Annotated in this window: 53 protein-coding genes and 1 pseudogene (1 of these 54 only partly in view); 24 read left to right on the top strand and 30 right to left on the bottom strand. The window is 61.3% G+C overall.

What is annotated here, in order from left to right:
* Positions 1-51 precede the first annotated feature (51 nt).
* The 16 genes from HCF10_RS12355 (at position 52) to HCF10_RS12280 (ending at position 18,963) form a co-directional block, all read left to right on the top strand.
* Complete coding sequence (locus HCF10_RS12355) at positions 52-903, top strand: ABC transporter permease (protein ID WP_032890174.1); 852 nt, start codon at positions 52-54, stop codon at positions 901-903.
* Positions 900-1,724 carry a quaternary amine ABC transporter ATP-binding protein gene (locus HCF10_RS12350; RefSeq protein ID WP_051429333.1) on the top strand — a complete coding sequence of 275 codons (825 nt, stop codon included), beginning with the start codon at positions 900-902 and terminating at the stop codon, positions 1,722-1,724. Before HCF10_RS12355 ends, HCF10_RS12350 begins: the two co-directional genes overlap by 4 nt.
* A 117-nt stretch (positions 1,725-1,841) precedes the next feature.
* Positions 1,842-3,350, top strand: a complete 1,509-nt coding sequence (gene hutH, locus HCF10_RS12345) for a histidine ammonia-lyase (RefSeq protein ID WP_167655615.1) — start codon at positions 1,842-1,844, stop codon at positions 3,348-3,350.
* Between the two features lie 39 nt (positions 3,351-3,389).
* Positions 3,390-4,922, top strand: coding sequence for a histidine ammonia-lyase (gene hutH, locus HCF10_RS12340; RefSeq protein WP_167655613.1), 1,533 nt, complete (start codon positions 3,390-3,392; stop codon positions 4,920-4,922).
* A 15-nt stretch (positions 4,923-4,937) separates the two neighbouring features.
* On the top strand, positions 4,938-6,143 hold the full coding sequence (hutI, locus tag HCF10_RS12335) for an imidazolonepropionase (RefSeq protein ID WP_167655611.1): 1,206 nt from the start codon (positions 4,938-4,940) through the stop codon (positions 6,141-6,143).
* 11 nt (positions 6,144-6,154) lie between these two features.
* On the top strand, positions 6,155-6,955 hold the full coding sequence (gene hutG / locus HCF10_RS12330; RefSeq protein WP_167655609.1) for an N-formylglutamate deformylase: 801 nt from the start codon (positions 6,155-6,157) through the stop codon (positions 6,953-6,955).
* 131 nt (positions 6,956-7,086) lie between these two features.
* Positions 7,087-8,034 carry a choline ABC transporter substrate-binding protein gene (locus HCF10_RS12325; RefSeq protein ID WP_131696890.1) on the top strand — a complete coding sequence of 316 codons (948 nt, stop codon included), beginning with the start codon at positions 7,087-7,089 and terminating at the stop codon, positions 8,032-8,034.
* 138 nt (positions 8,035-8,172) lie between these two features.
* Complete coding sequence (locus tag HCF10_RS12320; RefSeq protein ID WP_131696889.1) at positions 8,173-9,102, top strand: alpha/beta hydrolase; 930 nt, start codon at positions 8,173-8,175, stop codon at positions 9,100-9,102.
* Between the two features lie 103 nt (positions 9,103-9,205).
* Positions 9,206-10,177, top strand: a complete 972-nt coding sequence (gene pip, locus HCF10_RS12315) for a prolyl aminopeptidase (protein ID WP_027605045.1) — start codon at positions 9,206-9,208, stop codon at positions 10,175-10,177.
* Complete coding sequence (gene dtd / locus HCF10_RS12310) at positions 10,174-10,611, top strand: D-aminoacyl-tRNA deacylase (RefSeq protein ID WP_131696888.1); 438 nt, start codon at positions 10,174-10,176, stop codon at positions 10,609-10,611. The genes pip and dtd overlap by 4 nt, the downstream gene beginning before the upstream one ends.
* 323 nt (positions 10,612-10,934) lie before the next feature.
* The gene (locus HCF10_RS12305; RefSeq protein WP_205885666.1) at positions 10,935-12,614 is read left to right on the top strand and encodes a glucan biosynthesis protein G; all 1,680 of its coding nucleotides are present in this window, start codon (positions 10,935-10,937) and stop codon (positions 12,612-12,614) included.
* Entirely contained in the window at positions 12,607-15,177 is a 2,571-nt protein-coding gene (gene mdoH / locus HCF10_RS12300) for a glucans biosynthesis glucosyltransferase MdoH (RefSeq protein WP_167655607.1), read from the top strand. Before HCF10_RS12305 ends, mdoH begins: the two co-directional genes overlap by 8 nt.
* Before the next feature lie 187 nt (positions 15,178-15,364).
* Positions 15,365-16,174 (top strand): transporter substrate-binding domain-containing protein, encoded by an 810-nt coding sequence (locus HCF10_RS12295; protein ID WP_131696885.1) that lies wholly within the window; start codon positions 15,365-15,367, stop codon positions 16,172-16,174.
* 210 nt (positions 16,175-16,384) lie between these two features.
* Positions 16,385-17,182, top strand: coding sequence for a transporter substrate-binding domain-containing protein (locus tag HCF10_RS12290; RefSeq protein WP_041160821.1), 798 nt, complete (start codon positions 16,385-16,387; stop codon positions 17,180-17,182).
* A gap of 94 nt (positions 17,183-17,276) precedes the next feature.
* On the top strand, positions 17,277-18,236 hold the full coding sequence (locus HCF10_RS12285) for an amino acid ABC transporter permease (protein WP_167655606.1): 960 nt from the start codon (positions 17,277-17,279) through the stop codon (positions 18,234-18,236).
* Entirely contained in the window at positions 18,229-18,963 is a 735-nt protein-coding gene (locus HCF10_RS12280) for an amino acid ABC transporter ATP-binding protein (RefSeq protein ID WP_027605038.1), read from the top strand. Before HCF10_RS12285 ends, HCF10_RS12280 begins: the two co-directional genes overlap by 8 nt.
* Before the next feature lie 12 nt (positions 18,964-18,975).
* Here the strand turns inward: HCF10_RS12280 and HCF10_RS12275 are convergent, their stop codons facing one another.
* The 13 genes and pseudogenes from HCF10_RS12275 to ubiE all read right to left on the bottom strand — a co-directional run bounded on the left by HCF10_RS12275 (position 18,976) and on the right by ubiE (position 29,060).
* Positions 18,976-20,550, bottom strand: a complete 1,575-nt coding sequence (locus tag HCF10_RS12275; RefSeq protein WP_443200910.1) for a methyl-accepting chemotaxis protein — start codon at positions 20,548-20,550, stop codon at positions 18,976-18,978.
* A gap of 3 nt (positions 20,551-20,553) precedes the next feature.
* Complete coding sequence (locus HCF10_RS32040) at positions 20,554-20,883, bottom strand: hypothetical protein (protein ID WP_443200909.1); 330 nt, start codon at positions 20,881-20,883, stop codon at positions 20,554-20,556.
* A gap of 165 nt (positions 20,884-21,048) precedes the next feature.
* The gene (locus HCF10_RS32035; protein WP_405046499.1) at positions 21,049-21,753 is read right to left on the bottom strand and encodes a methyl-accepting chemotaxis protein; all 705 of its coding nucleotides are present in this window, start codon (positions 21,751-21,753) and stop codon (positions 21,049-21,051) included.
* Positions 21,754-21,954: 201 nt separating this feature from the next.
* Positions 21,955-22,875, bottom strand: a pseudogene (locus HCF10_RS32030) (methyl-accepting chemotaxis protein); the annotation flags it as partial.
* Positions 22,876-23,078: 203 nt separating this feature from the next.
* Complete coding sequence (locus tag HCF10_RS12265) at positions 23,079-23,786, bottom strand: 16S rRNA (uracil(1498)-N(3))-methyltransferase (protein WP_131696882.1); 708 nt, start codon at positions 23,784-23,786, stop codon at positions 23,079-23,081.
* Entirely contained in the window at positions 23,783-24,574 is a 792-nt protein-coding gene (tatC, locus tag HCF10_RS12260; protein WP_027605034.1) for a twin-arginine translocase subunit TatC, read from the bottom strand. Before tatC ends, HCF10_RS12265 begins: the two co-directional genes overlap by 4 nt.
* Positions 24,571-24,981, bottom strand: coding sequence for a Sec-independent protein translocase protein TatB (gene tatB, locus HCF10_RS12255; protein ID WP_167655604.1), 411 nt, complete (start codon positions 24,979-24,981; stop codon positions 24,571-24,573). Before tatB ends, tatC begins: the two co-directional genes overlap by 4 nt.
* A gap of 10 nt (positions 24,982-24,991) precedes the next feature.
* Positions 24,992-25,270: a twin-arginine translocase TatA/TatE family subunit gene (locus HCF10_RS12250; protein ID WP_003171180.1), complete on the bottom strand. Its 279-nt coding sequence runs from the start codon at positions 25,268-25,270 to the stop codon at positions 24,992-24,994.
* Positions 25,271-25,296: 26 nt separating this feature from the next.
* Positions 25,297-25,629: a phosphoribosyl-ATP diphosphatase gene (locus HCF10_RS12245; RefSeq protein WP_027605032.1), complete on the bottom strand. Its 333-nt coding sequence runs from the start codon at positions 25,627-25,629 to the stop codon at positions 25,297-25,299.
* A 2-nt stretch (positions 25,630-25,631) separates the two neighbouring features.
* Positions 25,632-26,024 (bottom strand): phosphoribosyl-AMP cyclohydrolase, encoded by a 393-nt coding sequence (gene hisI / locus HCF10_RS12240; protein WP_012721796.1) that lies wholly within the window; start codon positions 26,022-26,024, stop codon positions 25,632-25,634.
* Between the two features lie 41 nt (positions 26,025-26,065).
* Positions 26,066-27,670, bottom strand: coding sequence for a ubiquinone biosynthesis regulatory protein kinase UbiB (ubiB, locus tag HCF10_RS12235; protein ID WP_131696880.1), 1,605 nt, complete (start codon positions 27,668-27,670; stop codon positions 26,066-26,068).
* Entirely contained in the window at positions 27,667-28,290 is a 624-nt protein-coding gene (locus HCF10_RS12230; RefSeq protein ID WP_167655603.1) for a ubiquinone biosynthesis accessory factor UbiJ, read from the bottom strand. The genes ubiB and HCF10_RS12230 overlap by 4 nt, the downstream gene beginning before the upstream one ends.
* Entirely contained in the window at positions 28,290-29,060 is a 771-nt protein-coding gene (gene ubiE / locus HCF10_RS12225; protein ID WP_003171186.1) for a bifunctional demethylmenaquinone methyltransferase/2-methoxy-6-polyprenyl-1,4-benzoquinol methylase UbiE, read from the bottom strand. Before ubiE ends, HCF10_RS12230 begins: the two co-directional genes overlap by 1 nt.
* A 145-nt stretch (positions 29,061-29,205) precedes the next feature.
* Between ubiE and HCF10_RS12220 the strand changes: the two genes are divergently transcribed.
* The 3 genes from HCF10_RS12220 (at position 29,206) to HCF10_RS12210 (ending at position 30,990) form a co-directional block, all read left to right on the top strand.
* Positions 29,206-29,481 carry a polyhydroxyalkanoic acid system family protein gene (locus HCF10_RS12220; protein WP_131696878.1) on the top strand — a complete coding sequence of 92 codons (276 nt, stop codon included), beginning with the start codon at positions 29,206-29,208 and terminating at the stop codon, positions 29,479-29,481.
* Positions 29,482-29,586: 105 nt separating this feature from the next.
* Positions 29,587-30,009, top strand: coding sequence for a phasin family protein (locus tag HCF10_RS12215; RefSeq protein WP_131696877.1), 423 nt, complete (start codon positions 29,587-29,589; stop codon positions 30,007-30,009).
* Between the two features lie 12 nt (positions 30,010-30,021).
* Complete coding sequence (locus HCF10_RS12210) at positions 30,022-30,990, top strand: phasin family protein (protein ID WP_131696876.1); 969 nt, start codon at positions 30,022-30,024, stop codon at positions 30,988-30,990.
* An 87-nt stretch (positions 30,991-31,077) separates the two neighbouring features.
* On the opposite strand, the gene HCF10_RS12205 is transcribed toward HCF10_RS12210, so the two are convergent.
* The 6 genes from HCF10_RS12205 to HCF10_RS12180 all read right to left on the bottom strand — a co-directional run bounded on the left by HCF10_RS12205 (position 31,078) and on the right by HCF10_RS12180 (position 37,439).
* Positions 31,078-31,605 (bottom strand): fimbrial protein, encoded by a 528-nt coding sequence (locus tag HCF10_RS12205; protein ID WP_167655602.1) that lies wholly within the window; start codon positions 31,603-31,605, stop codon positions 31,078-31,080.
* An 18-nt stretch (positions 31,606-31,623) separates the two neighbouring features.
* Complete coding sequence (locus HCF10_RS12200; RefSeq protein ID WP_145335908.1) at positions 31,624-32,565, bottom strand: fimbrial protein; 942 nt, start codon at positions 32,563-32,565, stop codon at positions 31,624-31,626.
* Positions 32,566-32,568: 3 nt separating this feature from the next.
* Entirely contained in the window at positions 32,569-35,106 is a 2,538-nt protein-coding gene (locus HCF10_RS12195; RefSeq protein ID WP_237683107.1) for a fimbria/pilus outer membrane usher protein, read from the bottom strand.
* A gap of 177 nt (positions 35,107-35,283) precedes the next feature.
* A complete protein-coding gene (locus HCF10_RS12190) occupies positions 35,284-36,012 on the bottom strand; it encodes a fimbrial biogenesis chaperone (RefSeq protein ID WP_167655631.1) in 729 nt (242 codons plus the stop codon).
* A 40-nt stretch (positions 36,013-36,052) separates the two neighbouring features.
* Complete coding sequence (locus HCF10_RS12185; RefSeq protein WP_167655599.1) at positions 36,053-36,838, bottom strand: fimbria/pilus periplasmic chaperone; 786 nt, start codon at positions 36,836-36,838, stop codon at positions 36,053-36,055.
* 22 nt (positions 36,839-36,860) lie between these two features.
* On the bottom strand, positions 36,861-37,439 hold the full coding sequence (locus HCF10_RS12180) for a fimbrial protein (RefSeq protein WP_167655597.1): 579 nt from the start codon (positions 37,437-37,439) through the stop codon (positions 36,861-36,863).
* Positions 37,440-37,760: 321 nt separating this feature from the next.
* Between HCF10_RS12180 and HCF10_RS12175 the strand changes: the two genes are divergently transcribed.
* A complete protein-coding gene (locus HCF10_RS12175) occupies positions 37,761-38,456 on the top strand; it encodes a response regulator transcription factor (protein ID WP_237683106.1) in 696 nt (231 codons plus the stop codon).
* Here HCF10_RS12175 and HCF10_RS12170 read toward each other — a convergent pair whose 3' ends face one another.
* The 10 genes from HCF10_RS12170 to HCF10_RS12125 form a co-directional block, all read right to left on the bottom strand.
* On the bottom strand, positions 38,457-39,077 hold the full coding sequence (locus HCF10_RS12170) for a TetR/AcrR family transcriptional regulator (protein WP_131696870.1): 621 nt from the start codon (positions 39,075-39,077) through the stop codon (positions 38,457-38,459).
* A gap of 27 nt (positions 39,078-39,104) precedes the next feature.
* The gene (phaC, locus tag HCF10_RS12165) at positions 39,105-40,787 is read right to left on the bottom strand and encodes a class II poly(R)-hydroxyalkanoic acid synthase (RefSeq protein WP_131696869.1); all 1,683 of its coding nucleotides are present in this window, start codon (positions 40,785-40,787) and stop codon (positions 39,105-39,107) included.
* Positions 40,788-40,875: 88 nt separating this feature from the next.
* The gene (gene phaZ / locus HCF10_RS12160) at positions 40,876-41,721 is read right to left on the bottom strand and encodes a poly(3-hydroxyalkanoate) depolymerase (protein ID WP_027605018.1); all 846 of its coding nucleotides are present in this window, start codon (positions 41,719-41,721) and stop codon (positions 40,876-40,878) included.
* A gap of 145 nt (positions 41,722-41,866) precedes the next feature.
* Positions 41,867-43,546: a class II poly(R)-hydroxyalkanoic acid synthase gene (gene phaC, locus HCF10_RS12155; RefSeq protein ID WP_145335915.1), complete on the bottom strand. Its 1,680-nt coding sequence runs from the start codon at positions 43,544-43,546 to the stop codon at positions 41,867-41,869.
* A gap of 249 nt (positions 43,547-43,795) precedes the next feature.
* Positions 43,796-44,173: a gamma-butyrobetaine hydroxylase-like domain-containing protein gene (locus HCF10_RS12150; RefSeq protein WP_027605016.1), complete on the bottom strand. Its 378-nt coding sequence runs from the start codon at positions 44,171-44,173 to the stop codon at positions 43,796-43,798.
* Positions 44,174-44,322: 149 nt separating this feature from the next.
* Complete coding sequence (hslU, locus tag HCF10_RS12145) at positions 44,323-45,660, bottom strand: ATP-dependent protease ATPase subunit HslU (RefSeq protein WP_131696866.1); 1,338 nt, start codon at positions 45,658-45,660, stop codon at positions 44,323-44,325.
* 37 nt (positions 45,661-45,697) lie between these two features.
* Positions 45,698-46,228 carry an ATP-dependent protease subunit HslV gene (gene hslV / locus HCF10_RS12140; protein ID WP_010563201.1) on the bottom strand — a complete coding sequence of 177 codons (531 nt, stop codon included), beginning with the start codon at positions 46,226-46,228 and terminating at the stop codon, positions 45,698-45,700.
* A gap of 257 nt (positions 46,229-46,485) precedes the next feature.
* The gene (locus HCF10_RS12135) at positions 46,486-47,187 is read right to left on the bottom strand and encodes an SPOR domain-containing protein (RefSeq protein ID WP_027605014.1); all 702 of its coding nucleotides are present in this window, start codon (positions 47,185-47,187) and stop codon (positions 46,486-46,488) included.
* Position 47,188: 1 nt separating this feature from the next.
* Complete coding sequence (gene argS / locus HCF10_RS12130; RefSeq protein WP_027605013.1) at positions 47,189-48,925, bottom strand: arginine--tRNA ligase; 1,737 nt, start codon at positions 48,923-48,925, stop codon at positions 47,189-47,191.
* Between the two features lie 110 nt (positions 48,926-49,035).
* The gene (locus tag HCF10_RS12125) at positions 49,036-51,255 is read right to left on the bottom strand and encodes a primosomal protein N' (protein ID WP_131696865.1); all 2,220 of its coding nucleotides are present in this window, start codon (positions 51,253-51,255) and stop codon (positions 49,036-49,038) included.
* Positions 51,256-51,483: 228 nt separating this feature from the next.
* Between HCF10_RS12125 and rpmE the strand changes: the two genes are divergently transcribed.
* The 3 genes from rpmE to HCF10_RS12110 all read left to right on the top strand — a co-directional run bounded on the left by rpmE (position 51,484) and on the right by HCF10_RS12110 (position 53,987).
* Positions 51,484-51,717: a 50S ribosomal protein L31 gene (rpmE, locus tag HCF10_RS12120; RefSeq protein ID WP_005784030.1), complete on the top strand. Its 234-nt coding sequence runs from the start codon at positions 51,484-51,486 to the stop codon at positions 51,715-51,717.
* A gap of 14 nt (positions 51,718-51,731) precedes the next feature.
* Positions 51,732-52,538 carry a thermonuclease family protein gene (locus tag HCF10_RS12115; RefSeq protein ID WP_167655596.1) on the top strand — a complete coding sequence of 269 codons (807 nt, stop codon included), beginning with the start codon at positions 51,732-51,734 and terminating at the stop codon, positions 52,536-52,538.
* A gap of 180 nt (positions 52,539-52,718) precedes the next feature.
* Entirely contained in the window at positions 52,719-53,987 is a 1,269-nt protein-coding gene (locus HCF10_RS12110) for a malic enzyme-like NAD(P)-binding protein (protein ID WP_027605010.1), read from the top strand.
* 208 nt (positions 53,988-54,195) lie between these two features.
* Here the strand turns inward: HCF10_RS12110 and HCF10_RS12105 are convergent, their stop codons facing one another.
* Positions 54,196-56,655, bottom strand: coding sequence for a penicillin-binding protein 1A (locus HCF10_RS12105; protein WP_405046502.1), 2,460 nt, complete (start codon positions 56,653-56,655; stop codon positions 54,196-54,198).
* Between the two features lie 221 nt (positions 56,656-56,876).
* Here HCF10_RS12105 and pilM point away from each other — a divergent pair, with 221 nt between their 5' ends.
* Positions 56,877-56,962, top strand: the 5' end (the start) of a protein-coding gene (gene pilM / locus HCF10_RS12100) for a type IV pilus biogenesis protein PilM (protein WP_131697042.1). 571 nt of this gene lie beyond the right edge of the window; only the first 86 of its 657 coding nucleotides appear in the window; its start codon is at positions 56,877-56,879; its stop codon lies off the right edge, out of view.

Here is a 56,962-nt window from a genome sequence, read left to right as displayed (position 1 = left end):
CTGAGGGGTGGCCGGGTGCCTGGCTACAACCCATTGGATCGAGAGCACGCTATGTTTCCTGAGAGTTTTACGTTTTCCATCGCCGACTGGGTCAACGGTTGGGTGGATTCACTGGTCACCAACTACGGCGATGTGTTCCGGCAAATCTCCGACACCCTGCTGTGGGCCATCGTCAACCTGGAAGGGTTGCTGCGTGCAGCCCCCTGGTGGCTGATGCTGGCCATCGTCGGCGGTGTTGCCTGGCATGCCACTCGCAAGGTGGTGACCACGGCGGTGATCGTCGGTCTGCTGTTCCTGGTGGGCGCGGTTGGCCTGTGGGACAAGCTGATGCAGACCCTGGCGCTGATGATGGTCGCCACGGTGATCTCGGTGTTGATCGGCATCCCGCTGGGCATCCTGTCGGCGCGCAGTAATCGCCTGCGCTCGGTGCTGATGCCGTTGCTCGACATCATGCAAACCATGCCCAGCTTCGTGTACCTGATCCCGGTGCTGATGCTGTTTGGCCTGGGCAAGGTGCCGGCGATCTTCGCCACGGTGATCTACGCCGCGCCGCCGCTGATTCGCCTCACCGACCTGGGGATTCGCCAGGTCGACGGCGAAGTCATGGAGGCTATCAACGCCTTCGGTGCCAACCGCTGGCAACAGCTGTTCGGCGTGCAATTGCCGCTGGCGCTGCCGAGCATCATGGCCGGTATCAACCAGACCACCATGATGGCGTTGTCGATGGTGGTGATCGCCTCGATGATCGGCGCCCGTGGCTTGGGTGAAGACGTGCTTGTCGGCATCCAGACCCTCAACGTCGGCCGTGGCCTCGAAGCCGGGCTGGCGATCGTGATTCTCGCAGTGGTCATCGACCGCATTACCCAGGCCTATGGTCGTCCACGGCATGAGGCGAGCAAATGACTACTGTCAGCAAAATCGAAGTTAAAAACGTCTTCAAGATATTTGGCGCCCGCTCCAAGGAGGCGCTGGCGATGGTTGGCCAGGGCAAGACCAAGGACCAGGTGCTAGCCGAGACCGGTTGCGTGGTCGGCGTGAACGATTTGTCCCTGAGCATCGGCACCGGTGAGATCTTCGTGATCATGGGCCTGTCAGGCTCGGGTAAATCCACGCTGGTGCGCCACTTCAACCGCCTGATCGACCCCACCAGCGGCGCGATCCTGGTGGACGGCGAAGACATCCTGCAACTGGACATGGACGCCCTGCGCCAATTCCGTCGACACAAGATCAGCATGGTGTTCCAGAGCTTCGGCCTGCTGCCCCACAAGAGCGTGCTCGACAACGTCGCCTACGGCCTCAAGGTGCGTGGCGAAACCAAGCAGGTCTGCGCTGAACGCGCGCTGCACTGGATCGAAACCGTGGGCCTCAAGGGCTACGAAAACAAGTACCCGCACCAGCTCTCCGGCGGCATGCGCCAGCGTGTAGGCCTGGCCCGCGCCCTGGCCGCTGACACCGACATCATCCTGATGGACGAAGCGTTCAGCGCCCTCGACCCGCTGATCCGCGCCGAAATGCAAGACCAGTTGCTTGAGCTGCAAAAGACCCTGCACAAGACCATCGTGTTCATCACCCACGACCTCGACGAGGCCGTGCGCATCGGCAACCGCATCGCGATCCTCAAGGACGGCAGGCTGATCCAGGTCGGCACGCCGCGGGAGATCCTGCATTCGCCGGCGGATGAGTATGTGGATCGGTTTGTTCAGCGGCGCGCGGCGGTGGTCTGACCCAGGTTCTGTGGTGAGGCTCAAGCTCCCTCCCACATTTTGAATGCATTCCCCAGTGGGAGGGAGCTTGCCCCCGATGAGGCCGGCGAAGCTGTAGAGAATATGAAGAGGTCAACAATGTCCCAGGCAGCAAAAATCATCATCGCCGACACCCCCCTGCGCTGGCAGGACGTGGTCGCCGTGGCCCGTCACGGCGCGGTGCTTGAACTCTCGGGCCAGGCCTGGGCGCGTATCGACAATGCCCAGGCCATCGTGCAGCGCATCGTCACCAGCGGCGAACGTGCCTACGGCGTGAACACCGGCCTGGGCGCCTTGTGCAACGTGTCGCTTAAAGGCGAGCAACTGAGCCAGCTGTCGCGCAATACCCTGTTGAGCCACGCCTGCGGCGTCGGCCCGGTCCTCAGCGACGAGCAGACCCGCGCGATTATCTGCGCGGCGGTCATCAACTACAGCCACGGCAAATCCGGCCTGCATCCGCAGGTGGTGCATTCGCTGCTGGCACTGCTCAACCACGGCATCACGCCGCAAGTACCGTCCCAGGGCTCGGTGGGTTACCTGACCCATATGGCCCATGTCGGCGTGGCGCTGCTGGGTGTCGGTGATGTGAGCTATCGCGGCCAGATCGTCCCGGCGCAACAGGCCCTGGACGAAGAAGGTTTGCAGCCGGTCGTGCTCGGCGCCAAGGACGGCCTGTGCCTGGTCAACGGCACGCCGTGCATGACCGGCCTGAGCTGCCTGGCCCTGGCCGACGCCCATCATTTGCTGCAATGGGCCGACGTGATCGGCGCTATGAGTTTTGAGGCCCAGCGCGGCCAGATCGACGCCTTCGACGAAGAAATAATCGCCCTCAAGCCGCACCCGGGCATGCAGCATGTCGGCAGCAACCTGCGTGCGTTGCTCGATGGCAGTGAAGTGATCGCCAGCAGCAAAGGTATCCGCACCCAGGACGCCCTGAGCCTGCGCTCGATCCCGCAGATCCACGGCGCGGCGCGCGACCAGGTGGAACACGCGACGCTCCAGATCGAGACCGAACTCAACAGCGCCACCGACAACCCGCTGGTGCTCGGCACACCGGACCACTACCGCGTGGTGTCCCAGGCCAACCCCCACGGCCAGTCCGTCGCCCTGGCCGCCGACATGCTGGCGATTGCCATGGCCGAAATCGGCTCGGTCGCCGAACGCCGCCTCGACCGCCTGATCAACCCGCACGTCAGCGGCCTGCCGGCGTTCCTGGTGAGCAACCCCGGGGTCAACTCCGGGATGATGATCGTGCAGTACGTCGCCGCTTCACTGTGCGGACAGAACCGCCAGTTGGCGCAACCGGCGGTGCTCGACAACTTCGTCACCTCGGGGCTGCAGGAAGACCACCTGAGCATGGGCACCAACGCCGCGCTCAAGCTGCACCAGGTATTGGCCAACGTCACCCAGATCCTCGCCATCGAGTACCTGCTGGCGGCCCAGGCCTTCGAATTCTTGAAAGACCAACGCTTCGGGGCGGGCACCGACAGGGCCTGGCGCCTGCTGCGTGAAGTGGTACCCGCCTATGAGCAGGACCGTTGGCTGGCGCCGGATATTGCGGCTGCCGCCAAGGTGCTCAAGGACACCGCATTACCGAATCTGCACTGAACACGTATTTCAAAAGAATAATTCACAAGGAGTATAAATGTGACTGCGCTAAACCTGATTCCAGGCCAACTGAGCCTCGCCCAACTGCGGGCCATCTACCAGCAGCCGGTAACCCTCAGCCTGGATGACAGTGCCTCGGCCCAGATCGAAGCCAGTGTCGCCTGCGTGGAGCAGATTCTCGCCGAGAACCGCACCGCCTATGGCATCAACACCGGTTTCGGCCTGCTGGCTTCGACCCGCATCGCCAGCGAAGACCTGGAAAACCTCCAGCGTTCCCTGGTGTTGTCCCACGCCGCCGGCGTCGGTGAGCCGATCAGCGATGCGCTGGTACGGCTGGTCATGGTGCTCAAGGTCAACAGCCTCAGCCGTGGGTTCTCCGGGATTCGCCGGCAGGTGATCGACGCGCTGATCGCGCTGATCAACGCCGAGGTGTACCCGCATATTCCGTTGAAAGGCTCGGTGGGCGCTTCCGGTGACTTGGCGCCGTTGGCCCACATGTCCCTGGTGCTGCTGGGCGAAGGCAAGGCGCGCTACAAGGGCGAATGGCTGGAGGCCACCGACGCGCTGAAAGTCGCCGGCCTGACGCCGCTGACACTCGCCGCCAAGGAAGGCCTGGCGCTGCTCAACGGCACCCAGGTGTCCACCGCCTATGCCTTGCGTGGCCTGTTCGAAGGCGAAGACCTGTTCGCCGGTGCCCTGGCGTGCGGCGGCCTTACCGTGGAAGCGGTGCTGGGCTCGCGCTCGCCGTTCGACGCACGTATTCATGCGGCTCGCGGTCAACGTGGGCAAATCGATTCGGCTGCGGCTTACCGTGACCTGCTGGGTGAGAGCAGCCAGGTGTCGCAGTCGCACCAGAACTGCGACAAGGTGCAGGATCCGTACTCCCTGCGCTGCCAGCCACAAGTCATGGGCGCCTGCCTGACTCAGTTGCGCCAGGCGGCCGAGGTGCTGGTGGTCGAAGCCAACGCCGTGTCCGATAACCCGCTGGTATTTGCCGCTGAGGGGGACGTGATCTCCGGTGGCAACTTCCACGCCGAACCGGTGGCCATGGCCGCTGACAACATGGCCCTCGCCATCGCTGAAATCGGCTCCCTGAGCGAGCGTCGTATCTCGCTGATGATGGACAAGCACATGTCGCAACTGCCGCCGTTCCTGGTGGGCAATGGTGGGGTGAACTCCGGCTTCATGATCGCCCAGGTGACCGCTGCAGCACTCGCCAGCGAGAACAAGGCACTGTCCCATCCCCATAGCGTCGACAGCATCCCGACGTCCGCCAACCAGGAAGACCACGTGTCGATGGCCCCGGCAGCCGGCAAGCGCCTGTGGGAAATGGCCGAGAACACGCGCGGCATCCTTGCGGTGGAATGGCTGGCTGCGTGCCAGGGCCTGGACCTGCGTGAAGGCCTGAAAACCTCGCCGAAACTGGAAAAAGCCCGTGGCATCCTGCGTGCCAAAGTGGCGTTCTACGACAAGGACCGCTTCTTCGCCCCGGACATCATCGCCGCCAGTGAACTGCTCGCCAGCCGCTGCTTGAATGAGCTGGTGCCGGCCAAGTTGCTGCCGAGCCTGTAACCCTAGGAGTGTCGGATGAAAACCCTTTGGCAGCACTGCCACGTCGCAACCATGGCCCAGGGCAAATACTCGATCATCGAGGATGCGGCCATGGTCACCGTAGGTTCGCTCATCGAGTGGATCGGCCCGCGCAGCGAAGTACCGACGGCGGATTACGCCCAGGCGCATGACCTGCAAGGCGCGTGGGTCACTCCCGGGCTGATCGACTGCCACACCCACACGGTGTTTGGTGGCAATCGCAGCGGCGAATTCGAGCAGCGCCTCGAAGGCGTAAGCTATGCCGACATTGCGGCCAAGGGCGGCGGTATTGCCAGCACCGTGCGCGCCACCCGTGCCGCGACGGAGGATGAACTCTTCGCCAGCGCCCACAAGCGCTTGCGCAGCCTGCTGCGCGACGGCGTGACCACGGTGGAGATCAAGTCCGGTTACGGCCTGGACCTGGCCAACGAGCGCAAGATGTTGCGGGTGGCTCGGCGCCTTGGCGACGCGCTGCCGGTCAGCGTGCGCGCCACGTGCCTGGCGGCCCATGCATTGCCGCCGGAGTACAAGGATCGCGCCGACGATTACATCGAGCACATCTGCGCCGAGATGCTGCCGGCCTTGGCGGCGGAAGGGCTGGTGGACGCGGTGGATGCGTTCTGCGAATACCTGGCGTTCTCCACCGAGCAGGTCGAGCGCGTGTTCAAGGTCGCCCAGCAACTCGGCCTGCCGGTGAAGCTGCATGCCGAGCAGTTGTCGTCGCTGCACGGCTCCAGCCTGGCGGCGCGTTACCACGCGCTGTCGGCGGACCACCTGGAATTCATGACCGAAGAAGACGCCATCGCCATGGCCGCTGCCGGCACCGTCGCCGTTTTGCTGCCGGGCGCGTTCTACTTCCTGCGCGAAACCCAGCTGCCGCCGATGGACGCCCTGCGCAAGCACGGCGTGAAGATCGCCATCGCCAGCGACCTCAACCCAGGCACCTCGCCAGCGTTGTCGGTGCGCCTGATGCTGAACATGGCCTGCACCCTGTTCCGCATGACCCCGGAAGAAGCCCTGGCCGGTGCCACGCAACATGCGGCCACCGCCCTTGGCATGGGCGACACCCACGGGTCCCTGGAAGTGGGCAAGGTCGCTGACTTTGTCGCCTGGCAGATTGATCGCCCCGCCGACCTGGCCTACTGGCTGGGTGGCGAGCTGGATAAACGCGTCGTGCGCCACGGCGTCGACGTCACTGTGTAAGGAGCATTGCTGTGGATAAGGTTCTGAACTTCAAACAAGGCCGTGTGCCGCTGCTGATCAGCATGCCCCACGCCGGGCTGCGCCTGACGCCTGCGGTGGAAGCCGGGTTGATCCCCGAAGCGCAAAGCCTGCCGGACACCGATTGGCACATCCCCACGCTGTATGACTTCGCCGATGAACTGGGCGCCAGCACCTTGTCGGCCGAGTATTCGCGGTTCGTCATCGACTTGAATCGTCCGTCCGACGACAAGCCATTGTATGCAGGCGCCACCACCGGTCTGTACCCGGCCACGTTGTTCGACGGCGTGCCGTTGTTCCGCGAGGGGCTGGAGCCGAGCGAGACCGAACGCGCCAGCTACCTGCAAAAAATATGGGGCCCTTACCACCGCACGTTGCAAGAAGAACTGGCACGGCTCAAGGCCGAGTTCGGTTATGCGCTGCTGTTCGATGCGCACTCGATCCGCTCGGTGATCCCGTACCTGTTCGACGGCAAACTGCCGGACTTCAACCTGGGCACCTTCAACGGCGCCGCCTGTGATCCGGAACTGGCCAGCCAGCTCGAGGCCATCTGCGCCACCCATCCTCAGTACACCCACGTCTTGAACGGGCGCTTCAAGGGCGGCCATATCACCCGCCATTACGGCAACCCGGCGCAGGATATCCATGCCGTGCAGTTGGAGTTATGCCAGAGCACGTATATGGAGGAGTTCGAGCCGTTCCGCTATCGCCCGGATCTGGCCGAGCCGACGCAAGTGGTGTTGAAGCAGTTGCTGGAAGGCTTGCTGGCGTGGGGGCGCAAGCGCTACGGGTGACGAACGGTCGCCTCTGTGCAACTCACAGTCGCCACAGGTCGTGTTGAGAGAGGCCTCGCTCGGTAAGGTTGTGGATACGGCGCACCAGACGCCACTTCCCACAATAAAAGCTGCCGAGTGAGACCTCTTTCATGAAAAGACTGTTCAACCGTTACCTGTTGACCCTCACCGCCGCGGCACTGCTCAGTGCCCAAGCCCTGGCCGCCGAGCCGGCCTCCTGCAAATCCATCCGCATGGGCGTGGTCAGCTGGACCGATGTGGTCGCCACCTCGGGCATGGCCGACGTGCTGCTCAACGGCCTGGGCTATGACAGCAAACAGACCAGCGCTGTGCAGCAGATCATCTTCGCCGGCATTCGCGACAAACGCCTGGACGTGTTCCTCGGCTATTGGAAACCGGCGATGGACAACAACATCGCGCCGTTCCTGGCCGCCAGGCAGGTCAAGGTCTTTGATAGGCCCAGCCTGGCCGACGCGCAGGCCACCCTGGCCGTGCCGCAATACGTGGCCGACGCCGGGCTGAAGACCTTTGCCGATATTGCCCGCTTCAAGGACAAGCTCGGCGGCAAGATCTACGGCATCGAGCCCGGCAGCGGCGCCAATACCGATATTCAGAAAATGATCGACACCAACCATTTCGGCCTGGGCGGCTTCAAGCTGGTGGCCTCCGGTGAAGCGGGCATGCTGGCCGCCGTGCAACGCGCGGTGAACCGCAAGGAGTTCGTGGTGTTTGTCGGCTGGACCCCGCACCCGATGAACATCAACATGAAAATGGCCTATCTCACGGGCAGCGAAGATGTGTTCGGTCCTGACGAAGGGCGCGCCACGGTCTCCACCGTCACTGCACCGGATTTTGCCGAGCGTTGTCCGAATGCGAACCGGCTTCTGGAAAACCTGACCTTCACCGCCGCCCAGGAAAGCCAGCTCATGGTGCCGATCATGGAGCGCCAGTCACCACAGGACGTGGCCAGGCAATGGCTGCGCGACCACCCCGAGGATTTGCAGCGCTGGTTGGCCGGGGTTACAGCATTTGATGGCAGCGATGGCTTGGCGTCGCTCCAGGCCTACCTCAAACCCTAAGCCAAATGCAGCCCCAACGGTGGGAGGGGGCTTGCCCCCGATAGCGCCATGCCTCACACCCTATCCGGTGACTGATCCACCACAATCGCAAGCAAGCCCCCGCAGGCCTTGAACCTGCTGTGCCAGAGATCATTGCGTATGTACCCACTATCCCCGCAACTCGCCGCCTTCATCGAAAAAACCACGTCCTTCGCCGGCAACGACTCTTCCCCGGCGGGCCTGCGCCAAAGTTACGACCGCATGTGCCAGGCATTCACCCCGCCCAAACCGGGAGGCTTGCAGCTCGCGGACTTCACCCTGGCCGGTGTGGGCGCGCGCAGCTATCTGCCGTCCACAACGCCGCCCGCCGATGGCTGGCCATGCCTCCTCTATATACACGGCGGTGGCTGGGTGGTCGGCGGCCTGGATTCCCACGACTTTATCTGCTTCGAGTTGGCCACTGCACTTCAGGTCCTGGTGATTGCCATCGACTACCGCCTGGCACCCGAGCACCCATTCCCGGCTGCATACCACGACTGCCGCGCGGTGTGGCAGGCGATCCAGGCAGGGGAGTGCCCGCACGCCATCAACCGGCAACGCCTGGCGGTGGTGGGTGACAGTGCGGGCGGTAACCTGGCGGCGGCGTTGTGCCTGGGCTTGCGCGATGATGGCCAGCCTATGCCGCGCGTACAGGTCCTGATTTACCCCGGACTGGGCGGCCCGGCCGATTTGCCATCGCGCCGTGACTGCAGGGACGCGCCGCTGCTCAGCAGTGCCGACACCGATGGCTACCTCGCGCTTTACCTGCGTGGTTCGGGCACGGCGTCAGCCTATGCCATGCCGCTGCTGGCCGAGGATTTCAGTGGTTTGCCCAAGGCCTTGATCGCCGTGGCCCAATTCGACCCGCTGCGCGACGACGGCGTGCTGTATGCCGAGCGCCTGCAACAGGCTGGCGTGCCTGCGCTGTTGTATCCGGGCAAAGGCCTGGTCCACGGCTGTTTACGCGCGCGCGGCCAGGCCCCGGAGGTGGATCGGCTGTACGGTTATCTGCTGAATTACCTGAGGAGTGAAGGGCTGACACAGGTCTAAGCGCTCAAGGACATGCTCATTGCACAATTCGGGTTTATAGTGCCAGACGGCAAAATAAAAGACGTCCCCCCAGGGATGAACCCGACCCCCTACGGAGCGCGCAATGCAGACTTGGTACCCGCAGATCAAACCCTACGCCCGGCACGATCTGGCCGTCGATGACACCCACACGCTCTACGTCGATGAAAGTGGCTCCCCCGAAGGCTTGCCTGTCGTATTCATCCACGGTGGCCCTGGCGCCGGTTGCGATGCCCAGAGCCGCTGCTATTTCGATCCCAACCTGTACCGCATCGTTACCTTCGACCAGCGTGGCTGCGGCCGTTCCACCCCGCGCGCCAGCCTGGAAAACAACACCACCTGGGACCTCGTCGCCGACCTTGAGCGCATCCGCGAACATCTTGGCATCGACAAATGGGTGCTGTTCGGCGGCTCCTGGGGCTCGACCCTGGCCCTGGCCTACGCGCAAACCCACCCTGAACGTGTGCATGGCCTGATCGTGCGCGGTATTTTCCTCGCCCGCCCGCAGGACATCGAATGGTTCTACCAGGCTGGTGCCAGCCGCCTGTTCCCGGATTACTGGCAGGACTACATCGCGCCGATTCCTGCCGATGAGCGTCACGACATGATCGCGGCCTACCACAAACGCCTGACCGGCAACGACCAGATCGCCCAGATGCACGCCGCCAAGGCCTGGTCCGGCTGGGAAGGGCGCATGCTGGGCCTGTGCCCGAGCCCGCAGCACGTGGAGCGTTTTTCCGAGCCTCAGCGTGCGCTGTCCATTGCGCGTATCGAGTGCCACTACTTCACCAACAACTCCTTCCTGGAGCCCAACCAGCTGATTCGCGATATGCACAAGATCGCCCATCTGCCTGGCGTAATCATCCATGGCCGCTACGATATGATCTGCCCGCTGGATAACGCCTGGGAGCTGCATCAGGCATGGCCGAACAGCGAGCTGCAGGTCATCCGTGAAGCGGGCCATGCGGCGTCCGAGCCTGGTATTACCGATGCACTGGTACGCGCGACCGGCGAAATGGCACGGCGCCTGCTTGATCTACCGCCAGAAGAAGCATGAAGGGCCTGCTGCAACGGGTGCGCGGCGCCCGGGTCGAAGTGGCGGGCGAAATTGTCGGGGCGATCGAACAGGGTTTGCTGGTGCTGGTGGCCGTCGAACCTTCAGATACGCCCGAGAGCGCCGACAAACTGCTGCACAAGCTGCTTAACTACCGGGTGTTCAGCGACGACGAGGGCAAGATGAACCTGTCGTTGAAGGATATCGATGGGGGATTGCTGCTGGTGTCGCAGTTCACCCTGGCAGCGGATACCAAGAGCGGCCTGCGGCCAAGCTTCTCCACCGCCGCGCCGCCGGCCCTGGGAGCGGCGCTTTTTGATCACTTGCTGTTACAAGCGCAACAATTGCATGGCAAGGTGGCCTCGGGGCGTTTTGGCGCAGATATGCAGGTGCATTTGGTCAATGATGGCCCTGTGACCTTTCTCTTGCAGACATGAATGTATTAAAAACGACTTTAATGCCTAAAAACGTAGGGTTTCGCTACAAATACTTCGTTGTCCCTGATGCGTTGTTTCGCGGGCTACTAGATAATCGCGCGCTACGGGGATCAGCGTTGTTTGGTCCATTTTTGACTTAGGTAGAGACTTGTCCGACGGCCTCAGGGGAATCATTTTGCCCCAGGGGAGTCGGAACAATGCTCGCCAACCTGGCATATAGATAGCTGGCCGTTGGTTTTTTGATCTGTTTTCGGCGAGGGTTGCTCGTGATTGTTAGTCCCTGTAATGCACCAAAATTGTCTGCCAAACGGTTACGAAACGCACTGGTGACGGGCTCTGCCCTGTTTTGCCTGTTCGGCGCGGGTCAACTGTGGGCATTCAGTCTGGACGATGTGTCGGCCAAGGCAAAAGAGCTGGCCGGGCAGAAATACGAAGCTCCGCGCAGCAATCTGCCGAACGAATTCCGCGAAATGAAGTTCGCGGACTACCAAAAGATTCGTTTCCGCAACGAAAAAGCCGAATGGGCCGATCAAAACACCCCGTTCAAGTTGTCCTTCTATCACCAGGGTATGCATTTCGATACACCGGTGAAAATCAACGAAGTGACCGCCGACAGCGTCCAGGAAATCAAATACGACCCGGCTCGCTTCGATTTCGGCGGCGTGAAGTTTGATCCTAAAGCCACCGAACAGCTGGGTTATGCCGGTTTCCGTGTGCTGTACCCGATCAACAAGGGCGACAAGCAAGACGAAATCATGACCATGCTCGGCGCCAGCTATTTCCGCGTCGTCGGTAAGGATCAGGTCTATGGCCTGTCCGCCCGTGGCATGGCGATCGATACCGCGCTGCCGTCGGGTGAAGAATTCCCGCGCTTCACCGAGTTCTGGATCGAGCGTCCAAAACCGGGTGACAAGCACCTGGTGATCTTCGCCTTGCTGGATTCGCCACGCGCCACCGGTGCCTATCGCCTGATCCTGCGTCCGGGCACCGACACGGTTGTCGATGTGAAATCCCAGATGTTCCTGCGTGACAAGGTCAGCAAGCTGGGCGTTGCCCCGTTGACCAGCATGTTCCTGTTTGGTGCCAACCAGCCGTCCAAGGTGCTCAACTACCGTCGCGAGTTGCACGATTCCAGCGGCCTGTCGATCCATGCCGGCAATGGCGAGTGGATCTGGCGCCCTCTGAACAACCCTAAACACCTGTCGGTCAGCAACTTCACCGTGGAGAATCCGCGTGGGTTCGGCCTGCTGCAACGCGGTCGCAACTTCAGCCACTATGAAGACCTCGACGACAACTACGACAAGCGTCCAAGCGCGTGGATCGAGCCTGAAGGCGACTGGGGCAAGGGCTCCGTCGACCTGGTCGAGATCCCGACTGCCGATGAAACCAACGACAACATCGTTGCATTCTGGAGCCCGGCCGAACTGCCGGAAGTCGGCAAGCCCCTCGACGTAGCCTATCGCCTGCACTGGACCCTCGACGACGCCGCGTTCCACTCGCCGGACAGCGCCTGGGTCAAGCAGACCCTGCGTTCCACCGGTGACGTGAAGCAATCCAACCTGATCCGTCAGCCGGATGGCAGCGTCGCGTACCTGGTGGACTTCGAAGGCCCGGCCCTGAAAAAACTGCTGCCGGACGCCCCGGTGCGCAGCCAGGTGAGCGTGGGTGACAACGCTGAACTGGTAGAAAACAGCGTGCGTTACAACGAGCACACCAAAGGCTGGCGCCTGACCCTGCGCCTGAAGATCAAGGACGCAAGCAAGCCTACCGAGATGCGTGCGTCGCTGGTGCAGGACATCGTGCAGCCCGAGCCCGAGAAGGTTTCGACTCAAGTGCTCAAGGCCGACAAGGTCCTGGCCAAGCAACACGAGAAACAGGCCAAGAAAGACGCGAAAGACAAGGAAGCCAAGCAGCCAGAAGCTGCCCCAGCCACACCGGAGCCGATCAAGACCGAGCAAGTCCTGACCGAAACCTGGAGCTATCAGTTGCCTGCCGATGAGTAATTCTCAAATCCAGCCAGAGACTCTGTCCGAGTACCTGGCGCATCTTCCGATGACCGCTGAGCAGCGCGCCGAGTTGGCGGGCTGCACATCCTTCACCGAGTTGCATGAGCGCTTGTCGTCCAAAGTGTTTGATGCGCCTGTCGACGCCGCCCAGGCGTCGGTGGGTCGCCGGTTGACCCTCAGTACGGCTGAAGAGCTGCAAGACGCTGAAATGCTGGGGCTCGACGCCAGTGGCCGCGTGTGCCTCAAAGCCACGCCGCCGATTCGGCGTACCCGCGTGGTGCCTGAACCCTGGCGCACCAATATCCTGGTGCGCGGCTGGCGTCGGATCACCGGCCGCAGCAATCCGCCGGCCCCGCCGAAGGATGAGCGCGTATTGCCGGCAGCCCGCTGGCGTACCGTGGGTTCGATTCGGCGTTACATTCTGCTGGTGCTGATGCTCGGCCAGACCATCGTGGCTGGCTGGTACATGAAAGGCATCATGCCGTACCAAGGCTGGTCGCTGGTCGACTTCGACGAGATCCGCAGCCAGACCCTGCTGCAAACCGCCACTCAGGTGCTGCCTTACGCCCTGCAAACCAGCATCCTGATCATGTTCGGGATCTTGTTCTGCTGGGTCTCGGCCGGTTTCTGGACCGCATTGATGGGCTTCCTCGAACTGCTCACCGGCCACGATAAATACCGGATTTCCGGTAAAAGTGCTGGCGATGAGCCGATCCCGAAAGACGCGCGCACCGCGCTGGTCATGCCGATCTGCAACGAAGACGTGCCGCGCGTATTCGCCGGTTTGCGCGCGACGTTCGAATCGGTGGCCGCTACCGGTGATCTCGATCGTTTCGACTTCTTTGTGCTCAGCGACAGTAACGAAGCCGACATCTGCATCGCCGAGCAGCAAGCCTGGCTCGACGTCTGCCGTGAGGCGGGTGGCTTCGGCAAGATCTTCTATCGCCGCCGTCGCCGTCGCGTGAAGCGTAAAAGCGGCAACCTCGACGACTTCTGCCGTCGTTGGGGCGGTGACTACAAGTACATGGTCGTTCTCGACGCCGATTCCGTGATGAGCGGCGAATGCCTGACCAGCCTGGTGCGCCTGATGGAAGCCACGCCGGATGCCGGGATTATCCAGACCGCGCCACGTGCGTCGGGCATGGACACCCTGTATGCGCGCATGCAGCAGTTTGCCACCCGCGTGTACGGCCCACTGTTCACCGCCGGCCTGCACTTCTGGCAGCTGGGTGAATCCCACTACTGGGGTCACAACGCGATCATCCGCATGAAACCGTTTATCGAGCACTGCGCCCTGGCGCCATTGCCGGGTAAAGGTGCATTCGCAGGTTCCATCCTGTCCCACGACTTCGTTGAGGCGGCGCTGATGCGCCGTGCCGGCTGGGGCGTGTGGATTGCCTACGACCTGCCGGGCAGCTACGAAGAACTGCCGCCGAACCTGCTGGATGAACTCAAGCGTGACCGTCGCTGGTGCCACGGCAACCTGATGAACTTCCGCCTGTTCCTGGTCAAGGGCATGCACCCGGTGCACCGCGCGGTGTTCCTGACCGGCGTGATGTCCTACCTGTCGGCACCGTTGTGGTTCCTGTTCCTGGTGCTGTCGACGGCCTTGCTGGCGGTCAACACCCTGATGGAGCCGCAGTACTTCATGGCGCCACGCCAGTTGTACCCGCTGTGGCCGCAATGGCATCCGGACAAGGCGGTGGCGCTGTTCTCCACCACCATCGTGCTGCTGTTCCTGCCGAAATTGCTGAGCATCATCCTGATCTGGGCCAAGGGCGCTAAAGAGTTCGGCGGCAAGTTCAAGGTGACCATGTCGATGCTGCTGGAGATGCTGTTCTCCATGCTGCTGGCGCCGGTGCGGATGATTTTCCACACCCGTTTCGTGCTCGCCGCGTTCCTCGGCTGGGCCGCGACCTGGAACTCGCCGCAGCGGGACGACGACTCCACGCCGTGGGGCGAAGCGATCAAGCGTCACGGCACGCAGACCTTGCTGGGCTTCTTCTGGGCGCTGCTGGTGGTGTGGCTGAACCCGAGCTTCCTGTGGTGGCTGGTACCGATCGTGGGTTCGTTGATGCTGTCGATCCCGGTGTCGGTGATTTCCAGCCGGGTCAACCTCGGCTTGAAGTCCCGCGACGAGAGCCTGTTCCTGATCCCTGAGGAATACAATCCGCCGCAGGCGTTGCTGTCCACCGACAAGTACACCCACGAAAACCGTTGGCACGCGCTGAAAGATGGCTTTGTGCGCTCGGTGGTCGACCCGCAGCAGAACGCCCTGGCCTGTGCCCTGGCCACCTCGCGTCACGGTCAGGCCGAGCCGATCGAGTACCTGCGTGCCGAACGTGTGCGCCACGCGTTGAAAGTCGGCCCTGCCGGCCTCAACAACGGCGAACGCCTGGCGTTGCTCAGCGACCCGGTAGCCCTGGCCCGCTTGCACGAGCAGATCTGGAGCGAAGGGCATGCCGAGTGGCTCGCTGCCTGGCGTGATTCGATCAAGGCCGACCCGCACGCGCCTTTGCTGCCGCTGCAACCGCTGTCATCCCAGGCCCAACCGGCCTGATTCAGGCGCCCCCGAGGGTTCACTTCGGGGGCGTTCGAAGCGCTGGTCCTACAGCGTTTCCATCTTCTTCTTTATCGCCCTAACTCCTTGTTATTTCGAAACAAAAGACCCTTGTTCGAGGCGTATTTACGTGCCCGTGAGTGGGGTAGGATCGCCCCCCAAATTTGACTCGGTCACAGGGGGATTCATGATCAAAAGGTATTGTTCGGCATTGCTGATCGGCGTTATTGCATTGATTCACGGGGGTCTGGTGCAGGCCGGTGCCATCGACGACGCGGTTCGGCGTGGTGTGCTGAAAGTTGGCACCACGCCCACCTACATCCCCTTTGAAATGACCGATAGACAGGGGCGTATCGTTGGCTTTGAAATCGACCTGCTCAAGGTGATGAGCCAGGCCCTGGGCGTCGAGCTTGAATTGGTCAGCGTGCCCTACACCGAACTGCTGCCTGGGCTGCAGGCGAAAAAGTTCGACCTGATCGGCAGCGGCATGACCGTTACCCAGGAGCGCAACCTGAAGCTCAATTTCAGCGACTCCTTTATCGTGGTGGGGCAAACCGTGTTGCTGCACCCCAGCCTGAGGGGCAAGGTCACCAGTGTTGAAGACCTGGACGACGCCACTTACCGGGTCACCACCGTCCAAGGCACCACTGGCGAGGCAGCGGCGCAACGATTCCTGGGGGCGGCGCGGTTGAGCGCTTTTGCAACGCCACAGGAAGCCGTGCGCCAAGTGGTGAACGGCGCCGCCGATGCCTTTATTTATGATGCGCCGTATAACCTGATTGCCCTGAGCTTGCCGGAAAACCGTGAGCTGCTGGCGCTTGAACAGCCGTTCACCTTTGAACCCTTGGCGTTTGGCGTGAAGAAAGGCGATTTTGACAGCCTTAATTGGATCAACCATTTCCTCAATCAGGTCGCCCAGGACGGGACCTACGATCGCTTGCACGACAAGTGGTTCAAGGACATGGACTGGATGGTTGAGGTTGACTGGAAGTCATAACTTCTTACACATCAATCCGTTGCCGATGTGGCCGACGCAAGTGTCTATCCCTGCATTTGGCCGCACCGTTGTGGGGCTTTTCCGACATACGCAGATAACAATTACCCGTGAAACCTTTGTGACGGGCAATGAGTGGGTTAGGATCGCACCCCGAATTGGTGCAGCCCTTTTGCGCGCCGACCTTATAAGAATCGTTCAGGGGACTTGATGATGAAAAAGTATCTTTCGATGCTGCTGCTCGGCGTCACCGCGCTGGTCGCGGCCAATGCCGCCCAGGCCGGTGCCATCGACGATGCGGTCAAGCGCGGCACGCTGAAAGTCGGCATGGACCCGACCTACATGCCGTTTGAAATGACCGACAAGCGCGGGGAAATCATCGGCTTCGAAGTCGACATCCTCAAGGCCATGGCCAAGTCCATGGGCGTCAAGCTGGAGCTGGTGTCCACCGGCTATGACGGCATCATCCCGGCGTTCCTGACCGGCAAGTTCGACATGATCGGCAGCGGCATGACCCTGACCCAGGAACGCAACCTGCGCCTGAACTTCAGCGAACCCTTCATCGTAGTCGGCCAGACCCTGCTGATCCGCAAGGAGCTGGAAGGCACCATCAAGTCCTACAAAGACCTGAACGACGAGAAATACCGCCTGACCTCCAAGCTCGGCACCACCGGTGAGATGGTCGCCAAGAAGCTGATCTCCAAGGCCAAGTACCACGGCTATGACAACGAGCAGGAAGGTGTGCTGGACGTGGTCAACGGCAAGGCCGATGCCTTTGTGTATGACGCGCCGTACAACGTGGTCGCCGAGAAAAAAGTCGGTAACGGCAAGCTGGTGTTCCTCGAAGAACCCTTCACCTTTGAACCGCTGGCGTTCGGCTTGAAGAAGGGTGACTACGACAGCATCAACTTCATCAATAACTTCCTGCACCAGATCAAGAACGACGGCACCTACGATCGCATCCATGACAAGTGGTTCAAGAGCTCCGAGTGGCTCAAGGACATGGAATAAAGCGGGACTGTTTTCTGTTGTGAGGGGGCTTGATGTGGCAAGCCCGCTCGCCACCTCAGGTGTGCGTGCCACGATTCTTTTGGATGCTGAGTAAATGAAACAGAAAAAAGCCCAATGGCCCTGGCACCTGCTGACCGTGGTTGTGCTGGTTGGCCTGGCCGGCGCGTTGTATTACGCCACCTCGCTGATGTCCTACGAATGGCGCTGGAACCGTGTGCCGCAATACTTCGCCTACCAGGCCGAAGAGGCCCAGCGTGCCGCAGACATCTCGACTGTCGTCGAGCTGGCCCGCAAAGGCGATGTGGCCGAAGTCACCCTGCGCAACGATGCCGGCGTCGAACAACGCGTGAGTGTGGCCGACAACAGCCTGCAAGTGGCGCGCGGCGATGATGTGTCCGAAGGCGATGTCATCGGTGTTAACCGCCATTGGGCGTTGGGCCCGTTGATGTGGGGTTTGTGGACCACGTTGTGGCTGTCGGTGGTGTCCGGGATCCTCGGCCTGGCGATTGGGCTTGCCACCGGGTTATGCCGACTGTCCACTAACCCGACCCTGCGCGATCTGTCGACGATCTACGTCGAGCTGGTGCGTGGTACGCCGCTATTGGTGCAGATCTTCATTTTCTATTTCTTTATCGGCACGGTGCTCAACTTGTCCCGGGAGTTTGCCGGGATCGCCGCGCTGTCGCTGTTCAACGGCGCCTATGTGGCGGAAATCGTCCGCGCGGGTGTCCAGTCCATCACCCGTGGCCAGAACGAGGCGGCTCGCTCCCTGGGCCTGAGCGCCAGCCAGTCGATGCGCCATGTGGTGCTGCCGCAGGCCTTCAAGCGCGTGCTGCCGCCGCTGGCCGGGCAATTTATCAGTCTGGTGAAAGACACCTCGCTGGTCTCGGTGATCGCCATTACCGAGCTGCTCAAAAGCGGTCGCGAAGTGATCACCACCTCGTTCTCGCCGTTTGAAATCCTGTTCTGCGTTGCAGGGTTGTACCTGCTGATCAACCTGCCGCTGTCGAAAATGGCCAGCCGGCTTGAGCGGAGGCTCGCCCAAAGTGATTGAAGTCCGCGATCTGGTAAAAGTCTTCGATACCCGCGGGCACGTGGTGCGCGCGGTGGACCATGTGACCACTCAGGTGGCCAAGGGCGAAGTGCTGGTGGTGATCGGCCCGTCCGGTTCCGGCAAGTCCACGTTCCTGCGTTGCCTCAATGGCCTGGAAGAGTTCGATTCGGGTTCGGTGAGCATTGATGGCTTGCAACTGGCCGACCCGAAAACCGATGTGAACGCCTATCGGCGTGAAGTCGGCATGGTGTTCCAGCACTTCAACCTGTTCCCCCACATGACCGTGTTGGAGAACCTGTGCCTGGCGCAAAAAGTCGTGCGCAAGCGCGGCAAGAAAGAGCGCGAAGCCAAGGCCCTGGCACTCCTGGAAAAGGTCGGCATTGCGCAGAAAGCCAACGAGTTTCCATCACGGCTTTCCGGCGGACAGCAACAGCGCGTGGCGATTGCCCGGGCGTTGGCGATGGAACCCAAGGTGATGCTGTTCGACGAGCCCACCTCGGCCCTGGACCCGGAAATGGTTGGTGAAGTGCTGGATGTAATGAAGACCCTGGCCCTGGAAGGCATGACCATGGTCTGCGTCACCCACGAAATGGGCTTTGCCCGTGAAGTGGCGGACCGGGTGCTGTTCTTCGATCATGGCAAGTTGCTCGAAGATGCGGCCCCGGCCGAGTTCTTCGCGGCGCCTAAAGACCCGCGCGCCCAGGCGTTCCTGCGTCAAGTGCTATAGGGCGCGGGGCGTTCATACCTTGAACCGCCCCACGCACTGCTGCAAATCCGTTCCCAGCCGCGCCAGCTCGATACTGGCCGCTGCCGTCTGTTCACTGGCGGCGGCGGCTTGCTCCGAGGCGTCGCGCACTTTCAATACGCTGCGATTGATCTCTTCGGCCACCGCACTTTGCTCCTCGGCGGCGGCGGCGATCTGCGGGTTCATTTCCTGAATGACCGACACCGTGCGGGCGATCTCCGTGAGGGAGTCCCCGGCGTTGCGGGCCAGGCCGACGCTGTTGTCGGTCAGGGTGCGGCTGTAGTCCATGATGTCGGCCACCTGTTGCGTACCGCTGTGCAGGCCTCCAATCAGCTCTTCGATTTCCTCGGCGGACTGCTGGGTCCGTTGGGCGAGACCGCGCACCTCGTCGGCGACCACCGCGAACCCTTGACCGGCCTCGCCGGCGCGAGCGGCTTCTATCGCGGCGTTGAGCGCCAGCAGGTTGGTCTGCTGTGACACAGACTTGATCACATCCAGCACGCTGCTGATTTTCTGGCTTTCCCGTTGCAGTCCTATCATGGCCTGGCCTGCGCGCGCCATTTCATGGGCAAGGTGCTCGATTTGCGCCACGGCATCCGTCACCACCTGATCGCCCAGTTCAGTCTGTTGATTGGCCTGGCCGGCAGCGATCGATGCCTGCTCGGCATGGCGCGCAACCTCCTGGGCGGTGGCGAGCATCTGATTCATCGCGGTTGCGACCTGCTCGGTTTCATCGCGCTGATTGTTCACCCCGGCACGCGTTTGTTCGGTCACGGTGGAAAGCTCTTCGGCAGCGCTGGCGATTTGCCTCGCGTTGTCGCTGATGTTGCCAATCAGCCCCCGCAGGCTAAGCGTCATTTGGGTCATGCTGCTTTGCAACTGGCCCAGCTCATCCCGGCGTCGGGTCTGCACATCTTGGCTCAGGTCGCCCTCGGCAATGCGATTGGCGACTGTCAGCGCCCTACGCAGCGGCTTGACGATTTGCCCGGCAATCACCCAGGCAGCCAGGGCGCCGAAGAGCAACGCAGCAGCAGTAATGCCCAGGGTTTGGGTGCGGGCCTGCTCGGCTTCACTGTCGCGTCGTTGGGTCTGGTCCTGGCTCAAGAGATCACTCTGCCCGAGCAACTGATCCAACTGCTGCTCCAACTGGTTTTGCGTGTTTTCGGTGGCGAGTTGGGTGTCCTTGAGGCGTGTCAGGTGGGTGCGAATGCTGAGCACGGCGTTTTTCAGCACGCCGCTATCGACCGGCAGTTTTGCCACGGCTGCCTGGGCGAGTTCGAGGCTGCGCTCGGCGTCGCTGACGGCCTGGGCGTAGGCATCCAGCGAACTGGCGGCCCAGGCAGGGCTCTGGGCACGATCTTCGGCCTGTTCGATGGCTTGGCGCAGGTCTTCGATGGCATCCAGGGCCTTTGTATCGTCCTGGTCCGGGAGATCGCTTGCGAGTTGGGCCAGGACATCACCGGTCCGCGTGGTGGTCTGCTTCAGTTGCTCTCGGGCGTTTTCGCGTTTCTCAACCAGTGAGGGTACGTCTTTGAGGGTGGTTTTGAACGTTGCATTGATGCGGGCCATTTCCTACAGATACCCAATGGATTTTGGCACTTTGAGCCGGCTGGAAAGCTCCACCAGAAGCCCGTCGATCTTTACCGTGCTCACACTCAATCGATTGAAGCTGGTGGGGTCGTCCAGGGTGCGGTAAATGATTCTGTCGGCCCGCAGTTCTTCGCCAGCCACCGCCAGTTGCGCGAGTACGGTCAGCGTTTGCGAGCGGTAAAGGGACGCAGCCAGGGCTTGCCAGCCGGTCACGGCAATCACGAAGCTCAGGGCCAGTACCAAGGAGAAACCCAGGGCGAGTTTGAGGGTGACACTGGCGTCACCCAACAGATGAGTCATTCGACGAAGCATGATTAACCTCCGACAAGTGAACAATGGGCGTTCTCGACATGCGCAAGCACATTGAGCTGAATTGAACGCTAGTTCTCTTGACGCAGAGGTGGGGCTGATAAACGTGTAGGAAATTTCAGAGGTCGCAGGCGGCGACCCAGGACAGGTCGCCGCGCGGGGAGGGGGTCAGACCCGGAAGCGGCCGACCAGTGTTTGCAGATGGGCGCCCAGGCGTGCCAGTTCGGTGCTCGACGTGGCGGTCTCTTCGCTGGCGGCAGCCGTTTGTTCCGACACATCGCGCACGTTCAGCACGCTGCGGTTGATCTCTTCCGCTACGGCGCTCTGCTGTTCGGCAGCGGTGGCGATTTGGGAGTTCATCGCCTGGATGGTCGATACCGTTCGTGTGATGTTTTCCAAGGCGCTGCCGGCGCGGCGCGTCAGCTCGACACTGCTATCGGTGAGGCCACGGCTATTGTCCATGATGTTCGCTACCTGCTGGGTGCCGCTTTGCAGGCCGGCAATCAGTTCCTCGATCTCTTCGGTGGACTTCTGGGTGCGCTGGGCCAGGCTGCGCACTTCATCGGCCACCACCGCGAAGCCACGTCCGGCTTCACCGGCCCGCGCTGCTTCAATCGCGGCGTTGAGAGCCAGCAGGTTGGTTTGCTGTGCCACCGACTTGATCACGTCGAGCACACTGCCGATCTTGTCGCTTTCGCGTTTCAGATCGGCCATGGCGACGGTGGAATTGCCGACTTCAGTGGCCAGGCGTTCGATCTGGGCGATGGCTTCACCGACCACCTTGTCGCCTTCGCGGGCCTGCTGGTCAGCCGCTGCGGCGGCTTCGGACGCTTCTTCGGCATTGCGCGCCACTTCCTGCACGGTCGCGGCCATTTCGTTCATGGCGGTGGCCACTTGGTCGGTCTCGACTTTCTGGCTGTTGACCCCGGCGCTGGTCTGCTCGGTCACGGCCGACAGTTGCTCGGCGGCGCTGGCGATCTGGGTGACACCTTCGCTGATGCCGCCGATCAACTCGCGCAGGCCCACAGTCATGCTTTGCATGGCGCGTTGCAGTTGGCCCAATTCATCCTGGCGCAGTGAAATGAGGTTGTGACTCAGGTCACCCGAGGCAACGCGCTCGGCAACTTCGAGGGTCTGGCTCAGCGGGATAATGATCTGACGGGTGATCGCCCAGGCCGCGACCAGGCCGAAGATCAGCGCCAGCCCGGCAGCCAGTAGCAGGAAGTATTTGGCTTGCGCGGCATCCGTATCGCGTACCGCCGTCTGGGATACCGTCAGTTTGTCACTGTGGCCCAGCAGGATATCGCCCTGCGCAGACATGGTCTTGAGCGCCGCTGCGCTGGCCACCTGAGAGTCGCGGTATTGGCTGACAGCGGCGCGGTAGGCTTGCAGCGAGACGCTGGCCTGTTGCAGGTTGGCCGAATATTGATCAGGCACCTGGCTGGTGAGGTTGGTGATTTTTTTCAGGGCGTTATCGATGGCATCCAGCGCCGGCTGCTCGGCTTCGACCTTGCCGCTGTAGGTGTAGCCGCGCACTTGAAAGCGTGCTTGCTGGATCAGCTTGCTCAGGTCCACCACACTGTTGAACAACGTGACGCTGTCGCCTTGCAGCAGGGATTTCTCCACTTCGCCGACCTTTAGTACTGCATTGTCGGCCGTGTCGCCGAGCTTGCTGCGGGCATTTTCGCGGCTGGCGCCGGCCTGCACCATCTCGTTGAACGCGCGTTTGTATTGGTCCACGGCGGCCAATTGTTCATCGACCAGGGCCGTGTCCGCGGGTTGTTCGATCAGGGTGCGTGCGGTCTTCAAGCCACTGTCCAGCTGGTTCAGCAATTCGTTGACCGCGGTCGGGCCTTGTTCGCCACGGCGCATCTCATAGTCCAGGCGTGCCAGGCGCAGGTCTTTGGTCAGGCCGTTGAGGCTGGAGATGTAACCCAGCTTGTCACCGCGGTTGATCACGTCACCCAGGCCGGTCCAGCCAGTGAAGGTGATCATCAGGGTCAACAGCAATACCAGGCCAAAGCCTACGGCCAGCTTGGTTTTGACGCTGACATTCCCCAGTTTTTCGGCTAACCAACGATACATGCTGCAAACTCCCTTGGAACAAGGCTTGGACTTATTCAGGAGTTATCGGCCTGCCCACGGGATTCTGTAGCGACGCGGTACCAATGTGGGAGCAAGCCCCGACCGCGGTGTTGTCAGAACAGGCGGGCGAGCAGGGCGGTGACGGCCGTTTCGACGCGCAGGATGCGGGCGCCCAATTGCACCGGCTGCAAGCCGGCCTTGGCCAGCAGGTCTACCTCGTAGGGGATCCAGCCGCCTTCCGGGCCTATGGCCAGGGTGACGGGCTCATCCAGCCCACGGGGGCAGGGTGGGTAGTCGCCGGGGTGGCCGATCAGGCCAAGGGTGCCTTCGGTCATGGTTGGCAGGCGGTCTTCGACGAAAGGTTTGAAGCGCTTTTCGATAACGATTTCCGGTAGCACCGTGTCCCGCGCCTGCTCCAGGCCGAGGATCAGTTGCTCGCGAACGGCGTCGGGTTCCAGGAAGGGGGTTTGCCAGAAGCTTTTTTCCACCCGGTAGCTGTTGACCAGCACTACTTTCGGCACGCCCATGGCTGCCACGGTTTGCAGCACCCGGCGCAGCATTTTCGGGCGTGGCAAGGCCAGCAGCAGGGTCAGGGGCAGTTTGGCCGGTGGCGGTTGGTCGAAGCTTACTTGCAGTTCGGCTTCGCGGGCTTCCAGGCGCAGCAGTTGCGCGTTGCCCATCAACCCGCCAAGGCGCCCGACCCGCAGGCTGTCGCCCACGGCGGCGCGGTGGACTTCCTGCATATGCACCAGGCGCCGATCACGCAGGATCACTCGATCGGCCGCGATAAAGTCGGCATCGAACAGCAACAGCAGGTTCACGGCTGGGTCGCTGGCGGCTGGTCGTCGTCGGCGGGTTGGTCATCCGGGTGATCGCCACGCTTGCTGATCAAGCCGCTGAACAGGATGCCGATCTCGAACAGCATCCACATCGGCACGGCCAGCAGGGTCTGGGAGAAGATGTCCGGCGGCGTGAGGATCATGCCGACCACGAAGCAACCGATGATCACATACGGGCGGATCTTCTTCAGGTACTGCACGTTGACCACGCCGATCCACACCAGCAGCACCACGGCCACCGGGATTTCGAACGCGACGCCAAAGGCGAAGAACAGCGTCATCACGAAGTCGAGGTAGCTGGTGATGTCGGTCATCATCTCCACGCCGGCCGGAGTGGCGGCCGCGAAGAACTTGAAGATCAACGGGAATACCAGGAAGTAGGCGAAGGCCATGCCGGTGTAGAACAGCAGGATGCTCGACACCAGCAACGGCACCGCGATGCGCTTCTCATGCTTGTACAGGCCTGGCGCGATAAAGCCCCAGATCTGGTGCAGGATCACCGGGATCGCCAGGAACAGCGAAACCATCATGGTCAGCTTCAACGGCGTGAGGAACGGCGATGACACATCGGTGGCAATCATCGTCGCACCGGCCGGCAGGTACTGGCGCAGTGGCGTGGAGACGAAGGTGTAGATCTGCTGGGTGAAGGCGAACAGCCCGGCAAAGATCACGAAGATCGCCGCCACGCAACGCAGCAGGCGGGTCCGCAGCTCGGTCAAGTGCGAGACCAGCGGCATATGCTGGTCGTTTTCCGGTTTATCAGCGCTCATGGGGCTCGCGGCGGCAATGTAGGATCATGGGGCGCGGGCGACGCAACAGGCGTCGGCGCAGGCTCGGTTGGAGCGGTCGGGGTCGGGGTGGCGGGCGTAGTTTCAACCGCGGGCGCGATGCTGTGCTCGGCGACAGGCTCCACCGGTTTGGTGGGTTCCTGTACCGGGGACAGAATCTTCCGGGCTTCCTGCTCCAACGACAGAATATGTTCGTTGTGCAGTTGGCGGCGAATCTCGTCGGCGCCGATTTCCCGTTCAACTTCCTGTTTGATGGCGTTGAAACTGCGTTTCAGGCGCCCGATCCACAGGCCGGCTGTGCGCGCGGCGCCGGGCAGGCGTTCCGGCCCCAGTACCAGCAAGGCAACAAGGCCGACGAGCAGCAGTTCAGAGAAGCTGATACCAAACATTAGTCAGTGCTCACGAGTCTTTGCGGGTCGGCTCTTCGACTTTTTCAGCCTGCACGTCGAAGGTACGACGCTCGGTGATCGGCTGGGTGGCCTGCGGGTGTACAGGCTGGGCCGGTGGCACCGGATTGGCGGCCGGGTCGGCAGGCTTCTCATCGTCGTTCATGGCTTTACGGAAGCCCTTGATCGACTCGCCCACATCGGTGCCGAGGTTTTTGAGTTTCTTGGTGCCGAATACCAGTACCACCACCACCAGAATGACGATCCAGTGTTTCCAGTCAAAAATGCCCATGCTGCAAATCCTCTAGTAAAAGTTATTCAAGCGGACGGGCGCGAGGCCTTTTCGGCATGCCCGGACAAGCCGAAGCGACGGTCCAGTTCATCCAGCACGGCCTGTGGATGCTGCCCCAGTTGGGCTAGCATGACCAGGCTATGGAACCACAAGTCAGCGGTTTCATAGATTACATCGCTGCAATCGCCGCTGATTTGTGCGTCCTTGGCAGCGATGATGGTCTCGATGGACTCTTCGCCGAGTTTTTCCAGAATCTTGTTCAGGCCCTTGTGGTACAGGCTGGCGACGTAGGAGCTGTCGGCGTCCGCACCTTTGCGGTCCTCCAGCACCTGGGCCACACGGTTCAGGGTATCGCTCATGGTCAGTGTCCTGCGGAGTAGATGGCGTGCGGGTCTTTGAGCACCGGCTCTACAACCTTCCATTCGCCGTTCTCGAACACGCGATAGAAGCAGCTGTGGCGGCCGGTGTGGCAGGCGATGTCGCCGATCTGCTCGACCTTGAGGATCACCACGTCGGCGTCGCAGTCGATACGCATCTCGTGCAGGGTTTGCACGTGCCCGGACTCTTCGCCCTTGCGCCACAGTTTGCCACGCGAACGTGACCAGTAAATGGCGCGCTGCTCAGTGGCAGTGAGGCTCAGGGCCTCGCGGTTCATCCAGGCCATCATCAGCACGCGCCCGGTCTTGTAGTCCTGGGCAATGGCCGGCACCAGGCCGTCACTGTCCCACTTGATCTCGTCCAGCCAGTCTTTCATCTTCGGCTCCGGCAATTTGCGACAGTGTATAACCGGATGGGCTATCGACGCACGATCAGATAAACACCCACGGCGACCATGATGCCGGCCGGCCAGTGGCCCAGTTGGTTCAGCGGCCCACCAATGGCCAGCATCACGCCACCGACCAGGTGCGCGGCACCCAGCAGGCGCAGGAACCAATCGTCCTTGCGCTTGCGCCATGGCGGTTCCGGGTCTTTGGCGTGGGGCTGGGACATGCGCTCCAGCAGGTCGCGGGTCATGTTGGCCAGGTGGGGCAGTTGTTCCATCTGGCTATGCAAGTTGCCCAGCATGGTCTTGGGGCTCATGCGCTCGCGCATCCAACGCTCCAGGAAAGGCTGCGCGGTGTTCCACAGGTCAAGGTCCGGGTACAGCTGACGACCCAGGCCTTCGATGTTCAGCAAGGTCTTTTGCAGCAAGACCAACTGCGGCTGCACTTCCATATTGAAGCGCCGCGCGGTCTGGAACAGACGCATCAGCACCTGGCCGAAGGAGATATCCTTCAGTGGTTTTTCAAAGATCGGCTCGCACACCGTGCGGATCGCCGCTTCGAATTCATTGAGCTTGGTTTCCGCCGGCACCCAGCCCGAATCGATGTGCAACTGCGCCACGCGGCGGTAGTCGCGCTTGAAGAAGGCGAACAGGTTGCGCGCGAGGTAATCCTGGTCTTCCGGGGTCAGGCTGCCGACGATGCCGCAGTCGATCGCAATGTACTGCGGGCTCCACGGGTTGACGGTGCTGACGAAGATATTGCCGGGGTGCATGTCGGCGTGGAAGAAACTGTCGCGGAACACCTGGGTGAAGAAGATCTCCACGCCGCGCTCGGCGAGCATCTTCATGTCGGTGCGCTGGTCGGCCAGGGTCGCGAGGTCGGTGACCTGCACGCCGTAGATGCGCTCCATCACCAACACTTTCGGGCGGCACCAGTCCCAATACACCTGCGGCACGTACAGCAGCGGCGAACCTTCGAAATTGCGCTTGAGCTGGCTGGCGTTGGCCGCCTCGCGCAGCAGGTCGAGTTCGTCGTAGATGGTTTTTTCGTAGTCGGCAACCACATCCACCGGGTGCAGCAGGCGCGCATCCGCGGAGAAACGTTCGGCGGCGCGGGCGAGGATAAACAGCCACGCCAGGTCCTGGCCGATGATCGGCTTGAGGCCCGGGCGGATCACTTTCACCACCACTTCTTCGCCGGTCTTCAACTGCGCGGCGTGCACTTGCGCCACCGAGGCCGAAGCCAGCGGTTCAACGTCGAAGCGGCTGAACACCTCGCTGATCTTCTTGCCCAGTTGCTCTTCGATCAGCTTCATCGACTGCTGCGAATCGAACGGCGGCACGCGATCCTGCAGCAGCATCAGTTCGTCGGCGATGTCTTCGGGCAGCAGGTCGCGGCGCGTGGAGAGGATCTGCCCGAACTTGATAAAGATCGGCCCCAGGTCCTGCAGCGCCAGGCGCAGGCGCGCGCCCCGGCTCAGCTCCAGTTGCTTGCGCGGGAACCAGCGCCACGGCAGTACATAGCGCACGGCCAGCAGGAACCATGGCAAAGGCAGGGCGAACAGCAGGTCATCGAGGCGGTAGCGGATTACGACGTGCTGGATACGGAACAAACGGCGGACGGCGAGCAGCTTCATGCGTTATCGCTTGGATCAAGGGAACGGCTCAGGCGCTCGAAGCGGGCCTCGAGACGTTCCAGGTCGATTTTGGCCTTGTCGAGTTCACGAAAGCGCGCTTGCGCTTCGCGTTCTCCGACCAGGGTGCGCGATTCTTCGCTCAGGTATTCGGCGAGGTTCTGGTTGAGGCTGGCGAACCCCTGCTGGTACCAGCGCGTGCGGCTGCGCAGGTGCCCGCTGATCAACTGGGTGGCGACGGGGCCGATCCAGCGTGACAGCTCGTATTCCCAGTCCAGTTCCAGGTCTTGGAGTACGGCAGCCAAGTCCATCAGTACCGCACTTTCGCCTTCCAGGTGCACTTCGGGGCCGTGGAGGATGGCGGTCTTGTTGCGGCTCAGCGCCAGGTGCAACAGGCTGGTGGCCGGTGCACGCAGGGTGCAGTCGGCTTCAGCGGCCCATTGAGTGGCAAGCAACAGGCCTTCATCGCTGGGCAGGATAAACAGCTGCAGGGCGGGGCTGGTGCAGTCCACGGCGATGACCTTGCCGTTCAAGTGCGCGAGCCGCGCCAGGGCGGTGCTGTCCAGGCGCAGTACACGGTTGAGGCCGTGTTCGACGCTGGCGAGAAGGCCTTTGAGCAGCATCAGGGCTTGATGCCACGGTGCAGGGCGACGATGCCCGAGGTCATGTTGTGGTAGGTCACACGGTCGAAACCGGCCTCTACCATCATCGACTTCAGGGTTTCCTGGTCGGGGTGCATGCGGATCGATTCGGCCAGGTAGCGGTAGCTCTCGGCATCATTGGTGATCAGCTTGCCCATCAACGGCATGAAGGCAAAGGAGTAGGTGTCGTAGACCTTGGACATCAGCGCGTTGGTCGGCTTGGAGAACTCCAGTACCAACAGGCGGCCACCCGGCTTGAGCACGCGCAGCATCGAGCGGATCGCGTCTTCCTTGTGGGTCACGTTGCGCAGGCCGAAGGCGATGGTCACGCAGTCGAAATGGTTGTCGGGGAACGGCAGCTTTTCAGCGTCGGCCTGGACGAATTCGATATTGCCGGCCACGCCCTTGTCGAGCAGGCGATCGCGGCCGACCTTGAGCATCGAGCCATTGATGTCCGCCAGCACCACCTGGCCGGTAGGGCCGACGAGCTTGGAGAACTTGGCCGCCAGGTCACCCGTACCGCCGGCGATGTCCAGCACGCGGTTGCCGGTGCGTACACCCGACAGCTCGATGGTGAAGCGCTTCCACAGGCGGTGCATGCCGCCGGAGAGCACGTCGTTCATCAGGTCGTACTTGGCCGCCACGGAGTGGAACACCTCAGCGACTTTTTCCGCTTTCTGGCTTTCCGGGACGTTCTTGAAACCGAAGTGAGTGGTGGGTTCGGCATCGCTGCCTTTGCGCTGATCAGTCATATCGCTGTCACCAAAAGAGAATGCGGGACATGATAATCCCCAAGGCCTGCTTTGTCTTGGCAAGGCTGCAGGTAAGATAGGCGGGCACCGAGACCTTTTGCCGCATTCAAGGTATTCAAATCCCTATTAAAGAGGAGTCATTGCAATGGCCCGTATAACCGTTGAGCGTGCGCATTCCCTGGGTAAAGAAGCGGCACGCGCAAAGGCCGAAAAGTTGGCGCACAAACTCCAGGAGCAATATGGCCTGGAGCCTTCGTGGTCTGGCGATACCTTGAACCTCAAGCGGTCAGGGGTTAAAGGCACGGTATTAGTGGCGGAGGATTCGCTGCGCATTGATGTGGAACTGGGCCTGTTGATGTCGGCCATGAGTGGCACCATCAAGTCCGAAATCGAGAAAGCCCTGGATAAAGCCTTGGCCTGATCCGCGAGTACTTAGGGTGCCGATTCTAATTTTCCAGCCTACTTTGTGCCCAAGCCCTCAACTCCTGCGGGCCGTTCCTCCCCCCTATTTTGCGTGAGGTGCACCATGGCCAAAGTTATCCTGAAGAAAAAAATCGATGCTCAGACCGGCGCTTTGAGTGACGTTAAAACCTACGCCCGCAAGATCTGGTTAGCGGGTCTTGGTGCCTACGCGAAGGTCGGCAGCGAGGGCGGCGACTACTTCAAAGAGCTGGTTAAAGCGGGTCAACATATTGAAAGTAAAGGCAAAAAAGTTGCAGTGGAACAACTTGATGCGGCCAACAGTCAGATTGATCAAGTAAAGAGTAATGTCTCCACGGTCAAAGGTCTGGTAGAAGTTCAGCTGGATAAAGTTGAAAAAGCTTTTGATACTCGCGTTGCCAGTGCCTTGAATCGAATTGGCATTGCGTCTAAACATGACGTGGAGACACTCTCTGCTAAGCTCGAAGAGCTGACGGCATTGCTCGAACGTGTCGCGCGTAAACACTAAGGAGACATCGGGATGGCTGTTAAAAAGACTACTCAGAAAGAAGGCAGCTCGTGGGTCGGGAAAGTTGAAGAATATTCCCGCAAGATCTGGCTGGCTGGTTTAGGCGTTTACTCGAAGATCGACAGTGACGGCAGCAAACTCTTCGAGACCTTGGTTAAAGACGGCGAGAAGGCCGAGAAGTTGACCAAGAGCGCAGTGGGTAAACAAGTAGGCGCTGCTAAAGCGACTGCCGGTTCGCGCATCAGTGATGCGAAGAAGCAGGTATTGGGTACTTGGGGCGAACTCGAAGGGGCTCTGGACAAGCGCCTCAACAGTGCTATTTCGCGCCTGGGCGTGCCAAGTAAAGCTGAGCTGAAGACCCTGCACAGCAAGGTCGATACCCTGACCAAGCAAATCGAAAAACTCACCGGTGCCAAAGTGGCTCCAGTGAAAGCGGCTGCCGCTAAACCAGCTGCCAAGCCTGCCGCTAAAACCGCCGCTGCCAAACCTGCGGCCAAAACGGCCGCCAAACCGTTGGTGAAAGCTGCCAGCAAGCCAGCTGCAAAACCAGCGGCCAAGGCCCCGGCAAAAGCGGCTGCTAAACCCGCCGCCAAAACTGCAGCGGCCAAACCGGCTGCCAAGCCTGCCGCTAAACCCGTGGCTGCGAAAGCGGCTGCCAAACCTGCGGCTAAGCCAGCAGCCAAGGCCGCCGCAAAACCGGCCGCTAAGCCCGCGGCCAAAACCGCAGCCGCCAAGCCAGCCGCTGTTAAATCTGCAGCCAAGCCTGCTGCCGCGAAGCCGGTGGCCAAGCCGGCAACAAAACCTGCTGCTGCGAAGAAGCCAGCTGTAGCGAAAAAACCAGCAGCGCCTAAGCCAGCTGTTGCCGCCAAGCCCGCAACCACGGCGCCTTCTGCTTCGACAGCCAACTCGGTGTCGGCACCGACGCCTGCTGCTGCCCCGACTGCAACGCCGGTAACCCCGACGCCAACCAGTCAGTCCTGACTTTTCCGGGACACGTAAAAATGCCCGGCCTGCAAAGGCTGGGCATTTTTTTGCGCGCTTACCCTGTGATCGTGGGCCCAAGCTCGGTCAGTTGTAGGTGATCGAAACGGTAACTGCGCTGGCCAGGGTGCCTTGGGTGATCGCTGCGCCGGTTCTGTGATACGCCGCTGTCAGGGGGATCACGGCCTTGTTGCTGCTCGTTGCAATGGTCCGGCTGCGCTGGGCGGGGGTACCGTTGGCAGGAATGGCATAAGCGGGAGAGGCGCGGTGCAGTAGTTGAAGGGCAGTACCCTTTGACGTCCCCGTATTGGAAAACAGCGCGGCGTTCCCCGTTGAGGCGGTGCCTGCGAACAGGAAAATCACGTTGCGTAAATCCGATTCGCAATCGGCAGAGATCTCGAAATCGAACGCGCCCGCGCTGGAAGTCGCGCCAAAGTCGGAAATCTTGATAGTCGGCAGTGTGATGGTACGGTTTTCGTCGCCGGCAGCCAGGTTGCACGTACCGGCATTGACTTGGCCGGTAAAGCGCAAGGTGCCCGTAGTCGCGGCATGGACCACAGTGGTGGCCAGGCTCGCGGTGATTACCAGCAGCAGGGGCAGGGCTCGAATCCTCATTCCATGATCCTCAGGTTTTTAGTTGTAGGTGATGCTGACGGTGGTGGTGGCGATGAGCGTGCCTTGTCTGACCGTGCCGTTCTGGTGATAGGCCGCGCCGAGCGGCAACACGGCGCGGCCGCCCGAGACCGGCACCGTGCGCGTGTTTTCGGTGCCGTCGGCGAGAATGTTCTGGATACCCCCGCCAATGCGCGAATACAGCCACAGGGCAACGCCACCGGCAGTGCCCGTATTGGCGAAGAGCCGGTCATTGCCCGGTGCGGGGGTTCCGGAAAAACGAAAAGTGACGCTGGATGCGTGTGCGCAGTTTGCAGTAAGTTCGAAGTTACGTTGGTTTGCGTAAGTGGCGTCTTGAAGCGTGCTGACTTTAACGGGGTCGAGGGTGATCGTGCGGTTGACGTCGCCAGTCGCCAGGTCGCAGGTGGCGGCGGGGCTGACAAAGCGCACGGGGTTGCCGAGTCTCAGGGTGAAACTCTCTGGGTGGTTATCCCATCGCCTCACCCAAATGTTTCCGGCGGGCACTGTCTGGTCTGTTACCGGCCCGACTTTATGGAACCTCAGCTCCGCGGCCGTGAAGCTGGTGTAGGGGCCGCTGTATGGGACTTGTTGGTTAATCATGGCAAAGAAAGGATAGAGTCCGCTTGCATCTCGGATGCGCAAGCGTACGCCCACACCTGAAGCCTCGGTCTGATAGATGTTTGGGTAACCTGCAACCCTTGCTTGGTATCGCCCGATGATCGTAAGTAAAGTGGAGCTGCAATACGCGGTAAAAGCGGGCGCCGTACCACTGAATTCCCGAATGATAATTTCAGCGCCCACCGGGAGACTGTCCGGCACGGTGATTGTGGAAGGAAGGGTGAGTGTGAGTGTGGCGTTCTGATACCTGTCACACGCCGCTTGAGCAGCGATGGGCAGGTTGAACACCAATAGGGTCGAAATGAATTGAATAGAGTGCTTCATTTTTCAGTTCCACGATGAGCGCAAGTTGGCCAGATCATTGGCAAATGGCTGCACGATGAGATCGCCAACGACCTCGCAAGCGCCCCCGTCCAGTTGCAGTAATCGAGCTGAGTCCTTGGCTGGCGTCTTTGCTTCCACTTCGTAGCGCATCCGGCACATCGCCGAATTACTGCTCCCCCACTTGACCGTCAACTTCCCCCGCGGGCGAGACACCCGGACGAAGGCCTTGGCGCCCTGCCCGACAACCCCGACGCTGGCGCCGTCCTCATCGAACACATCCGCACCAAACGGCAGCGGGCTGCCATCCTCGCGCCGTGCCGTGATCAACAAGGCCTGGCCGCTGAGCGTCTCGAACTGCAGTTGCACCACTGCACCGGCGCGCGGGGCGACATTCCGGGCGGCGGTCTTGAGTTCCACGTCGGTGGACAATTCCTTCGGGTCCAGTTCCACGATGTTCTGGCGGTAGGGTGTGAGGTGGGGCACCACCGCGAAGCCGCTTTTCCCGATTTTCGCGCTGTGGTTGCCATTGATTTGTGCGCCTTGGGCGTCAGGCGCCTGGACGATGCCGAGGGTATCGCCGAGTTCTGGGGCGAAGGTCACACCGCCTGCGTGGGCGACAATACCGCCGGTCATGCCAAGCGATGTGGAGCGGTACGCGCTGCTCTTACCATGACTGGCGGACAGTACGCCCTGGCTGGTCTGGTATTTCATGTCGGCACTGGTAGCGTTGTTGCTGTCCTGGGTCCGGTTGGCACTGACGCTATAGCTGAACTCACCGCGCTCGCCCACGCTCCCACCCAGGCTGACGCGCTCACCGCTGCCTTGACCGCCTCGATAGGCCGTGGTGGTCAAGGTCGGCGAGTGGGCGTGGCTGCCCAATGGCAGGCTCAAGGTGAGTTCCAGTTGCTTGTCCACGCGTTCACTGCGCAGATCACGGCTGCGCTGTGCACTCAGCAGATAGTGAAGGCCCCGCCACGTGCCGCTGTACCCGGTGGTGAAGGTCAGGTTGCCATGGTCGCGATTCCAATAGTGTTGCGAAGAACCGGTCAGGTACACGGAGCCGTTGCTCAGGTTCTGGTTGAGGCTGATGTCCATCCTGTTGCGTAGCCGCGACAGGTTATCCGGGGTCAGCCCGTCGATGGCCAAGTCACGAACGTGTGCCGCATCGCCCACATTCAGGAACCCCTCAGTGGAGTAGCGGTAAGCCCCGAGGGCGAAATGGGTGCCGGTGTCCGTGAAATTCTTGCTGTAGCGCAGTTGTACGCTTCGCCCCTGGCGTGACCCGTGACCTGGTACATGGGCGTTCGAATGGGTCAGGTCGCACGACAGCGCACCCATTGAGGTATTGAACGCGGTACCCAGCAACTGCGATTGGTAGTCCTCGCCAATCGTCGCGCCGGTGTACCCGGTCAGCAGGTTGCTCAGGCCCTGCTGATAAGTGGCCTGCATCAACGTGGGAGGGTGATGCAGACCTATTTCATCCAGTTGGCCAACGCTCAATGCGTAGCGGCGGTGGTCGGGGCGCAGCAGGTTGGCGTTGGCGGCGAACGGCACGATGAACTCGCGCTGGCGGCCATCGGCCTCGGTAATGGTGACGCTCAGGTCGCCTCCATACCCGGTGGGGAACAGGTCGTTGAGGACAAACGGGCCGGGCGCTACAGATACTTCGTCCAATAGCACGCCGCGTTGGCGCACGCTGACCCGCGCGTTGGTCTCGGCGACGCCACGTACCACCGGCGCAAACCCGGTCAGGGAGTCGGGCAGCATCCGATCATCGCTGAACAGGCTGGCACCGCGCAGACGTACGCTATCGAACAGTTCCCCCGGTGTGTAGATCTCACCCGCCATCAGCTGTGACTGCAACCGGCTCACTTCGTGTTGCACGTAGGTGGCGCTGCTTTGATAACCCGAGGCGACCTCTGAATGACTGTAGCTGCCAGTATGGCGCCAGTGCCAATCGCCAAGGTTGAGTCCGGTGTTCACGCCCAGGTAGCTGGAGCCGAGTGTGCGCGTACCGGCCTGGGTGGCGAACGTATTGGCGTTGTACCGTACAAAGGCGGCGTCGATCCCGCTGTCCCAGTGCTGCGGGTCGACATAGCCCCGCGCCTTGCGCGCCAGGTAAACCTGCGGCACTTGCAGGTCGAGGCGGTTTTCGCCTGAATCGAATTGGCTGCTGGCACCCGGCAGATAGGTCCCGATCTGCGCACAGCGCGCAAACGGCATGTGGGAGGCCTGATTGAGCTCATTGGAATCCAGGTCAATGCCAAACCTGAGCAGCGCATCGCGCTCCAGGCACAGCTGCGCCGTTTGCTGTCCTTCGACCGCGCTGAAGGTTAGGTTTTCACGCCCGATCCACTGGCCGTTGAGATGAATGTCGGTGCGATAGTTGCCAGGTAGCACGACGTTACCTTGGCCGAACTTTGCAATATCGATCTGCAGGCTGGCCCGGCCACCCGCGAAGAAAGCCGGGTTGAACTCGACCTGTTCTGCGCTATTGGCGGCCATGGCATGGGCGCCGCTCACCAGCAGCAAGCTACGCATCGTCTGCTTTAAACGGGGCCGGCTTGCGAGCCTGGCGGGCGGGTACAAACTCATTTTTCACGTTTCCATAAACCGGGCTCCCCGAATCTCGGCACAGGGCGTCCCTGCCCACTGAATGGGCATCAACCTAAGGTGTGTTCAATAAGGCGCAGCGGGATTGCTACATAAGAACGGTTGTCATGGAGAGACCTCTGCGCTGTGGCGGGTCTTGACCCCAAAGTCGTCGAGCGTCTGGAACTCCACGCTTGCAGCGCTGCCCATCGGGGGGGACAGGCGAGGCAACTCAAAGCGGGCGCGCCCACCTGGCGTCACCATGTTCTCGGCACTCGACGCTGCGGGTTCTCGGACATGACGCCGCCCTGCCACCCGCACTTCGATGCGTTCGAATGTCACGTGGTAAGGCGTGGGATTAAGGACTTCCAGCGCCAGGCCCTGTTCGGTCGAGACAGACCGCCACAGCAGCTTTCCAGGCGCTGCCTCGACCCCGTAAGGCAAGTTCGACGGGCGCCAAAACAACTTGATGCGTGAGTGGAAGGCGAATTGCAACTGATCGCCCGGTTGGCCGCCATGCGATCGTGAGGGCACTTCCAGCACGTTGAACCAGAACAGGCTTTCCTGTGCCGACGGCAAGGCCTCGCCGGTGTAGGCCAGGCGTACAACCTGTTGCTTGCCTGGCTCCATGCGAAAGATCGGCGGTGTGAGAATGAAGGGCGCTGTCGCCAGATCCGGCGTTGAATACTCATCGCCGTTGTCCAGCCAGGCCTGGATCAGCACCGGTGCCTGGTTCTTGCTGTGCAGCCTGATGCTCACCTCCTTGTCGTCCTGCGGGTAAACAATTCGGGTGCTGTTGATGATCACGCTCGCCTGCGCGGTGAGCGTGGTCAACAGCGCAAGCATCAACGCCATGCACTGCAGCGGTAAGTGTGAGCGGGTGGTGGCCGGCATGTTATCGATCATCCTGCGGATGAAGGGTAAGGCGGGCCGAGTGAGGTACTCGGGCGCCAAAATCGCTGACGGTGCTGAACTCGACCGTAGGCGTATCGACCGGCTGATGGCGTAGCAGGGGCAGCACAAACAGTTTCACGTCGCCAGCAGGCATCAGCAGGCTGTCATCGACGGCTTTGTTTGCAGCTTTACTGAACCGCTTGCCGCCGCTCAGCAACTCAATCGAGGCGAGGGAAATATGGTACGGCGTAGGATTGGTGGCTTGCAGGGCGAACCCCTGTTCATGGGCTACCAGCTTCCATTGCAGCTTTTCGGCGGCGCTGTCGACTGGGTAGGGCAATGCCTGCGGACGCACAAACACACGCAGACGGGTGCGGAACGACAATTCAATCTGGTTTTTCTGCGCGGCGTCGGCGGCGAGCGGAGGTACTTCCAGCACGTTCAGCCAGAACAGGCTTTCGCGGTCGGTCGGCAAGGCGCCTCTAACATAGCGGAGGCGCAAGGCTTGTTGCTGGCGCGGTTCAATGCGGAAGATCGGTGGCGAAAGAATGAAGGGTGTGTGTGCTGTTGCCGGTATCGAATGCCGGTCGCCCGTGTCCAGCCAGGTTTGCACCAGCGCCGGAAGTGGCCCCTTGTTCTCCAGGCGCACCACGACTTCCTGCTGCTGTATGGGGTAGATCACGCGTGTGCCATGGATGATCACGCCTGCCCGAGCAGGAAGCGGCAGCAGCGAGAGCCACGCGCAAGCAGCGGTAGCAGCCAGCATCAGGCAGGCGATTCTTTTCATCGTTTCAGGCCTCTGGAATGCCTTACTCGGCGTACTCGATCAAAAAGCCCACACGGGTGTTGACCTTACCTTCGGTTGCGGGGCCGCTTGCGTACATCTGCGCCGCCAGTGGGATGACTGCCTGGTTGTCGACGATCACCGCGCCTGCCGATTTCTCGGTGTAGACGTTGATCGGCGTGCCATCGCGCTGAGTCACTTCCACCTGTACGTTCTTGGCGCTGCTGGTGTCGGTCGGGTCGTCGTAGCCGTCGATGTTCAAGCGCCCGGTCGCCACATCAATGGCCGGGCTGGTCGGATCGAAGGCAACCATGGCGATGCGCCCGTTGGTGCAACTGCCTTCGCCTGGCGCTCCGATACGGATGGTGAAGCCTGTCGGGTTGGCGCGACTGCCAGCGCTTGCCAGGCGTGCCGCCGAGACGCCGCCCAGGTTGACGTCCTTGACGATTGCGCCAGAGCCGGGTGCCGCACCTTCTACCGTGCAAGTCAGGTCGGTCACAAGACCGCTGAACTTGATAATGCCATCTGCTGCGTATGCCGATTGTGAGGCGACGGCGGTCAAGACCAGGATGGCCGCAACCGTGGAGAGGAGGTTAACTTTCATGGTGTTCCCAGTCGTGATTCATAGGTATGGCCCATCGCAGTTGAAAGCACTGATCTCTCGACTGGCGGGGTGCCCTAATTTGTCGCGTTTGCCGAGCGGCATCTATAGCGAACTAACGAGACTCATCTCGTGATCGTTCGATAAGTTGCTTTCAACTTATGTAGGTGTTTTCTGTAGTCCTGGGAATTGTCTGTAAGTTATGACTGAAGGACTTTAACTTGCTGAGTTGTCGTATTGATCCTGGGCTGTAACTGGGTATACCGTGTATTTAACCAGAGCGATTATGGGGGCGGTGCTGTATTCACTTATATGGGTGTAATTATGGCTACTTCAATATCCACTGCGCATACCGTCATGCTGTTGGATGACCACGAGATGGTTCGGCAGGGCATCGAGTTGGGGTTGAGCAAAGAAGCCGACCTCGCTGTGATCGGTTCCTTCGGAACAGGCAGGGAACTGCTGGAAGCCCTTAAGCAGCGGCCGGCCGATGTCGTGGTGATGGACTTTATCCTCGCACCATCGGACAGCGATGGCCTCAGCCTGATCCAGGTACTGCACCGGCGCTTCAGCACCTGCAGGCTCTTGATTGTGTGTTCGCACTACACGCCGGCCATTGTTTCTTTGTCGTTGAAGGCGGGATGCAGGGGGATTATGGGGAAAAGCCAGAACCTGACGGAGTTGATCACGGCTATCCGAACGGTCGCCCAGGGACGGATCTACCTGCAGCTTTGTATGGTGCCCGCGTTGCAGGGTGTACAGTCCGTGTTGGAGGGGGGAAAGATTAAATCGGAAACAGATTTTTCAATACCACTGCGGGTCAACGAGTGTCTGACGCCTAAAGAGCAGGAAGTATTGCGTTGTTTTCTGGACGGTATGTCCGTGAATTCAATTGCGCAAAAGTTTTCGCGTAGTGCAAGTACGATCAGTACGCAAAAACAATCAGCCTATCGAAAACTGGGGATCAGGAACGACAGTGAACTGTTCAAGTTTACTCACCAGTTCGGGCAGCTTGGGTAGTTAATCCTGATCCTCCAGATAACGCAGCGCCAACCGTTCAGTCGCCAGCCGTGCCGATGTCAGCAGGTGCGGTGCTACCAGCATCATGATCTGGTACACCACCACCCGAACCTCGCCCTCACGGTCAAGAATGCGTTGGTAATCCAGGGAAAACAGCAGGGTCATAGTGATCTGTTCCACCAGTTGCCCCAGCGCTTGAGTATCGCTGACCACTTGCCCGGCCGCCTGCAACCTCGCCAGCAAGGATGCCAGGGTGCGTTTGAGCGCCGTGAGCAGGTTGCGAATGCCTTTGGCCAGCTTTGGCAGACGTCCCGCCAGGTTCGACAGGTCCTGGAACAAAAACCGGTACTGGGCCATGCGCTCGACGATCAGGTGCAGGAACAGCCAGTAATCCTGGGCCTGCAGTTGCGCGTCCGCCGGTGGGTCGAGCAGCGGCGCCAACTCAGATTGGAAACGCTCGAACAGGCCAATGACCAGCGGTTCCTTGCCATGGAAATGGTAGTAGAGGTTGCCGGGGCTGATCCCCATTTCATTGGCCACCTCCATGGTCGACACGTTCGGTTCGCCCTTCTGGTTGAACAACTGCAGAGCACATTCAAGGATACGGTCGCGGGTCTTCATCCAGTCTTCTTAATCTGATCGTTGAGCTCAGCGCACGCGCACGTAGGTGCCCGGCGCCGCTTCCATCGGTGGGTAATTCTGGTTGCCCAGGGCAGTGAGGGTCTCGCGCTGTACGCCCGAGCGCTGCTGGATCCACGCCAGCCACTGTGGCCACCAGCTGCCTTCGACGTGGCTGGCGTCGTAGTACCAGGCGCGTGGGTCGCTGCTCATCTTGGGGTTTTCGACGTAGTTGGCCTTGGGGTTGCCCGGGGGGTTGAGGATGCTCTGGATATGCCCGCTGTTGGACAGCACAAAGCGCCGTTCACCACCCAGCAATTGCGTGGAGCGATACACCGCGTCCCACGGCGTGATGTGGTCGTTGATCCCGGCCACGCTGAAGCTGTCCACCGTGACCTTCTGCAAGTCGATGGGCGTGCCACACACCTCCAGGCCACCGGGATGGCTCAGGGGGTTGTGCTTGAAGAAATCGAGCAGGTCGCCATGCAGCGCGGCGGGCAGGCGCGTGTTGTCGTTGTTCCAATAAAGGATGTCGAACGCAGGCGGTTCCTTGCCCAGCAGGTAATTGTTGATCCAGTAGTTCCAGATCAGGTCATTGGGGCGCATCCACGCGAACACCCTGGCCATGTCGCGGCCGTCGAGCACGCCTTGCTGGTAGGAACGGCGCTTGGCTGCTTCCAGGGTTTGCTCGTCGACGAACAACGTGGCAGGGCTGTCGATCTGGCTGTCCAGCAGGCTCACCAGGTAGCTGGCGCTGGAGATGCGCCGCAGCTGGCGCTTGGCTTGCAAGTGGCCTTGCAGGGCGGCGATGGTCAGGCCCCCGGCGCAGGCACCCATCAGGTTGACCTCGCGGGCGCCGGTGATGGCCCGGCAGACGTTGAGCGCTTCTTCCAGCGCCGCCACATAGGTGGACAAACCCCACTCGCGATGGCGCACGTCTGGGTTGCGCCAACTCACCATGAAGGTTTGCAGGCCGTTCTTGAGGGCGTACTGCACGAAGCTGTTGGCCGGGCTCAGGTCGAATATGTAGTACTTGTTGATTTGCGGCGGCACGATCAGCAGTGGCCTGGCGTACTGTTTTTCGCTCATGGGCTTGTATTGGATCAACTCCAGCAGCTCATTGCGAAACACCACCGAGCCTGGGGTGGTGGCCACGGTCTTGCCGACTTCGAAGGCCTGTTTGCTCACCTGGCGCGGCAGGCCGTGGTTGTGCAGCAGGTCATCGAACAGGTTGCTCACGCCGCGCACCACACTGTTGCCGCCGGAGTTGAGCAGCTCCTTGACGGCCAGGGGGTTGAGCAGGGTGTTGGAGGGCGACACGGCGTCGTTGATCAAGGCGAAGGCAAAGTGCGCCCGCGCGCGGTCGTCGTCACTCAGTGAACTGTCATCGATCCACTGGCGGGTCTGCTTCTGCCAGCTCAAATAGGCTTGCAGGCTACGTCGGTAGAACGGGTTGAGCGCCCAGGTCGGGTCGCTGAAGCGGCTGTCCCGTGGGTTGGGCTCGTGCACGGTTTCACCCAGCAGCACGCGCCCCAGCTGACCGCCCAGGGCCAGGGCGTGACGGGCGGTATGCACCGGGTTGCGCCAGCCGTGGGCGGCAACGCTGCGCAGGGTCGACAGCAAATCCCGACCGCGCAGGCCGGTGATCGCGCTTTGTGCGTTGATGAACGCGGCAGGGGTGGGCGCCGGGTTCGTCACGGGTCTTTCTCGCATGAGCCAACACTCCTTCGTCAAGCCATCAACAGGCACGCCAATTCAGAACCATAGTCGGTTCTGGGCAAGTTGCGCGGCGGTGTGGTCCTTACACCGCTGGTCGCGGGTGAATCACGGCCCGCATGCGCTCCTCCTCGAGAAACTTCATGATGATCGGTGCCACGGCTTCAGCCCGGGTGATCAGGAACAGGTGGCCGTCATCGATGATGTGCAACTGTGCGTTGGGAATGCGCCAGGCCAGCATGCGCATGTTGACCAGCGGGATCAGCGGGTCGTCGTCCCCGGCCAGCACCAGGGTGGGCTGGCGGATCTTGTGCAGCCAATGGATGCTGGTCCAGCCCAGCCCAGCGAACAGCTGCCAGTAATAGCCCAGCTTGCCGGCCGAGCGCACTTTGCTCGCGTGCTCGGCCGCCAGTTTCGAATCGCGGCGGAACGAACCGCCATAAATCATCGGTGCGATGCGCACCACATGGGACGGTTGGATATAACGCCGGGGGCTGGCCATCAGCCACAACACCTTCGGCTTGCCCGGCACCATAAAGGCACCGGCCGCGGTCGCCGCCAGGATCAGCTTCTTGCAGCGCTCCGGGTAGTCGTAGGCAAACTGCTGTGCCAAGGCGCCACCCCAGGACACGCCCACCGCATTTACCTGGCCGTAATCCAGGTAATCGAGCATGCGTGCAGTGAGCTTGGCCAGGCCGGGAAAACGATAAGGCCGGTTGGGCGTCGAGGAACCGCCCACGCCCGGCACATCGAAGGCGATCACTTCCAGGTCCGGGTCCAGGGCCTGGACAAACGGAAACACCAGCTCAAGGTTGGCGCCGATGCCATTGAAGATAAGCAACGGCGTCAAGTGGGGCTTGCCTGGGCGTACCGCCGTGCGGATGGTCTGGCCATCCAGGTCGATGGTACGGAAGATGAACGGTTGCGGCATGCTCAGACCCTGTGAAGTGTTACAGCTGGAATGCAGTCAGTGTGGGAAGGGGCTTGCTCCCGATAGCCGTGTGCCAGTTTCAGATGTTGTGCCTGACACGCCACAATCGGGAGCAAGCCCCTCCCACATTTGAACGCATTTCAATTTAGCGTTCGTGTACGTAAGTCCCTGGGGCGGCTTCCGCTGCGGCATAGGTCTTGTTACCCAAAGTCGTCGGCGCCTTCTTCAGCTTGCCCGCTCGCTCCGCCTGCCATGCCTGCCAGTGCAGCCACCAGGAATCGGTGTGCTTGGTCGCATTCTCCTGCCACTCCAACGGCTTGCCTGCCAAGCCATCGCTGGTCTGGTAGCGCGCCTTGGGGTTGCCCGGCGGGTTGAGGATGCTCTGGATATGCCCGCTGCTGGACAGTACGAATTCCACCTTGCCACCAAACAGCTGAGCCGACTTGTAGCACGACTGCCATGGCGTGATGTGGTCGTTGGTGCCGGCCAGTGAGTAAATATCGGCCGTGACCTGCTTGAGGTCGATCGGCGTGCCGCACACTTCCAGGGCATTGGCGCGCACGAGTGGGTTGTTTTTGAACAGCTCGATCAGGTCGCCGTGGAACGCCGCCGGCAAGCGCGTGGTGTCGTTGTTCCAGAACAGGATGTCGAACACCGGCGGCTCATTGCCCAGCAGGTAGTTGTTGACCCAGTAGTTCCAGATCAGGTCGTTGGGGCGCATCCAGGCGAACACTTTGGCCATGTCGCGGCCCTCCAGCACGCCGGCCTGGTAGGAGTGGCGCTTGGCTGCTTCCAGGGTCTGTTCATCCACAAACAGCGCCACCTGGGTGTCCAGGGTGGTGTCCAGCACGCTCACCAGCAGGGTCAGGGCGTTGACTTTCTTCTCACCCAGCGCCGCGTAGTGGCCGAGCAGGGCGGTGCAGGTGATGCCGCCGGAGCAGGCGCCGAGCATGTTGATGTCCTTGCTTCCGGTGATTGCCGTGACTACATCGACCGCTTCCTTGAGCGCCTCGATATAGGTCGACAGGCCCCACTCGCGCTGGGCCTTGGTCGGGTTGCGCCAACTGACGATAAAGGTCTGCTGCCCATTGCGCAGGCAGAAGCGCGCCAGGCTCTTCTCCGGGCTCAGGTCGAATACGTAGAATTTGTTGATCTGCGGCGGTACCACCAGCAACGGGCGTTCGTGCACCTGTTCGGTGATCGGCTTGTACTGGATCAGCTCCAGCACGTCGTTGCGAAATACCACCGCCCCCTCGGTGATGCCCAGGGTCTTGCCGACTTCGAACGCGCCCATGTTGACCTGGCTCGGCATGCCGCCGTTGTGCACCATGTCCTTGGCCAGGTGCGACAGGCCGTCGAGCAGGCTCTTGCCGCCAGTTTCAAAGAAGCGTTTGACCGCCGCCGGGTTGGCCGCGCTGTTGGTGGGCGCCATGGCTTCGGTCATCAGGTTGATCACGAAGTGGCCGCGGCTGATGTCCTGTTCCGACAGGTTACTGTCGCCTATCCAGTCATGCAGTTCCTTGCGCCACGCCAGGTAGGTTTGCAGGTAGCGTTTGTAGAGCGGGTTCTGGCTCCAGGCGGGGTCGTGAAAGCGACGGTCATCGCTTTCGGGCTGCAGCTGCGATTTGCCGAACATCACGTTCTTCAATTCAACGCCAAAGTGGGCGACGTGCTTGACGCTGTGCAACGGCTGCTTGATGGCTTGGGTCAGCACCATCTTGGCCGAGGTCAGTAAATCCTTTTTACGTAACGCGATGATCGGGTTGAGCCCCAGGGTGTTTTCCGAGGCCTGGCGTTTCAAGTCATCGTTGTTCTTGTTACTCATCTACGACGCTCCATTGTCCGAAAGACGAGTACCGGGTACCGCTGCGCACCAGGTTTCGATACACAACACAAGCCAGGTACTGCGACTCGGGTGACCGTTGATACCGCATCGTCAAATGCAGGGAACTTGCCAGTTCCATTGGTTACCCGAGTTTAATTTTTTTCGCAAGCGGGCCAATCGTTGGCCACGCGACAGGGCATTCAAGCAGATGAAATTAGAAAATGCCCTCTAAAGAGCAAGAGGCTTGAACTAGAGCATTAGCCGCACGACCGATTCACTCGGGTCGCGGGTTTTTCCGGCCGCCTTGAGCTCGGCAAGATAATCGGCCCACAACGCATCCTGACGCACGGCCAATTGGTAGAGGTAGTCCCAGGTGAACAGTCCGCTGTCATGCCCGTCGTCGAAGGTCAATTTCAGGGCGTACTGGCCGGCCGGTTCGATCTTGGTCAGGCGCACGTTGAGCTTGCCGAACTGCAGGATAGGTTTGCCATGGCCCTGGACCTCGGCGGAAGGCGAGTGCACCCGCAGCAGTTCGGCGGGCAACTGGTAAACCTCGTCGGGGCCGTAGGTGAGGCCTAGGGTGTTGGAGGTTTTGTGCAGGTTTACAGCGGTAGGAAACTTGGCCATATGAGGTGCTCTTGAATAAACCGGCTTAAAAACGTGGGAGGGGGCTTGCCCCCGATGGCAGTGGGTCAGCTATAGATAAGCTGACTGATCCACCGCTATCGGGGGCAAGCCCCCTCCCACATTTGAAGCAAAGCAGTTCTGTGTGAGGCTTACAGAATATACCGCGACAAGTCCTCGTTCTGCGCCAATTCGCCCAAGTGGCTGTTGACGTAGTCGGCATCGATCTTGATCGCTACGCCATTCTGCAAGCCTGCCATGTCGCCGGCGCTGAAGGACACTTCCTCAAGCAGGCGCTCAAGCAGCGTGTGCAGGCGACGCGCACCGATGTTCTCGGTCTTCTCGTTGACCTGCCAGGCAATCTCCGCCAGGCGCTTGATACCGTCCGGCAGGAACTCGATGCCCAGCCCTTCGGTTTTCAGCAGCTCGCGATATTGCTCGGTGAGCGACGCATGCGGTTCGCTGAGGATGCGCTCGAAGTCGCCCGGGGTCAGCGCCTTGAGCTCTACGCGAATCGGCAGTCGACCTTGCAACTCGGGCACCAGGTCGCTTGGCTTGCTCAGGTGGAACGCCCCCGAAGCGATAAACAGAATGTGGTCGGTCTTGACCATGCCCAGCTTGGTATTGACGGTACAGCCTTCGATCAGCGGCAGCAGGTCGCGCTGCACACCTTCGCGGGATACATCGACGCCGCCGGAGTTGCCGCGCTTGGCCACTTTGTCGATCTCGTCGATAAACACGATGCCGTGCTGTTCAACCGCTTCCAGGGCCTTGGCCTTGAGTTCTTCCTCGTTCACCAGGCGCCCGGCTTCTTCGTCGCGCACCAGCTTCAGCGCTTCCTTCACCTTGAGCTTGCGGCTTTTCTTCTTGCCCTTGCCCATGTTGGCGAACAGGTTCTGCAGCTGGCTGGTCATCTCTTCCATGCCAGGCGGTGCGGAGATGTCGACGCCCGAGACTTCAGCGACTTCGATCTCGATTTCCTTGTCGTCCAGCTGGCCTTCACGCAGACGCTTGCGGAACAGCTGGCGGGTGTTGGAATCCGAGGCCGGTGCTGCGTCTTCGTTGAAGCCCATGCGCGCCGGTGGCAGCAGGGCGTCGAGGATGCGTTCTTCGGCGGCGTCTTCGGCGCGGTGGCTGACTTTGGTCATTTCCTGTTCGCGCAGCAGCTTGAGGGCAGCGTCGGCCAGGTCACGAATGATCGACTCGACATCGCGGCCCACATAGCCGACTTCGGTGAACTTGGTGGCTTCGACCTTGATGAACGGCGCGTTGGCCAGCTTGGCCAGGCGTCGCGCGATCTCGGTTTTACCGACGCCGGTCGGGCCGATCATCAGGATGTTCTTCGGCGTTACTTCAACGCGCAATTCTTCGGGCAGTTGCATCCGGCGCCAGCGGTTACGCAGCGCGATGGCAACGGCGCGCTTGGCATCGTCCTGGCCGATGATATGGCGATTGAGTTCATGGACGATTTCGCGGGGAGTCATGGACATAGTGTTTGGCGGCCTCAAGCGGGAATAAGCCTACGGCTTACTCGGCGAGGTCCTGCTCCTCAATGGTGAAGTTGTGGTTGGTGAACACGCAGATGTCGCCGGCGATGCCCAGGGCAGTCTCGACGATTTCGCGGGCCGACAGGTCGGTCTTCTTCAACAGTGCGCTGGCTGCGGCTTGTGCATAACCACCGCCGGAGCCCATGGCGATCAGGCCATGTTCAGGCTCAACCACATCGCCGTTACCGGTGATGATCAGGGACGCATCTTTGTTGGCGACGGCCAGCATGGCTTCCAGGCGGCTGAGGGAGCGGTCGGTGCGCCATTCTTTGGCGAGTTCGACAGCGGCGCGTACGAGGTGGCCCTGGTGTTTTTCCAGCTGGCCTTCGAAACGCTCGAAGAGGGTGAATGCGTCGGCGGTGGCACCGGCAAACCCGGCGAGGACCTGGCCGTGGTACAGGCGACGCACTTTTTTCGCGTTGCCTTTCATCACGGTATTGCCCAGGGAAACCTGGCCGTCGCCGCCCATGACGACTTTGCCGTGGCGACGTACTGAAACGATGGTGGTCAAGGGGAGAGTCTCCACGCAGCGGGGCGAAAATGCCCTGATGGAAACTCATATGGGGGTGGCGGGGGGGATTTCAACCATAGGGGTTTATGGCGGACGAGTGGTGTTTATCGGTCTGACACACATTTCAGAGCGCTGCAGAACCAAATGTGGGAGGGGCTTGCCCCCGATAGCGGAGTGGCAGTCAATGAATCTGGTGACTGATACACCGCCATCGGGGGCAAGCCCCCTCCCGCATTTTGATCGAAGTTGAGCCCGAATCAGCGGCTCTGGCGCTGTTGTAACAACAGGTTGCTAAACCCGGCCCCGGCCAATTGTTTCTGCGCCACGGTCAGCTGTTCGCGGTTGCTGAACGGCCCCACCAGTACGCGATACCAGGTCGCGTCCTTCACCGTGCCGGACTCCACCGTCACCGTCTGGCCCAGCAGAATGATTTGCGCACGCACGCGATCCGCGTCCGCCTGTTTCGGGAAGGAGCCCGCTTGCAGGAAGAACTTGGTCACAGGGGCGGCTTTGGTCTCCGCCACCGGTGGTGCTGGCGGCGGAGTAATCCCGGCCAGTGCTGCCTGGGCCCGCGCGGTGTCGATTTTCGCTGCTTCTGCCGGGGTTACCGGGGTGGTCGGCACTTGCGGCGTCGGCAGGGTTTTCTCCGGCACGGCGTCAGGTGGCACGATCACTTCCGATTCCGGCAGCAGCGTATAGAAGTCGTACTTCGGCTTTACGGGTGCCGTTGGGCTCGGCGCAGTCTTGTTGGCTTCAGCCATTTTCGTGGCCTTCTGCTGTTCCTGCTTGACGCGTTTGACGTCATCGCCCTGGCCTGGGTCCAGCTTCATCAGGAACACGATAAACGCGCCAACCGTGAGGCCGATGGCCATCCACAACCAGCCCGGGATCGGCTTCTTCGCCGGGGCCTGGTAGCGGCTGGCGCCGCGCTTGGGTGCAGGTTTTTTCTTGGCAGCCAACTTACATACGCTCCAGAGTTTCCAGGCCCAACAGTTCCAGGCCTTGCTTGAGGGTCCGTCCAGCCAGTGCGGCGAGGCGCAGGCGACTTTGCTTCTGGGCTTCGTCGTCGGCAGTGAGGATTGGGCAGTTCTCGTAGAAGCTGGAGAACAACCCGGCGACTTCGTACAGGTAGGTGCAGAGGATATGCGGCGTGCCTTTCTCGCCGACGCTGTTCAGCACTTCGCCGAATTGCGCCAGCTTGGCGGCCAGTTCCTGTTCATGGGGCGCGTCCAGCACGATCCGGCCTTCGACTTCGCTGAAGTCCTTGCCCAGCTTGCGGAACACACCGGCCACGCGGGTGTAGGCGTACAGCAGGTACGGCGCGGTGTTGCCCTCGAAGTTGAGCATCAGTTCGAAGTTGAAGCTGTAGTCGCTGGTGCGGTGCTTGGACAGGTCGGCGTATTTCACCGCGCCAATCCCCACCACGCGGGCGATGTTGCGCAGGTCGGCTTCGGCCAGCTCCGGGTTCTTTTCCTTCACCAGGTTGTAGGCACGGTCCTGGGCTTCGTTGAGCAGGTCGATCAGCTTCACGGTGCCGCCGTCGCGGGTCTTGAACGGGCGGCCGTCGGCGCCGTTCATGGTGCCGAAGCCCATGTGCTCCATGTGCATCGGGTGGGTGACGAAACCGGCGCGACGTGCCACTTCGAACACCTGCTGGAAGTGCAGGGCCTGGCGTTGGTCGACGAAATACAGCGCACGGTCGGCCTTGAGTACACCACTGCGGTAGCGCACGGCCGCCAGGTCGGTGGTGGCATAGAGGTAGCCGCCATCGGCCTTGACGATGATCACCGGCAGCGGCTCGCCGTCGGCGGTCTTGAATTCTTCGAGGAACACGCACTGCGCGCCGTTGCTCTCGACCAGCAGGCCCTTGGCCTTGAGGTCGTTGACCACGTTGATCAGGTCGTCGTTGTAGGCGCTTTCGCCCATTACGTCGGCCATGGTCAGCTTGACGTTGAGCAGCTCGTAGATTTCCTGACAGTGGGACAGCGAGATCTCGCGGAAGCGGCCCCACAGTTCCAGGCATTCCTTGTCGCCGGCTTGCAGCTTGACCACCAGGCCGCGCGCGCGATCGGCGAACTCCTCGGATTCGTCGAAACGCTTCTTGGCGGCGCGGTAGAAGTTCTCCAGGTCCGACAGCTCGTTGCTGGTGATCGGGTTTTCCTGCAGATAAGCCATCAGCATGCCGAACTGGGTGCCCCAGTCGCCCACATGGTTCTGGCGGATCACGGTGTCGCCGAGGAATTCCAGCACCCGCGCCACGCCGTCGCCGATGATGGTTGAGCGCAGGTGGCCGACGTGCATCTCTTTGGCCAGGTTGGGCGCCGACAGGTCAATGGCCACGCGCTGAGCCGGACCGGCCTTGCGCACGCCGATCCTGGCGTCGGCCAGGGCTGCATCCAGGCGTGACGCCAGGGCCTGGGTGTTCTGGAAGAAGTTGATAAAGCCCGGGCCGGCGATTTCGGCCTTGGTAACACTCTCGTCGGCGGGCAGCGCGGCGATGATTTTCTCCGCCAGGTCGCGCGGCTTCATGCCGGCCGGCTTGGACAGCATCATCGCAATGTTGCTGGCGAAGTCGCCGTGGGTCTTGTCGCGGGTGTTTTCCACCTGGATCGCCGGCGTCAGGCCTTCAGGCAACACACCTTCGTTGACGAGTTGGGTGAGGGCTTGTTGGATCAGCTGGCGAATGGTGTCTTTCATGGTGTTCTCTTTCGACCGCAAGCGGCGGCGCGCGATGCGCAGGTGGAAAAGCTGGGCATTATCCGTGGCGAGGGCGGGCTTGCCAACCTTCGCAGGACCTGTGGCCAGGCTTAATACAAATCTACCGGGTCTACATCCAACGACCATCGCACCTGGCGGCCACTCGGCATTTGCTCCAGCGCAAGCAACCAGCTACTTAATAGCCGATGCAGCGGTGCACGGGATGTCGCTTGCAACAGTAGCTGAGCACGATAACGCCCGGCGCGACGTTCCATGGGCGCTGGCACCGGGCCAAGCAGCTCGATGCCGCTCAGCCCCAGCTCGCCGAGCAAGCGTTCGGCGGCGCTGCAGGCTTCATCCAGAAAGCCCTCGGCCTGCCCCGGTTTATGGGCTTCGGCGCGCAGCAGCGCCAAGTGTGCAAAGGGCGGCAGGCCGGCGGAGCGGCGTTCGCTCAGCGCCTGTTCGGCGAAGGCGAAGTAGCCTTGTTCTGTCAGTTGAATCAGCAGCGGATGGTCGGCCAGGTGGGTCTGGATAATCACCTTGCCCGGCTCTTCGGCACGCCCGGCGCGGCCGGCGACCTGCACGATCAACTGCGCCATGCGTTCGCTGGCGCGGAAGTCGCCGGAGAACAGGCCGCCGTCGGCATCCAGGATCGACACCAGGGTCACCCGTGGGAAGTGGTGTCCTTTGGCGAGCATCTGCGTACCCACCAGGATGCACGGCTGGCCCTTCTGGATGGTGGCGAAGAGCTGGTTCATCGCGTCCTTGCGCGACGTACTGTCGCGGTCGACCCGCAATACCGGGTAGTCCGGGAACAAAATGCCCAGGCGCTCCTCGGCGCGCTCGGTGCCTGCGCCCACCGGGCGCAGGTCGACCTTGCCGCACTGCGGGCAGTGGCGCGGTACACGCTCCACATGGCCGCAATGGTGGCAACGCAGCTCGCCATGGCGCTGGTGCACGGTCATGCGCGCATCGCAGCGTTCGCACTCGGACATCCAACCGCAGTCATGGCACAGCAGCGTCGGTGCAAAGCCTCGGCGGTTGAGAAATACCAAGACCTGCTGGCCGGCCGCCAGTGTCTGGCCGATAGCTTGTTGCATCGGCCCGGAAATGCCGCTGTCCAGAGGCCGGCTTTTTACGTCCAGGCGCAGGAAGCGGGGTTGCTTGGCGCCGCCTGCCCGCTCGTTCAAGCGCAGGAGCCCGTAACGACCGGTGTAGGCGTTGTGCAGGCTTTCCAGGGAGGGTGTGGCCGAGCCCAGCACAATCGGGATGTCTTCCTGGCGCGCGCGCACCAGTGCCAGGTCGCGGGCGTGGTAGCGCAGGCCTTCCTGTTGCTTATAGGAGCCGTCGTGCTCCTCGTCGATGATGATCAGCCCGGGATTTTTCATCGGCGTGAACAACGCCGAGCGGGTGCCGATAATAATGTCGGCTTCGCCATCCCGCGCCGCCAGCCACGACTCCAGGCGCTCACGGTCATTGATCGCCGAGTGCACCAGGGCGATGCGCGCATTGAAACGCTGTTCGAAGCGCGCCAGGGTCTGCGGGCCCAGGTTGATCTCGGGGATCAGCACCAGTGCCTGTTTGCCGGCCTGCAGGGTTTCGCGGATCAGCTGCAAATAGACTTCGGTCTTGCCGCTGCCGGTGACGCCGGCCAGCAGGAACGCATGGAAGCTGCCTGCACCTGCGTGAATCGCTTCATAGGCGGCGCGTTGTTCAGGGTTCAGCGGCAGTTCGGGCTGGGCCAGCCAGTGTTCGTGACGCGGGTCGGGGGCGTGCTTGCGGATTTCCACCTGCACCAAACCCTTGGCCAGCAACAGGTCGAGGCTGTCCTTGCTCAGCATCAGCTTGCTCAATAGCTGATGGGCGACGCCATGGGGATGCTGGGCCAGGGTCGCCAGGGCTTCCCGCTGGCGCGGGGCGCGGGCGATGCGCGGGTCGTCAAGGCGTGCGCCGGGCACCGTCGACCAGAAGCGTTCCTGACGCGCTTCGGCCAGTTCGCCCTGGCGCAACAGCACCGGCAATGCCCAGCTCAACGTGTCACCGAGGCTGTGCTGGTAATACTGGGCGGTCCACAGGCACAGCTTGAACAGTGCGGGCGGCAGCGGTGGCGTGGCGTCGAGCATGGCGATGGCCGGCTTGAGCTTCTCGGCCGGCACTTCGCTGTGGTCGGCGACTTCCACCAGAATGCCGATCATCTCCCGGCGGCCAAACGGCACGCGCACGCGCATGCCTGGCTGCAACTGCGCCCGCAGCACACCGGCCGGAGCCCGGTAGTCGAACAGGCGGCGCAGGGGCGAGGGCAGGGCTAGGCGCAAAATGGCGTCGGGCACGCGGGGAGTCTCATATAAAGGCAGGCGGTGGCGCAGGGGCGGGAGCCTAGCAGACAGCGGGAGGCTTGGGGTAGCCGCCAGTTTTCTGATGAAAGGTGCTTTTATGTTGACACGCGACGGGTGTCGCCGCTTGCGCGTTTAAAAAGGTCTGGTAGAATCCGCGGCCTAATTACGTGCGGTATTCGACAATAGTGTCGAGTGGCGGCACGCTAGCCTGAGGAAGTCACCATGAAAGCCGATATCCATCCAGCGTACGAAACCATCGAAGTGACCTGCAGCTGCGGCAACAAGTTCGAAACTCGCTCGAACCTGTGCAAGCCACTGGGTACTGACGTATGCAACGAGTGCCACCCGTTCTACACCGGTAAGCAGAAAACTCTGGACACCGGCGGCCGTGTACAGCGCTTCGCAGATCGCTTTGGTGCTTTCGGCAAGAAGCCTGCTGCTACTCCAGCAGAGTAAGGCTCAAAAGCCTTATGGGCTTTTGCCAGCTGTTGAAAAAGGCGTCCCTTGTGGGCGCCTTTTTTGTGCCTGCGATTTGGTTGTCGGCGGCCCAGGCTCAGGTGTTTTGCCCGGCGCCAGCGGCCCTGGCCCGCGTGGAAGTGCAGCGGGTGGTGGATGGCGACACGGTGCGCCTCAAGGATGGCCGCAGTGTGCGGATGATCGGTATCAATGCCCCGGAAACCGGCAGGAAGGGGCGCGCCGACGAGCCTTTTGCGGTCGCGGCTCGTCAGCGTCTGCGGGCGTTGGTGCAGGCCAGCGGTGGTCGTGTCGGCGTGGTGCTGGGGCGTGAGGGCAAAGATCATTACGGCCGCACCCTGGCGCATCTCTATGGTGCCGACGGCAAGAACCTGGAGGCGCAACTGTTGGCCGAGGGCCTGGGGTTCCAGGTGGGCGTGGCCCCCAATGTCGATCTCGTCGCCTGTCAGCAGGCGGCTGAGAACAGCGCCCGCAACGCGCGGCTGGGCCTGTGGCGCCAATCGCCGGTGCAGTCCGTGGCGCACCTCAAGCGCTCCGGGTTTGCCGTGGTCAGCGGCCGGGTCAGTCAGGTAAAGCGCAATCGTGGTGGTATCTGGATTGAATTGCAGGGCTCACTGGTATTACGCATCGCCCCTGCTCTGGTCAGCCAATTCGATGCTGCCACGCTCAATGGTCTGCAAGGGCGCACTATCGAGGCGCGTGGGTGGGTGCAGGATCGCTCGCGACGTGGGGGCCTCAAAAATGGCCAGGCCCGCTGGCTCCTGCCGTTGACCGATCCGGGCATGTTCAAAACCTCGTCTTGAGAAAAATTGTAGACATTTTTTAATGCGATTGTGAACAGTTAAGCCCTTGTATACCGTGGCTCTTGGCCGAAAGTCTTACTGCAGGGCCCTTGACACCTGTGACTGCCCAGTCTTGTAGGGGCTTTACGACACGAGTATCCTCGGCGGTCCGTCGACCAACAGTAAAAGCGGAATGCCGATATGTCTGATTTGAAAACTGCCGCTCTCGAATATCATGCCCATCCTCGTCCAGGAAAGCTGAGTGTAGAGCTCACCAAAGCCACTGCCACCGCCCGCGACCTGTCGCTGGCCTACAGCCCTGGCGTGGCCGAGCCCGTACGTGAAATCGCCCGCGACCCTGAACTGGCGTACAAGTACACCGGCAAGGGCAACCTGGTTGCAGTGATTTCCGATGGCACCGCGATTCTGGGCCTGGGTAACCTCGGCCCACTGGCCTCCAAGCCAGTCATGGAAGGTAAAGGCGTGCTGTTCAAGCGCTTCGCCGGCATCGACGTTTTCGACATCGAAGTCGATTCCGAGAGCCCGCAGGCTTTCATCGACACCGTCAAGCGCATCTCCATCACCTTCGGTGGCATCAACCTGGAAGACATCAAGGCACCTGAGTGCTTCGAGATCGAAAAGGCCTTGATCGAGCAGTGCGACATTCCGGTATTCCACGATGACCAGCACGGCACCGCGATCGTCACCGCTGCCGGCATGATCAACGCCCTGGAAATCGCTGGCAAAACCCTGGCTGACGCCAAGATCGTCTGCCTGGGCGCCGGCGCTGCAGCCATCTCCTGCATGAAGCTGATCGTCAGCATGGGCGCCAAGCTGGAAAACATCTACATGGTCGACAGCAAGGGCGTGATCCAGTCCGAGCGTACCGACCTGAACCAATACAAGGCGATGTTTGCCCACCCGTCCTCCAAGCGTACCCTGGCTGACGCCCTGAACGGCGCCGACGTGTTCGTTGGCCTGTCCGGCCCGAACCTGCTGAGCGCTGAAGGCCTGAAGTCCATGGCGGCCAACCCGATCGTGTTCGCCTGCTCCAACCCTGATCCTGAAATCGCCCCGGAACTGGCCCACGCCACCCGTGACGACGTGATCATGGCCACCGGTCGTTCGGACTACCCGAACCAGGTCAACAACGTACTGGGCTTCCCGTTCATCTTCCGTGGCGCCCTGGACGTTCGCGCCAAGCGCATCAACGAAGAGATGAAAGTGGCTGCCGCCAACGCCCTGCGTGAACTGGCCAAGCTGCCGGTGCCTCAGGACGTGTGCGACGCCTACGGTGGCGCCAAGCTGGAATTCGGTCGTGAGTACATCATTCCGAAACCAATGGATAAGCGCCTGATCACCTTGATCTCCGATGCCGTGGCCAAAGCCGCGATCGAGACCGGTGTGGCCACACTGCCGTATCCGAAAAACTACCCGCTGCAAAGCGTGGATGATGTGTTCAACGGCTAAGCCGTTGTAGCGCACCAACAAAAAGCCCCGGCTCTCGCGAGTCGGGGCTTTTTGTTGGGGGCGATTAACTTGTGTCTTGTGGAGATCAAATGTGGGAGGGGGCTTGCCCCCGATGGCGGTGTGTCAGTCACTCGATGAGTTGGCTGGTCCAGTGCTATCGGGGCAAGCGCCCTCCCACATTGGGTTCTGCGTAGGCTTAAGGTCCAGGTTAGAACAGATCGATCGGCGCCGCTTCATCCGCCGGCAACGGGCTGCCCGGTACGACGCCGTTGCCCAGTTCATTGACCGACGGCGGCGTGTCTTCGCTCTTGAACAGTTCAAAGTACGCATTCGGCGTGCTCGGCGAAGCCGCACGGCCACTGACCGGGTCGATCCGCAGGCTGAGGATGCCTTCCGGCTCCGGTTGGGTGTGCAGCGGCTTGTCCTTCAGGGCGGCGCCCATGTAGCTCATCCAGATCGGCAGCGCGACGGTGCCACCGAACTCGCGGCGGCCAAGGCTTTCCGGCTGGTCGTAGCCGGTCCACACGGTCGTCACGTAGTCGGCGTTATAGCCGGAGAACCAGGCGTCCTTGGATTCGTTGGTGGTACCGGTCTTGCCCGCGATGTCCGCGCGGCCCAAGGCCAGGGCGCGCCGGCCGGTCCCCTTCTTGATGACGTCTTCGAGGATGCTGTTGAGGATATAGGTGGTACGCCCATCCACAATGCGCTCGGCCACGGCAGGTGCTTGCGGTTCAGGTGCAGCAGCATTGGCGGCTGGCGCGGTACCTGGGGTCGGCTCGATGGTGATACCGCCATTGCTTGGCGCCGCCAGGCCGTCCGTTGCGGCTACGCCGTTGACCACGTCACCCGGCACTCGCGGTGGGTTGGCGGTGAACAGGGTGTCGCCGTTGCGGCTTTCAATCTTGTCGATCAGGTACGGTGCGATCTTGTAGCCGCCGTTGGCGAAAGTACTCCAGCCGGTGGCGATTTCCATCGGTGTGAGGGTCGCGGTGCCCAGGGCCAGGGACAGGTTCGGCGGCAGGTCCGACTTGTTGAAGCCAAAGCGCGTGATGTAGTCGATGGTCTTGCCTACACCCATCGCCTGAAGCAAGCGGATCGACACGAGGTTACGCGACTTGTACAGCGCCTCACGGATACGGATAGGACCGAGGAAGGTGTTGGTGTCGTTCTTCGGACGCCATACTTTGTCCAGGTACTCGTCGACAAACACGATGGGCGCATCGTTGACCAGGCTGGCGGCGGTATAGCCGTTATCCAGGGCGGCGCTGTAGATGAACGGCTTGAAGCTCGAGCCCGGCTGGCGCTTGGCCTGGGTGGCCCGGTTGTAGTTGCTCTGTTCGAAGGCGAAGCCACCCACCAGAGCGCGGATTGCACCGTTCTGCGGGTCCAGCGATACCAGTGCGCCCTGGGCCAGCGGCACCTGGCTGAACTTAAGGCTGTCGTCCTTCTGGCGTTGCACGCGGATCAGGTCACCCACTTGCGCGACATCCGACGGCTGCTTGGGCATCGGGCCCATGCTGTTGGTGTTCAGGAACGGGCGCGCCCATTTCATGCTGTCCCAGGCCACATGGGCTTCGCCGGTGCGAGTCAGCACCTGCACGCCATCTTTCGTCACCTGAGTGACGATGGCCGGTTCCAGGCCGCTGATCGCACGTTGTTTGCCCAGCTCGGCCGTCCAGGCGCTCAGGGTCTTGCCCGGCAGGCGCGACTCAGGGCCTCGGTAGCCGTGGCGTTGGTCGTAGGTGATCAGGCCGGAATGCACTGAGTCATTGGCGATGTCCTGCAAATCGCTCGGAACCGTTGTGGTCACGCGGAAGCCTTCGGTGTAGGCCTCGCTGCCATAACGGCCGACCATCTCGGCACGCGCCATTTCAGCGATATACGGGGCATTCACTTCCGGTGTCTGCACGTGGTAGCTGGCGTTCAACGGCTCGGCCACCGCACTTTCATAGGCGGCCTGGTCGATCTTGCCCAGCTTGTACATGCGCCCCAGGATCCAGTCGCGGCGTTCTTTGCTGCGCGCCGGGTTGGCCAGGGGGTTGAAACGCGAAGGGGCCTTGGGCAGGCCGGCAATCATGGCCATCTGCGCCAGGCTGGCGTCACGAATCGACTTGCCGTAGTACACCTGGGAAGCGGCTTCGATGCCGTAGGCGCGGTTGCCCAGGTAGATCTTGTTGACGTACAGCTCAAGGATCTCGTCCTTGGTCAACTGACGCTCGATCTGCAATGCCAGCAGGATTTCAGTGGCCTTGCGCGAAAAACTGCGTTCGCTGGTAAGGAAGAAATTCTTCGCCACCTGCATGGTGATGGTGCTGCCACCGGATTGAATGTGGCCGCTTTTTACCAATTGCGTGGCGGCGCGCACCAGGCTGCTGGGGTCGACGCCATAGTGGTTGGCAAAATTATCGTCTTCGGCCGACAGCAACGCGCTGATGAAATTAGGTGGAATGTCGGCAAAACGGATCGGTGTGCGGCGCATTTCGCCGAACTCCGCGATCAGTTTTTCATCGCTGCTGTAGACCCGCAAAGGAATCTGCAACTGGATACTTCTGAGAGCCTCTACGGACGGTAAACCCGGACTAAGGTAGAGGTAGGCCCCGCTGAGTACGAGCAGCAGCCCGCAGACGATCGCGACAATGGAGTACCCGAAAAACTTCAGCAGACGGATCAAGGCTTTTGGATTTCCAGAGAAAAGAATGGGTTACGCGTCGGGGCATGCATGGCAAACGATGGATCGACCCGAGCTGCAGATAAAAAGCGGGGAAAAACGCTGGGCATTAAAGCATTTTTCGCCTTGGGGCGTCATTCGCGCCGGCTCAACAAGTCGACCGAATGCAGGGCGTTCAGCTGCAATCAGGCGTTAAGACAGGGAAAGCTTTGGGGAGTTTTATGGGAAAGGGATTTTTCAGGCGAAAAGTCGACACCGTCCTTGGCGTCGACATCAATGAGGCAGGGATCAGGCTGGTAGAGCTGAG

Source organism: Pseudomonas sp. B14(2022) (assembly GCF_012030485.1).
Lineage (GTDB): Bacteria > Pseudomonadota > Gammaproteobacteria > Pseudomonadales > Pseudomonadaceae > Aquipseudomonas.
This window is presented reverse-complemented; position numbering and strand designations above follow the sequence as displayed.

What these genes read in the sequence shown, in the direction of transcription:
- HCF10_RS12115 (WP_167655596.1), top strand. Translation starts at nt 51,732, where the DNA reads ATGGGCTTTTGCCAGCTGTTGAAAAAGGCGTCCCTTGTGGGCGCCTTT.
- HCF10_RS12245 (WP_027605032.1), bottom strand. Translation starts at nt 25,629, where the DNA reads ATGAGCGATACCCTGAACCGTGTGGCCCAGGTGCTGGAGGACCGCAAA.
- hisI (WP_012721796.1), bottom strand. Translation starts at nt 26,024, where the DNA reads ATGAAAGACTGGCTGGACGAGATCAAGTGGGACAGTGACGGCCTGGTG.
- HCF10_RS12170 (WP_131696870.1), bottom strand. Translation starts at nt 39,077, where the DNA reads ATGAAGACCCGCGACCGTATCCTTGAATGTGCTCTGCAGTTGTTCAAC.
- hslU (WP_131696866.1), bottom strand. Translation starts at nt 45,660, where the DNA reads ATGTCCATGACTCCCCGCGAAATCGTCCATGAACTCAATCGCCATATC.
- phaC (WP_145335915.1), bottom strand. Translation starts at nt 43,546, where the DNA reads ATGAGTAACAAGAACAACGATGACTTGAAACGCCAGGCCTCGGAAAAC.
- HCF10_RS12325 (WP_131696890.1), top strand. Translation starts at nt 7,087, where the DNA reads ATGAAAAGACTGTTCAACCGTTACCTGTTGACCCTCACCGCCGCGGCA.
- argS (WP_027605013.1), bottom strand. Translation starts at nt 48,925, where the DNA reads ATGAAAGACACCATTCGCCAGCTGATCCAACAAGCCCTCACCCAACTC.
- HCF10_RS12180 (WP_167655597.1), bottom strand. Translation starts at nt 37,439, where the DNA reads ATGAAAGTTAACCTCCTCTCCACGGTTGCGGCCATCCTGGTCTTGACC.
- HCF10_RS12230 (WP_167655603.1), bottom strand. Translation starts at nt 28,290, where the DNA reads ATGCTGCTCAAAGGCCTTCTCGCCAGCGTCGAACACGGCCTCAACCGT.
- HCF10_RS12290 (WP_041160821.1), top strand. Translation starts at nt 16,385, where the DNA reads ATGAAAAAGTATCTTTCGATGCTGCTGCTCGGCGTCACCGCGCTGGTC.
- HCF10_RS12250 (WP_003171180.1), bottom strand. Translation starts at nt 25,270, where the DNA reads ATGGGCATTTTTGACTGGAAACACTGGATCGTCATTCTGGTGGTGGTG.
- HCF10_RS32035 (WP_405046499.1), bottom strand. Translation starts at nt 21,753, where the DNA reads ATGGCCGCGACCGTGCAGGAAGTGGCGCGCAATGCCGAAGAAGCGTCC.
- phaZ (WP_027605018.1), bottom strand. Translation starts at nt 41,721, where the DNA reads ATGCCGCAACCGTTCATCTTCCGTACCATCGACCTGGATGGCCAGACC.
- HCF10_RS32040 (WP_443200909.1), bottom strand. Translation starts at nt 20,883, where the DNA reads ATGCTTCGTCGAATGACTCATCTGTTGGGTGACGCCAGTGTCACCCTC.
- HCF10_RS12205 (WP_167655602.1), bottom strand. Translation starts at nt 31,605, where the DNA reads ATGAGGATTCGAGCCCTGCCCCTGCTGCTGGTAATCACCGCGAGCCTG.
- HCF10_RS12350 (WP_051429333.1), top strand. Translation starts at nt 900, where the DNA reads ATGACTACTGTCAGCAAAATCGAAGTTAAAAACGTCTTCAAGATATTT.
- HCF10_RS12175 (WP_237683106.1), top strand. Translation starts at nt 37,761, where the DNA reads ATGGCTACTTCAATATCCACTGCGCATACCGTCATGCTGTTGGATGAC.
- HCF10_RS12210 (WP_131696876.1), top strand. Translation starts at nt 30,022, where the DNA reads ATGGCTGTTAAAAAGACTACTCAGAAAGAAGGCAGCTCGTGGGTCGGG.
- tatC (WP_027605034.1), bottom strand. Translation starts at nt 24,574, where the DNA reads ATGAGCGCTGATAAACCGGAAAACGACCAGCATATGCCGCTGGTCTCG.
- phaC (WP_131696869.1), bottom strand. Translation starts at nt 40,787, where the DNA reads ATGCGAGAAAGACCCGTGACGAACCCGGCGCCCACCCCTGCCGCGTTC.
- HCF10_RS12200 (WP_145335908.1), bottom strand. Translation starts at nt 32,565, where the DNA reads ATGAAGCACTCTATTCAATTCATTTCGACCCTATTGGTGTTCAACCTG.
- hutI (WP_167655611.1), top strand. Translation starts at nt 4,938, where the DNA reads ATGAAAACCCTTTGGCAGCACTGCCACGTCGCAACCATGGCCCAGGGC.
- HCF10_RS12195 (WP_237683107.1), bottom strand. Translation starts at nt 35,106, where the DNA reads ATGCGTAGCTTGCTGCTGGTGAGCGGCGCCCATGCCATGGCCGCCAAT.
- hutH (WP_167655615.1), top strand. Translation starts at nt 1,842, where the DNA reads ATGTCCCAGGCAGCAAAAATCATCATCGCCGACACCCCCCTGCGCTGG.
- HCF10_RS12320 (WP_131696889.1), top strand. Translation starts at nt 8,173, where the DNA reads ATGTACCCACTATCCCCGCAACTCGCCGCCTTCATCGAAAAAACCACG.
- dtd (WP_131696888.1), top strand. Translation starts at nt 10,174, where the DNA reads ATGAAGGGCCTGCTGCAACGGGTGCGCGGCGCCCGGGTCGAAGTGGCG.
- tatB (WP_167655604.1), bottom strand. Translation starts at nt 24,981, where the DNA reads ATGTTTGGTATCAGCTTCTCTGAACTGCTGCTCGTCGGCCTTGTTGCC.
- HCF10_RS12190 (WP_167655631.1), bottom strand. Translation starts at nt 36,012, where the DNA reads ATGGCGTTGATGCTTGCGCTGTTGACCACGCTCACCGCGCAGGCGAGC.
- HCF10_RS12275 (WP_443200910.1), bottom strand. Translation starts at nt 20,550, where the DNA reads ATGGCCCGCATCAATGCAACGTTCAAAACCACCCTCAAAGACGTACCC.
- HCF10_RS12220 (WP_131696878.1), top strand. Translation starts at nt 29,206, where the DNA reads ATGGCCCGTATAACCGTTGAGCGTGCGCATTCCCTGGGTAAAGAAGCG.
- HCF10_RS12285 (WP_167655606.1), top strand. Translation starts at nt 17,277, where the DNA reads ATGAAACAGAAAAAAGCCCAATGGCCCTGGCACCTGCTGACCGTGGTT.
- pip (WP_027605045.1), top strand. Translation starts at nt 9,206, where the DNA reads ATGCAGACTTGGTACCCGCAGATCAAACCCTACGCCCGGCACGATCTG.
- HCF10_RS12215 (WP_131696877.1), top strand. Translation starts at nt 29,587, where the DNA reads ATGGCCAAAGTTATCCTGAAGAAAAAAATCGATGCTCAGACCGGCGCT.
- HCF10_RS12185 (WP_167655599.1), bottom strand. Translation starts at nt 36,838, where the DNA reads ATGAAAAGAATCGCCTGCCTGATGCTGGCTGCTACCGCTGCTTGCGCG.
- mdoH (WP_167655607.1), top strand. Translation starts at nt 12,607, where the DNA reads ATGAGTAATTCTCAAATCCAGCCAGAGACTCTGTCCGAGTACCTGGCG.
- rpmE (WP_005784030.1), top strand. Translation starts at nt 51,484, where the DNA reads ATGAAAGCCGATATCCATCCAGCGTACGAAACCATCGAAGTGACCTGC.
- ubiE (WP_003171186.1), bottom strand. Translation starts at nt 29,060, where the DNA reads ATGACTGATCAGCGCAAAGGCAGCGATGCCGAACCCACCACTCACTTC.
- HCF10_RS12355 (WP_032890174.1), top strand. Translation starts at nt 52, where the DNA reads ATGTTTCCTGAGAGTTTTACGTTTTCCATCGCCGACTGGGTCAACGGT.
- ubiB (WP_131696880.1), bottom strand. Translation starts at nt 27,670, where the DNA reads ATGAAGCTGCTCGCCGTCCGCCGTTTGTTCCGTATCCAGCACGTCGTA.
- HCF10_RS12110 (WP_027605010.1), top strand. Translation starts at nt 52,719, where the DNA reads ATGTCTGATTTGAAAACTGCCGCTCTCGAATATCATGCCCATCCTCGT.
- HCF10_RS12295 (WP_131696885.1), top strand. Translation starts at nt 15,365, where the DNA reads ATGATCAAAAGGTATTGTTCGGCATTGCTGATCGGCGTTATTGCATTG.
- HCF10_RS12150 (WP_027605016.1), bottom strand. Translation starts at nt 44,173, where the DNA reads ATGGCCAAGTTTCCTACCGCTGTAAACCTGCACAAAACCTCCAACACC.